Source organism: Providencia rustigianii DSM 4541, assembly GCF_000156395.1.
In the GTDB taxonomy this organism is placed as follows: Bacteria; Pseudomonadota; Gammaproteobacteria; order Enterobacterales; family Enterobacteriaceae; genus Providencia; species Providencia rustigianii.
The window spans coordinates 173,078-230,748 of sequence record NZ_GG703817.1; the positions used below are offsets into that span (position 1 = coordinate 173,078).

Below are 57,671 nucleotides of genomic sequence, written 5' to 3' on the forward strand. Positions count from 1 at the left end.
CCAACAAGCCTCACAAACATTATCACTCTACTTCTTCGCCTTCGCTTTGGGTGTCATTTTTTGGGGAAGAATGTGTGACATTATTGGCCGTAGACCGACTATTTTAGCGGGATTACTGCTATATGGCGTTGCTTCAATTAGCGCTCTTTTTATCTCCCAATTTTATTGGTTACTTATTCTACGCATGCTATCTGCATTTGGTGCTGCTGTAGGATCTATCGGTACTCAAACGGCCATGCGCGACTGTTATCAAGGTCATGAATTAGCCAAAGTTTTCTCAATTATGGGGGTTGCTCTCGCTATCAGCCCAGCTCTTGGAATGACTTTAGGGGCGATACTAGTTTGGATTGGTCATTATCGCGCCGTATTTGTCGGATTAGCCCTACTGGCCATGGTGCTTTTGTTATGGGCTTGTTACAAGCTCCCTGAGACCAAACCCGATAATGTGATCAAAGCTCCATTTTTTCACACTTTTTTACGCATGTTGGGGGATAAACTAATTCTTAGGAATGTGATCTTGATTGCATTTTTCAACATTAATTTATTCAGTTATTACCAACTTGGCCCCTTTATTTTTGAACAATTAATGCTCAATCAACAACAATTTGGTTTGACTGGTCTTTTATTAGCATTTGGCGTTGGGCTTGGGTCCATCATTAACCATTATTTATTGGCTAAAAAACAACCTGCCCAACGAATTATTAGGCTTTCAAGTTTGATCTCTTTCGTCTGCGGTTGTTTGGTTTACTTGCTAATCGATAGTGTTTGGTTTGTTGTTCCCGTTATTGGTGTGGTGGTGGGATATGGAATTGCAATCCCCAATATTCTCGCCCATGCACTTAATGCTTATCAGGATAGAAAAGGCACCGCAGGCGCAATTTTAGGGCTGTTTTACTATATGGGATTAGGACTCGGATTAATGGTCGCAGGCGAGATTCAAAACCTAGGGCTAGTGCTCATCACTTCAAGTCTAATACTGCTTCTTACCGCACTAAAATATCGAACTTGATCTATTTCTATCATCAAGCGCAACTGGAATATTTTCTATTGCGCAGCTATTTTCTAAAGATTTCACGATAATTTTCTAAATAGTTCATGCTGTGGCAAGGCGGTGAACAAAGACAGCTTGGGGAGCATACACAAGTATGTGACCCAAGTGGCTGCGTGAAACCAACACAGCCACAGCGCGAAATATGACGAAAATTAGGCCGGGTTATCTATATCTATAAAGATAGCGTCTACATCATGACTATCATTCAACCACTTCGTCAACGCCTTAATCCCATAACGCTCTGTCGCATGGTGCCCTGCACTGTAGAAGTGGATCCCCATTTCTCTCGCTATATGGATAGTTTGTTCTGAAACTTCCCCTGTGACAAACGCATCGACACCAAATTCTGCGGCTTGCATGATGAATCCTTGGCCACCACCGGTACACCACGCAATCTGGCGGATTTCATCTTTGGCATTATCGCCACAATGCAGTACTTTTCGCCCTAAGCGAGTTTCTAAACGCTCGGTTAATTCTGTGGGTGATATTGGCTGATCAAAGAAGCCAAATGGCATTAACGGCTCAATATTGCCGTTCACTTGCACACCCATAATGTGGGCGAGTTGTGCATTATTACCTAATTCTGGATGGGCATCTAAAGGAAGATGATAGCCATAAAGGTTGATATCGTTCGCTAGTAGCGTTTTCAGGCGGTTTCTCTTCATGCCTTTGATAAGAGCGGGTTCGTTTTTCCAGAAATAGCCATGATGTACAATCACTGCATCCGCATTTAATCTTACCGCTTCATCCAATAATGCTTGGCAAGCCGTCACGCCAGTAACAATTTTTTTGACATGGGGACGACCTTCCACTTGCAACCCATTAGGCGCGAAGTCTTGGAATTCACTGACGTTCAATTCGTCGTTAATCAATTCTTCTAACTTAAAATTATGCATAATTGTGTCCTTAACGCCTTCATTTCTCATTAACTTGTCTATCACTAGCATAAACGGAAAGATTATTTTTTTCTGTGGTATTTATCCACCAGCCCACAAATGACGAATAATTTATATAGTTTCATCATAATAAGAAACCTATGTTATTAATTTATTTTAAAATTTCATCCAGATTTTGACACAAAAAGTCAGCTAACATAGTGAAAAAAAGGTTCTCAACCTGAGAACCTTTCGACTATTTATCGTTAAGAAACGTTATTCACGCGACTCAGTCTTTCTTCGACTTATTGGCAAAGAAAATATCAGATTGAATATCTTCAGTCCGAATAGTGAACAGCTCATTCGTCAAATCTTCAGTCAGCTTCTCAGCACTTGCCATCACGTTTAAATTGAACTCATTGAGCATTTTATTGGCAGCCGCTTTATCCGTTTTCGCCATTTTCAAATATTTAGCTTCCATGTCTTTCTGTTCTAACGCCGTTTTAGCTTCCCACTCTTGATACGCTTTTTTGACGATCGGAGCCAGTTTAGGGTAGTCCGTCATCACCAAAGTTTGAAGTTTACGGTATTTCCAATAAATAGAGTCACTATCTGCTTTATCTGAACCGACACTATAATGTTTTGGATAAGCTTCTAACCCGCTGTAATAAGGCACAAAAGCGGTCAAATCAGCCATTCCCAACCCCACATAGGTTACTTCGCCGATTTCTTGAGGTAACTCAGGGCGCACTTGCATCACATGAGCTTCATAGGTTCTAAATACACTAATCGGTCTCCATGGTTCTTTTCCATTTAATCCATTGGTATATGGGTCATGTTCAGTGCCTTCAAAGTGGTTACGTAGCATCGATTTGGCTTCTTCGACCGACACTTTTTTCTCTGGCGTTAAGAAAGGCGCAAAATTTCTGCCATCAGCCACATCTTGTTTTAACGAAGGATTAAATTGCTGCTGAATAACCCAAACACGCGGGTCATTGTATGTGCGATCACGCTCATCATCTCGGGTATAGGCTTTAGAAAAATTAAACTCACCGTCTGTGGCTGGGTTATAAAGCCCTTTTTCTACCGCAAATTCAATCAGGTTTTTAGATCCTAAAACATCAGGATTTTTCACATCAAAAGCTTGTAAGCGCCCCTGATTTCCTGTCGCAAAATATTTATCTTTAGCTATTTTTTGTGCCATCCATTGATGACCGGTACCCGTTTCTAAATACCACAATTCATCTTTATCAACGACCGCCACACCAAAACCTTCACCCGCACCTTGAGTCTCAATAATATTCCCTAATAACTCCACTGCTTCTCGTGCTGTTTTTGCACGTGAAAGTAGAACGTCCGGAATATCATCTTCCGTAATTCCCGTTTCTTCAACATACGGATCAAATGCCAATGCTTTAGGTGAAGCAAATATAGATTCAGTACCACTGACACCGACACCTAATTCATTAAATCCCGTTGCACCATGTAATTGAGTTTTCCAATTTGGTACGGTTGTATATCGTAATGATTGTTTCGGTAATGGATAAGTAAAATTATTAGCACCATTATGTTCTTTAGTGCTATATATTCCTGATTGATTTTTTTTTGCTGGATGAATAACAAAATGTTGTGCTTTTAGTGCATTACTATCCGCACTCCGAGCAATAATTAAAGAGCCATCTGTCGTGGCATCAGAACCCGCTAGAAGTGTTGTACAGGCAAAACCAGACGATATTAATGCGACATTAATTGACAATGCTATAACACATTTCTTAAATGAAAACATGATATTCCCCATTTATACTCATCAAACTTCAAGATACAGTGTTGTTGACGTCGCTAATTCACGGGAGTCAGCCATTCATGAAGACTCCCAGCGATTCGCTAGTTTGAAGCCTAGCTGCACCTCGAATTATTTAGAGTATATTAATGATTAAATTAACGAATACAGTTTTAGTGGATATTTATAGTATTAATTTAAATATTACTGGGGCTAGATATTAGCAATGGGGTTAATACAATTACCGTGATTCACTTCTCAGTGTGATTTAATTAAATATAATTATTATTTAATTAATTTTTTATTGAATAACATATCTTTATTTTTAATAACATTGATATCTAATTTTTAATTATATTAATACGTCTTTATAAATAAAAAATCCCCACAATTAAACAATTGCAGGGATATCTTTCTAGTGAACTCAATCACTGACTAACGATGGCTTTCCATCGCAACTTCAGAGCTTGCTAACCATACTGGTTTATCGCTGGTTTTTGCCCAGACCTTATGCAGGTAGCTATAAAATCTTGCTCTCTTTGGATAAAACACCATAACCGGAAACGCAATAACGCCAGCTGTCACAGCAGCAGTGCGGCGCAAAATGACCTGATTACGGGAGTATTTTTGATATGTGGACATCGATATCCTCCTTCAGTAGCCACGAATTTTTTGCCGATTCCAGTCTTGCTCTTTATCTTTGAACTTCACTTCGTTACAAAAAGAGGCGCTAAAATCGAACAACCTATTAATTATTTCATTAACTGAACACATAATACCGCAATTTGTGTAATTTAACTACTCATCTGACCACTTAAACATAAAATAAATTGATTTATCGTGCCATTTTCGTTGCTTTATTACATTTATTAACCTTTACATGTAATTAATACACTAAATTGCTACATATCATTAACAATCTATACTTTGATTATCTTCGTTCCCATCTGGCTCAACCTTAGTCGATCATTTTTATACTTTTTTTACATCCCTCCGGCTCTTTTTATCAGCTTCTTTACAAGCAAATGCCTAACCTAGCGCAATGGAAATAATAAGGAGATAACAATGTCACTACTTTCCATTACTGGTGCAGTCCTCGTTGTTGTACTGCTGGTTTATCTGATTTATGCCCTGCTCAATGCGGAGAATTTCTGATATGGCCATCAATGCGCTTTTACTCATCGCAAGTTTTTTACTGGTACTTTTGTTATTAGCAAAACCGTTAGGCAACTTTATTGCTTATCTTATCGATGGCGATATGCCACGCGCTATAACCAAAAGTGAATCGCTATTTTGGCGTTTGAGCGGAATAAAAAAACCGGGGCGTGAAATCCCTGAAATGAACTACTGGCAATATGCCATCGCCATTTTGGTCTTCAATCTTCTTGGCTTTGGATTACTGTTTACGATCTTAATGTGCCAAGGTTCATTACCATTAAACCCACAGCACTTTCCTGGAATGAGCTGGGATTTAGCCTTCAATACCGCCATCAGTTTTGTTGCAAATACCAATTGGCAAGCTTACAGCGGTGAAAATACGCTGAGTTATTTGAGCCAAATGGTTGGGCTGACTGTACAAAATTTTCTTTCCGCAGCAACGGGGATCGCCGTGGTATTTGCACTGATCAGAGCATTTTCCCGTCATGGCAGTAAAACCATCGGTAACGCATGGGTCGATATCGCTCGCATTACCTTATATTTACTGCTGCCACTCGCTATTATTTTTGCGTTATTTTTTGTCAGCCAAGGGGTCATTCAAAACTTTTCCCCTTATGTACTGAGCAATAACCTTGATAGCGGAGCTCAACTGCTACCGATGGGCCCGGTCGCCTCTCAAGAAGCCATTAAATTATTGGGAACTAACGGAGGTGGATTTTTTGGCGCTAACTCATCTCATCCTTTTGAAAACCCAACTGCGCTGAGTAACTTTGTACAAATGTTGGCTATTTTCCTGATCCCTGCAGCACTGTGTTTTGCTTTTGGTCGCCATGTTAGTGATAGCAAACAGGGGCATGCACTACTTTGGGCGATGAGCATTATTTTCGTGATTGCTGCGGCAGTGGTGATCCACGAAGAATATGTAGGAAACCCATTCTTATCCGACCTTCAGGCTAACAGTAGCGCCAATATGGAAGGAAAAGAGAGTCGCTTTGGTATTTTAGGCTCGGCGTTATATGCCGTCGTTACTACCGCTGCATCTTGTGGTGCGGTCAACTCAATGCATGATTCCTACACGGCTCTTGGTGGCATGGTGCCAATGTGGTTAATGCAAATTGGTGAAGTGGTATTCGGGGGGGTGGGCTCAGGTCTATATGGCATGTTGCTGTTTGTTTTACTCGCCGTATTCTTAGCCGGATTAATGATTGGTCGTACACCTGAATACCTAGGTAAAAAAATTGAAGTCCGTGAAATGAAAATGGTCGCACTTGCCATTTTAGTCACCCCCACCTTAGTTCTCGTTGGGACGACAATTTCATTGATGACTGAAGCAGGTCGAGCAGGCATTTTAAATCCGGGTGCTCATGGCTTTAGTGAAGTGCTGTACGCATTTTCTTCCGCGGCCAATAACAACGGTAGCGCCTTTGCCGGTTTAAGTGCCAATACACCGTACTACAACGTTATGTTGGCGCTGGCGATGTTCTTGGGTCGCTTTGGGGTTATCTTCCCGGTTCTTGCTATCGCAGGTTCTATGGCAATCAAAAAACCTCAAGCGGCAAGCCTTGCCACATTACCAACCCACGGTCCGCTGTTTATCGGTTTATTAATCATGACGGTTCTTCTCATTGGTGCGTTGACCTTTGTTCCAGCACTTGCACTCGGTCCAATTGCAGAACATTTGCAAATTTGGTTAGCGGCATAATGAGGGTGAAAAAATGAAAAATCAAAAAACACAATTATTTGATAGCAAACTGGTTCGTCAATCGATTATTGACTCAATAAAAAAATGTACCCCACAAGCTCAATGGCGTAATCCCGTCATGTTTGTGGTGTACATCGGCAGTACCATCACCACCCTTTTATGGCTGGGTATGGCACTCGGCTACGCAGAAGGTAGCGCGTGGTTCAGCGGAATGATCGCACTATGGCTATGGTTTACTGTACTGTTTGCTAACTTTGCCGAAGCCTTAGCTGAAGGCCGTAGTAAAGCGCAAGCCCAAAGTTTAAAAGGGGTTAAACAACAAAGCCGCGCCACAAAACTCGCCGCAGCCTCCCTTGATGCCCCGCAAGAGGCCGTCAGTTCAGATCAACTGCGCAAAGGGGATATCGTGTTAATCCGTGCAGGGGAAACGATCCCCTGTGATGGTGAAGTTCTCGAAGGTGGCGCTTCCGTGGATGAAAGTGCGATCACCGGGGAATCAGCTCCGGTGATCCGTGAATCTGGCGGGGACTTCTCATCGGTCACAGGGGGAACTCGTGTTCTTTCTGACTGGCTGATTGTTGAATGTACGGTTAACCCCGGTGAAACATTCCTCGACCGGATGATCTCGATGGTTGAAGGCGCTCAGCGCCGCAAAACCCCTAACGAAATCGCCCTAACCATTTTACTGACCGCCCTCACGATCATCTTTGTTCTCGTGTGTGCAACATTGTATCCCTTTACACTATTTGCCGCGGAATACGCCGGAGCAGGTAGCGCGGTTTCCATTATTGTCCTGATCGCCCTGCTTATCTGCTTGATCCCCACCACCATTGGCGGCTTGCTATCGTCGATCGGTGTGGCGGGAATGAGCCGAATGCTCGGTGCGAATGTCATTGCCACCAGCGGACGAGCAGTTGAAGCAGCGGGAGATGTGGATGTCTTATTACTGGATAAAACAGGTACCATCACATTAGGTAACCGCCAAGCGTCTGAGTTTCTCCCGCTCACCGGTGTCACTGAGCAGCAATTGGCTGATGCAGCACAATTATCCTCACTCGCGGATGAAACCCCAGAAGGTCGCAGTATTGTCATTCTGGCTAAGCAAAAATTTAATTTGCGTGAACGCGATATTCACGCCATGAACGCCACCTTCGTTCCTTTCTCTGCGATGACACGCATGAGCGGTGTTAACGTCGGTGAAAGAATGATCCGCAAAGGTTCAGCAGATGCTATTCGCCGTTATGTGGAAGCCAACCACGGTAAGTTCCCTGTAGAAGCCGACAAGTTAGTCGAAAAAGTTGCACACTTGGGAGGAACGCCGTTAGTGGTTGTCGATAACCAAACGGTACTTGGCATTGTTGCCCTGAAAGATATCGTCAAAGGGGGCATGAAAGAGCGCTTTGCCCAAATGCGTGCTATGGGGATCAAAACCGTGATGATCACGGGGGATAATCACCTCACCGCCGCTGCCATTGCCGCAGAAGCAGGTGTGGATGACTTTTTAGCGGAAGCGACACCGGAAGCTAAACTGGCGCTGATCCGCCAATATCAATCTGAAGGTCGACTGGTCGCCATGACCGGTGATGGGACTAACGATGCACCGGCACTGGCTCAGGCTGATGTTGCCGTCGCGATGAACTCGGGAACTCAAGCGGCTAAAGAAGCCGGTAACATGGTGGATTTAGACTCTAACCCAACTAAGTTGATTGAAGTGGTTCACATTGGTAAGCAAATGCTGATGACCCGTGGTTCTCTGACCACATTCAGTATCGCCAATGATATCGCCAAATACTTTGCCATTATTCCTGCCGCATTTGCGGTAACGTGGCCTCAGTTAAATGCGCTGAATATTATGCACCTACACTCACCAGCATCGGCATTACTGTCCGCTGTCATTTTTAACGCCTTGATTATCATCTTCTTGATTCCATTGGCGCTAAAAGGGGTAAATTACCGCCCAATGAGTTCACAAGCATTATTGCAACGCAACCTGAGTTTATATGGTTTAGGTGGATTGATCGTACCGTTCGTCGGGATCAAACTTATTGATATGTTCATCAGCTTATTTGGTATTTAAGGAGCCCATTATGAACATGTTTCGCTCATCATTGATGATTCTCTTTTTACTGACCTTAATGACGGGAATTGCTTACCCACTTTTCGTGACTGGGATTGCCAATGTGCTTTTCCCAGCCCAATCCATGGGTTCACTGATCCTGCAAGATAGCCGCGTTATCGGCTCATCATTAATCGGACAGAACTATAAAAATGAAAATTACTTTTTCGGTCGCCCATCGGTAACGGCAGAAACACCGTATAATTCATTGGCCTCTGGCGCTAGCAACTTGGCTATCAGTAATCCGTTACTGGAGCAGCAACTGACTCAGCGTAGCACTGAACTAAAACAGCATAATCCGAACGGAGGTTCAACCATTCCAGAGGATTTACTGACGGCGTCATCCAGTGGATTAGACCCTCATATTTCGGTAGCTGGGGCACTGTATCAAGCCCCTCGGATAGCGAAAAACAGACAGTTACCGCTAGACAAGGTAAAATCGCTTATTGCTGAACATACCCAAACGCCGCTGTTTCGATTCTTAGGGGAACCAGTAGTAAATGTGTTAGAACTTAATATTGCCCTTGACCAGTATCCATGGGAAGCCAATAGCCAAAGTCACTGAGGTTAGTTATGAATAATCAGGAGCCTATCCGCCCGAATCCCGATGAACTATTGGTTAAGGCGAATGAAGATGGACGCGGCAAACTTAAGATTTTCTTCGGCGCCTGTGCAGGCGTCGGAAAAACCTACGCCATGTTACAAGAAGCTCAGCGCTTGCGTGCTCAAGGTCTCGATGTGCTGATTGGGGTTGTCGAAACCCATGAACGCGAGGAAACCGCTGCGCTGATCGATGGGCTCCCTCAGTTACCGTCTATGAAACTCCATCATCGAGGGCGTCGATTGCACGCCTTCGATATTGATGCGGCTCTCGCTAGGCATCCTGCCATCATTTTAATGGATGAACTGGCTTTTAGTAATCCCAGTGGCAGTCGTCATCCTAAACGTTGGCAAGATGTTGAAGAACTCCTTGATGCTGGAATTGATGTACTAACCACCATCAACGTTCAACATATTGAAAGTTTGAACGATGTAGTCGGAAGTATTACAGGAATTCGAGTTAGAGAAACCGTGCCCGACCATATATTCGATGCGGCGAATGAAGTTGTTTTAGTCGATTTACCACCGGATGATCTCCGCCAGCGATTAAAAGAAGGCAAAGTCTATATTCCAGGGCAAGCTGAACGCGCTATCGAACACTTTTTCCGTAAAGGCAATTTGATTGCCTTACGAGAATTAGCCTTACGGCGTACCGCAGATCGCGTCGATGACCAAATGCGCGAGTTTCGTGATGGAAAAGGTGAAGCCCCCGTTTGGCATACTCGTGACGGTTTGCTGCTGTGTATCGGTCACAACACGGGGAATGAAAAATTAGTTCGCGCTGCGGCGCGACTTGCCGCTAAATTTGGCAGTGTTTGGCATGCCGTGTATGTGGAAACGCCAACCTTACACCAGCTTCCAGAAAACCAACGGCGAGCCATTTTAAAAGCACTGCGTCTGGCTCAAGATTTAGGTGCCGAGACAGCCACACTTTCCGACCCCTGTGAAGAAAAAGCCATTTTACGTTACGCCCGAGAGCATAACCTCGGTAAGATTTTAATCGGGCGACGGGATAAACACCGCAAATGGTATAAATTCAATTTGCGCTCAGGTTTCGCAGACCGTTTAGGCAAGTTAGGTCCCGATCTGGACTTAATTATTGTGGCACTTGAAGAAAAAAGTGATTGGGAAAAAGAACCTGAAAGAAAACCATTCACCGAAAAATGGCGTTCTGATATGAATGGTTTTTTGATGGCCATTGTTATGTGTGCCGCCATTACCCTATTCTCCCGCGCCTTTTTATTAGCGCTCGATAAAGCTAACTTAGTCACACTCTATTTATTGGGGGTGGTACTCGTCGCCCTATTTTACGGTCGTCGCCCCTCTATTTTTGCTGCGTTAATCAACGTCCTCAGTTTCGATTTATTCTTTGTACAGCCTCATTTTTCTTTGGCTATCATGGATATGCAGTATTTAGTCACGTTCACCGTGATGCTGATTGTTGGGGTTGTTGTGGGAAATTTGACAGCCGGAATGCGCTATCAAGCCCGAGTCGCTCGCTATCGAGAGCAACGTACCCGTCATTTATATGAAATGACCAAAGAGTTAGGGCAAGCGATGACGACGGAAGATATTGGAAAAACGGGCTACCATTTTCTGAATAATGCCTTTCAAGCCAAAACGTGCTTATTACTGCCAGATGAAAATAATCAGCTGATACCGTTACTAAGTGAAGGCTGTAGCCAATTACAGATCGATAAAGCCATCGCCAAGTGGAGTTTTGACAAGCGCCAACCTGCTGGAGCAGGTACCGATACTCTACCCAGTGTGCCGTATCAATTACAACCCATTACTACTGCCGATGAAACCCTTGCAGTGCTTGCCATTGAGCCTCGCAATATTCGCCAACTGCTGGTGCCAGAACAACAGCGCATGCTGCAAACTTTCACTGGGCTAATTGCTAGCAGCCTGTCTCGTTTGCAACTCACTAAGCAAGCAGAAAGCGCCAAATTAGATATCGAGCGGGAGCAGCTCAGAAATTCGTTGCTTGCCGCCCTTTCCCATGACTTAAAAACACCGCTAACAGTGTTATTTGGTCAAAGTGAAATTTTGATGTTGGAGTTGTCAGCCCAAAATTCACCGCTAACGGATCAAGTCAGTCAAATGCGCCAACAAGTTCTCAGTACTTCGCGTTTAGTGAATAATTTGCTGGATATGGCACGCTTGCAATCAGGGGGAATTTGTCCCAACTTAGAGTGGCAATCTCTACAAGAAATCACCAGTAGCGCGGTAAGAACGCTGGATTACACGTTACATAGTCACCCTCTTGAGATTGATATTCCCGCGGATTTGCTCCTGTATTGCGATGCAAACTTAATTGAACGCGTCCTGATTAATTTATTAGAAAATGCCGTAAAATATAGTGATTCGGATACCCCAATGGGAATTCGAGCCACCACCGAATCACAAAAAGTGCATATCGAAATTTGGGATGCCAGCAACGGTATTCCTGATGGACAAGAGAAAACCATTTTTGATAAATTTTCTCGTGCTCAGAAAGAGTCCGCCATTCCCGGTGTTGGATTAGGCTTAGCCATTTGTCGCGCGATTATTCAAATCCATGAAGGGGAAATTTGGGCACAAAACAATGATAAAGGTGGAGCTAGCTTCCACTTTGTTTTACCTTTAAAGCCATTACCCGAAATTGAAACTGAAACCGATATTTAGGAGCATCTAGCTTACTGTGACTCCCCATCAAATCCTGATCATTGAAGATGAAAAAGAGATCCGCCGCTTTGTTCGACTTGCGCTGGAGGGCGAAGGCTGGAAAGTCTTTGAAGCCGAAAATTGCCAACGCGGGCTGATTGAAGCGGGCACTCGCCAACCTGATTTAGTGATTTTAGATCTCGGGTTACCTGACGGTGATGGGCTCGATTTAATCCGCGATTTACGTAAGTGGAGCAGTATTCCGCTGATTGTGTTATCCGCTCGCGAGGAAGAGTCGCAAAAAGTAGCCGCTCTCGATGCTGGTGCCGATGATTACCTGACTAAACCATTTGGTATTAGTGAATTACTAGCTCGTGTGCGTGTGGCTTTGCGTCGTTTCGGTAAAGCAGGACAAGAAAACCCTACCTTTCAATTTGGTGATGTCACTGTAGATTTTATTAATCGCGTCGTGACCAAAGGAGAAGAAGAGCTCCATCTCACGCCAATTGAGTTTCGCCTGTTAAGCGAAATGGTGGCAAACAGTGGTAAGGTTCTCACTCAGCGCCATTTGTTACTGCAAGTGTGGGGGCCAAGTTATGTAGAGCATAACCATTATCTGCGTATTTATATGGGGCATTTACGTCAGAAATTAGAAACAGATCCCGCCCGTCCGGTGCATTTGCTTACTGAAACAGGCGTTGGTTACCGGTTTATGCCTTAAGTTTTCCGCATTGTGATTATTCTTAAAGTTACATTCTCGGACTTTTACTGATAGTTTATTGGGCTCGGCTACCTATAATTTCTCCATCTTAATTTATCGGAGAATCCCCTGTGTCTTCACTATATTCCCTGCTACCTCGCCGTTTTGCTTCTCTGTTAGTGATTTTTCTCACTGTATTTGTCACAACTAACGCATTGGCGTTAAGCCCTGAAGAAAAAACCCGTACTGAAGCTTTATTAGCCGAATTAGGTAAACAGCAGAATTTAACCTTTACCCGTAATGGCTCCGGCCATAGCGCCGCTGATGCAGAATCACATTTACGCTTAAAATTAGGTAAAACCGAAAAACGCTTAAAAACCACTGAACAGTTCATTGATAACGTGGCATCAAAATCGTCCATTACTGGGGAAGAGTATCAAGTGACCGATGCTCAGGGGAAAGTGGCTACCGCCAATCAGTATCTACATGATTTACTGAAAAATAACGTTGATAAACAAGCCAAGTAGCTTACATCTTTATTCCATAAAAAACTGCAATTTTATGGAACCATTTCAGAATCTATTTAACCAATAGGTCTACAAAACATTACTTTAATGGTAACTTTTTGTAGACCTTATGGTTGTGGAATTTACTCCATAGGTATACACTAAGTTACCTATTGCTTAACTTAGTGTATACCTATGGCAAAAATAGATAAATTATTAAGCGCCTTGGCTAGCGCGGTAAAAGCTGGTGGTGGCATTCATAGTGCGGCAGAGCTTGCATTTATGTTAGGTGAACCTTGCAATCCAACGTTTAGAAAATTTCTGACAGATAGTGTGAAAAAAGGTCAACTTAGAAGAGTCGTAAAAGGGTTATATGAAAGTGTACTTACACCACCAGAACCTGAAACTGCGATTTATAAAATTATTAAAAAACTACGTAGCAATGTATTAAATTATATTAGCCTAGAAAGTCAGCTAAGTTATACGGGAAACATTTCACAAGTGATTATGGGTCGAGTCACCGTTATTACTAAAGGCCGCAGTGGTCGCTTTGATACACCCTATGGCGTGATTGAATTTATCCATACAAAAAAGCCAATTGAGCAGATTGCTCCAAATTTGTACTATGACTCTGACATAAAAATGTATCGAGCAAATACAGCACAAGCCATTATTGACCTTAAACACTGTCAGCGAAATATACATATGCTGGATTTGTAATACGAGGAGAGCGATATGTTAAAACAACAGATTAGACAAATAATCCAAGTAAATCCAGACTATGCAGCGATCACGCCAGTAATAGAAAAAGAAATTTTACATCATGACATTATGGATGTATTAATCAGACAAGGTGCTATGCAACGGCTCACCTTTATTGGCGGAACATCTCTTCGGATGTGCTACAACAGTTCACGTTTATCAGAAGACTTGGACTTTAATGGTGGACATGATTTCAAACCCACTGAATTTGACGGTTTAGAATTTGAGATACAAAAGTATATTCAGAATAAATATGAAACCGACGTTTGGGTAAATAAGCCATCAGAGGAAAAACAGGGGGATACAGTGTCATGGAAAATCAGCATTGTGAAAGAGGCTAATCGCCCTGATTTACCAAGGCAAAAAATGCATATTGATGTATGTGCTATCCCTTCATTTGATATTGAAAAACGCCCTTTACTGAATCACTACGATATTGTTGTACCGACAGAGGGGATCTTAGTTCCAGTTCAATCACTGCAAGAAACGCTTGCAGATAAGCTGATTGCTTTAGCCTATCGAGCAAGACGAATAAAACCTCGTGATATATGGGATATTGTTTGGATAAAACAACGTGGTATTAGCCTATCAAAAACGCTCGTCGAAAAGAAATTGATTGCGAGAAATAAGGAAATAGACGATTTTCATCACGCCATTGCGATACAGCTTAATAAATTGATGCAAGAAGATGACCTACGCAATGATTTTAATGCTGAAATGAGTCGTTTTATTCCTAAACAAATTAAAGAGAGAACAGTTGATAACCCTGAATATTGGGCTTATGTTCAGATTGAAGTAAACGATATTGTCACTGAATTACTAAATAATATTAAGCCAAAGAATCCATTCGATATGGGGTTGTGAAACATCCAACTTTATAAGACATTTCACAACCCAATTTTTACAATTAAAACAACGTTCTAAACCAATCTTCTAAATAATTCGCATTGCAGTCAGCATAGCTACAGCGCGAAGCATAACGAAGATTAGTCCTCTAAATACTTCGTGTTGTAGCAAGGCGGCAAGTGAGCTAATCCCTAGGAGCATACATAAGTATGTGACTAGGGTTAGCGAGTGCAGCTAACGCAGCTACAGCGCGAAGTATGACGAGGAGACGAGAACTTAGTTAGACTCAATCTTAGCCCACGTATCACGCAACCCTACAGTACGGTTAAACACCAGTTTATCCGCGCTGCTCAGTTTGTTATCTGCGCAGAAATACCCTTCACGCTCAAACTGATAGGCTTTTTCAGCCGGCGCATCACGCAGACTTGGCTCAACGAAACCTTGGCGGATCACTAAGGATTCTGGGTTCAACGTTGATAAGAAATCATCTTCTGCCGCTGGGTTTGGAACCGTAAATAGGCGGTCATATAGGCGAATTTCTGCTGGCAGAGCATGTGCTACACTCACCCAGTGAATAACGCCTCTCACTTTGCGACCATCCGCAGGATCTTTATTCAACGTATCCGCATCATAAGTACAGAAAATTGTCGTGATATTGCCTTCTGCATCTTTTTCTACGCGTTCAGCTTTAATAATGTAAGCATTACGCAGGCGAACTTCTTTACCTAAAACCAAGCGCTTATATTGGCGGTTAGCTTCTTCACGGAAGTCAGCACGATCAATGTACAGCTCATTGCTGAACGGCACTTCACGGGTACCCATCTCAGGTTTATTAGGATGGTTTGGTGCCGTTAAGATTTGCTCACCAGCAGGCATGTTTTCAATCACTAAACGGACAGGGTCGATAACCGCCATCGCGCGTGGTGCTGATTCATTCAGATCATCACGGATGCATGATTCCAATGCCGCCATTTCAACGTTATTGTCTTGCTTGGTCACACCAATACGGCGACAAAATTCACGAATTGACGCAGCAGTATAACCACGACGACGTAAACCAGAAATGGTTAACATACGTGGATCATCCCAACCAGCGACATGTTTTTCCATGACCAATTGGTTCAGCTTACGCTTCGACATCACCGTATATTCAAGATTCAGACGCGAAAATTCGTACTGACGTGGGTGACAATCAATGGTGATATTGTCCAATACCCAATCATACAAGCGACGGTTGTCTTGGAACTCTAAAGTACACAGAGAATGGGTGATCCCCTCTAATGCATCAGAAATGCAATGAGTGAAGTCATACATCGGGTAGATGCACCATTTGTTACCAGACTGGTGATGCTCTGCAAATTTAATGCGATACAACACTGGATCACGCATAACCATAAATGGTGATGCCATATCAATTTTTGCACGCAGACACGCTTTACCTTCATCAAAGCCACCATCACGCATTTTTTCAAATAGCGCTAAGTTATCTTCGATTAAGCGCTCGCGGTAAGGGCTATTTTTACCTGGCTCTTTCAATGTCCCACGATATTCACGAATTTCATCTGGGCTTAATTCATCAACGTAAGCCAGACCTTTTTTGATCAGCTCAACCGCATATTGATAAAGAATATCGAAATAATCCGATGAATAACGAATATCGCCGCTCCACTGGAAACCTAACCATTGGACGTCGTTCTGAATAGAGTTCACATACTCAACATCTTCTTTGACCGGGTTAGTATCATCAAAGCGTAAGTTACACTGTCCTTGATAATCCTTTGCGATACCAAAGTTTAAGCAAATGGATTTCGCATGGCCAATATGTAAATAGCCATTCGGTTCAGGTGGAAAACGTGTGTGTACTGACGTATGTTTTCCCGTCGCCAGATCTTCATCGATGATCTGACGGATAAAGTTTGTTGGGCGAGCATCTGCCTCATTCATTGTCATCATTCCTCAGTGCCAAAAGCGCGCTAAAATCGCGTAGTAACCAAATATATTCTACTATAATACGTCAGGAAACAACCGTTTGATTAAGGTTAGTCAACAAAAGGTATGGCAAAGGGATTTTTTTAACAAAAAAACGTCTATTTAGACCCATAACATGACCCCGAGAACGACCATTAGCAAGATTGGATAACTTTGTGCATGGCGTTTATCACTGAGATACGGCATTAAAAAAGAAGCAAAACGGATCCCGAGCCATGAAGTGGCGATCAAAATCAATGCTCCCTTAATATAAATCATGCCCCAAAACCCCGAGCCTAATTCAATGTGTTTTTCCACCGCAAAGTAGAAATACATCACCGACCCCGTGATTGCCATGGGCAATGTCAGCGGGTTCGCAAATGCAGCAGCTTGTAACATACTTGCGCCTCGACGACGCATTAATGGCACCGTCATCACACTGCCACCTACCCCAAGAAACGCCGCCACTGTGCCAATTAGCATTCCAATGGTGCCCTCTGCCAAATAACTTCCTTGGTTTAGATTTATTCCCTTTGGCTGAGTTTTCATAAAACCGGGACGAATAAAGCAATCTAAAATAGTGACCACTAAATAACCGATAAAAATCCAACGGATCCATTCGCTATCAACTGATAAGGCAATCATCGCACCCAAAACTCCCCCAATTGAAATAGGCAAAATGAAAGGTTTAATCATTTTCCAATCCAAATTGCCTTTTAAATAGTGGGCTCGGCTTGAAACACTGGATGAAAAAATCATCACGCAGGTCGATGTGGCAACCGCAATTTGCATTGCAATATCACGGACATCAAGCTGAGATCCCCAAACCAACGTAATAAGTGCATATAAAAGCGGTACAGTGATAAAACCACCACCAAACCCAAACAGTGCCGTAGTGATGCCTGAAATAAAACCAAATAAACACAGAAGAAGCTCCACCGCTGTACCCCCATTATGAATTGAATATTTATCATATCCATCAGAGTACGCTTTGGCTTATGCAGATTTGCCAAGTAACTTTGAGATTTTGCCAAATTGATTGCTCGATATTTGCAGTATAAAAAAACAAAAAATCTCAAATTAGGCGCAAATTTCATATTTGCTCTACACTGTAATTATTCACTTTAGCAGTAGTGACACGGAAGCTTAATCACCACAAAAAAATAGTGAAGGTAAGAGATGAAATGCATCAACTGTCATGAAAATGAAGCGAATCAAGAATCAGGATGGTGTAGCCAGTGCGAGAGTTTACAGGCAAATAAAATCAATGGATTTTTATATTTACCCGCCTTAGGGCTAGTTATTACATTGGTATTATCTGTCATGGGGGGTTACGAGCTCGCCAAGGTTTTGTTCAACTACTATCAAAATAATGGATTCATTCCGCGCTTTTACATTGGAACCATTATTTTAAATTCGACTTATTTACTGCTAATTTTGATTACGTGCTATTTTTTCTTCAGCCACAGAAAAGGCGTTCGTAAATTTGTCATTCCTTACTATCTGTTTGGCATTATTATCAGTTTAGATTCTACCGTCATATTTGCCCAAGCTTATCATGTGAGACTCACTGATGCAGATTACCAACAAATGATCTCCAGCATCATCAGTGCCGTGATTTGGATCCCCTACTTTATTTTTTCAAAACGCATATCTATCGTCTTTTCAAGATAAAAAAATGCCAGCTATTTCAGTAGCTGGCATTTAACTATTTCAGTTAGCTATAACGCGATTATTTCAATACGTTATAAATCACTGTCTCACCGGCAGTCACTTGACCTTGGGCTAAAATCTCAACACCAGCAAAATCATCAATATTGCTAATAATGACTGGGCTAATCATTGATTTTGCATTGGCTTCAAGGAATGGCAAGTCGAGTTTTAGAATCGGCGTACCCGCTTCAACTTCAGCGCCTTCTTCAATTAAACGCGCACAACCTTCACCATTTAAAGCCACTGTATCGATACCCATGTGAACAATCAGTTCGATACCATTGGTCGTTTCAAGACAGAATGCATGATTGGTTGGGAAGATTTTAACAATCGTACCTGCCGCTGGTGCTAATACTTCGCTGCTGGTTGGTTTGATGGCAATACCATCGCCAACAATGCGGCTAGAAAAAGCTTCATCAGGCACATTATCCAATGAGTAAACTTGACCACTGACCGGTGCCACCAAAGATAATATAACATTACCTTTCGCTTTTTCTGGTGCAGCTTGTTTACTCTCGGTTGGAACAGGCGCAGAGACAGATGCAGCGACAGGGCCTTTAGCCAAGACTTCCGTCATTGCCTTAGCCACCAACTCAGCACGCGTACCGACAATCACCTGCACGTTTTGTTTGTTCAGACGGATAACACCCGATGCGCCAAGACGTTTGGCTAGAGATTCATTCACAACGGATGAATCTTTAACACCCAAACGTAAACGTGTAATACAAGCATCGATATTGACGAGGTTATCGCTACCACCGACCGCAGCAATGTATTGACGCGCTTCTTTTTGAATCTCGCTATCATCGCTATGTGCATCGCTGATATTTTCGTTATAACCGTCAGCGGTTTCATCTCCAGCACTGACTTCACGGCCCGGAGTTAACAGGTTGAATTTACGGATCATGAAACTAAAGATGACATAGTAAATGCCAAAGAAGACTAAACCTTGAACAATCAGCATGTACCAGTTTACGGCAAGTGGGTTACGGGTTTGTAGGAACATATCCACCAAACCAGCACTAAAGCCAAAGCCAGAAATCCACTCCATGGTTGCTGCGATATACACCGAAATACCGGTTAATATTGCATGGATTACATACAGTACAGGCGCAACGAACATAAAGGAGAATTCAAGTGGCTCAGTGATACCGGTAAAGAATGCAGCAAACGCACCTGCAATCATGATACCTGCAACTTTCGCTTTATTTTCTGGACGTGCGCAGTGGTAAATCGCTAATGCAGCGCCCGGCAGACCAAACATCATAATTGGGAAGAAACCAGCCTGATAGCGCCCTGTGATACCCACAGTTGCAAGGCCTGCATCAATTGACTTAGCACCACCAAGGAAGTTAGGAATATCATTAATTCCTGCCACATCAAACCAGAATACCGAGTTCAAGGCATGGTGTAAGCCAACTGGAATTAATAGACGGTTAAAGAATGCGTAGATACCCGCACCCACTGATCCCATATCTTTAATGCTTTCACCGAAAGAAACTAATCCGTTGTACACCACAGGCCAAACATACATCAGAATGAAAGCCAAGATGATCATCAGGAATGAGGTTAAAATCGGGACTAAACGGCGACCGCTGAAGAATGACAGCGCTTTAGGTAATTCAACACCACTGTAGCGGTTATATAACTCAGCAGAGAGAACCCCGACTAAGATACCGACAAATTGGTTGTTAATTTTATTGAATGCCGCAGGAACGGATTCCAGAGGAACATTCATAATCATAGAGTAAGATGCAGGAGAACATAGCGTTGTCACCACTAAGAATCCGACAAACCCGGTTAACGCGGCTGCGCCATCTTTATCTTTGGACATTCCGTACGCAACACCAATTGCAAACAACACTGACATGTTGTCGATAATCGCTGCACCGGATTTGATCAGTAACGCGGCGATTGCGCTATTGGCCCCCCAACCATCTGGGTCTATCCAATAACCAATCCCCATCAGGATTGCGGCGGCTGGTAAGACAGCAACAGGCACCATCAGAGCCCTACCGATCCGCTGTAAGTAGCTAAGAATATTCACAAACTCCCCCTTTGTATCGCTTTATTTTTTGTCCCATTTACAGGATCTTATTTTCACGCATCAGAATCATAACTGACAGTGTTAGATTATAGCAGTCGATAGTCTAGATGAATTTTTTCGCGATACAAAATAATTAGCTAAAATCTGTGATAAATATCAATGAAAGGATCCTGTTATTGACTAAATTAGTAGCTATTATTTAAAACTTATTTTATGATTAAAAATAAGTTTTTTATTTTATTTGCTGTATATACTCCAAGTACCTCAAGTCATAAGAAAAGAGTTAATGATGTTCAGCTTATTGGGGCTTGGGGACTAACCAGTATAAATTTAAAGAGACACTAGAGGTAAAAGTACATGAGGCTTATCCCATTAAATAATGCTCATGATGTTGGCGTATGGTCAGCGCAGTACATCGCCGATAAAATCAATGCATTTAATCCGACAGCTGAGCGCCCTTTCGTTCTAGGCTTACCCACTGGCGGTACCCCACTTGCCACATATAAAGAATTAATCGCTTTATATAAAGCAGGGAAAGTGAGCTTTAAGCATGTGGTCACGTTTAATATGGATGAATACATCGGTATCCCAAAAGAGCATCCACAAAGCTACCATACATTTATGCATCAGAATTTCTTTAATCACATTGATATTCAAGCTGAAAACATCAATTTATTGAACGGTAATGCACCGGATGTTGATGCAGAATGTCAACGTTATGAAGATAAAATCAAATCCTACGGTCAGATTGATTTATTTATGGGCGGCGTAGGTAATGATGGTCATATTGCCTTTAATGAACCTGGCTCTTCTCTGAGTTCCAGAACCAGAATTAAAACGCTGACCCCTGAGACTCGCCAAGCTAACTCTCGCTTTTTTGACAATGACATCAACCAAGTTCCCAAGTTTGCATTAACAGTGGGTGTTGCAACGCTGCTGGATTCTAAAGAACTGATGGTTCTCGCCACTGGTGCCAATAAAGCCAATGCCGTTTATGCCGCTGTTGAAGGTTCCGTCAATCACTTATGGACTATCAGCTGTGTGCAGCTTCATCCAAAAGCCATCATTGTGTGTGATGAACCCGCAACATTAGAATTGAAAGTTAAAACTCTCAAATATTTCAAACAATTAGAATGTGAAAACATTGAGAAATTTAATTGATTTATACTCAACGTTATTTTAGTCAAATTTATTATCAAAAATAGACTGAGTATCGAACACCCGATCAGCAATATCCTGCTGATCGGTGACCCATTTACTCGCGGTCAGGAGTTTTAAGCTATGTATGCACTAACTAATTGCATTATTTATACAGGTCACGAAAGACTGGAAAACCACGCTGTCATTATTGAAGGTGAAATCATCAAGGCAGTCTGTCCAGAATCCGAGCTATCCAACACGATTGAACGCAAAAATTTACAAGGCGCAATCCTTTCTGCGGGCTTTATCGACTTACAAGTTAATGGCTGTGGTGGTGTGCAATTCAATGACAATAAAGAAAATGTGACATTGAAAAACCTAGAAATAATGCAAAAAGCCAATGAGCGTTCAGGCTGCACCAGCTTCTTACCAACCTTGATTACCTGTTCCGATGAGCTGATGAAGCATGGCGTTGATGTCATGACTGAATTCCTAAAAAGCAATAAAAACCAAGCGCTTGGTTTACATATTGAAGGTCCATATATTAATCTAATTAAAAAAGGGACCCATAATCCAGAATTTATTCGTAAGCCATCCGTAGAAATGATCGATTATTTATCTGATCATGCCGATGCCATCACCATGATTACCCTCGCCCCTGAAATGGTTGAAGAACATTTTATTCACCAACTCACCGATGCTGGCATTGTGGTTTCTGCGGGTCATTCTAACGCGACCTATGATGAAGCTCGACAAGGTTTCAGAGCCGGTATTCGCGCATCGACTCACCTATTCAATGCGATGCCGTATATTTCCGGCCGTGGTCCAGGTTTAGTTGGCGCTATTTATGATACTCCAGAAGTGTATGCTGGCATTATTGCTGATGGTTTACATGTCCAATGGGCAAATATCCGCAACAGTAAAAAACTGAAAGGCGATAAGCTGGTTTTAGTCACTGATGCAACTGCACCAGCAGGAATAGATCCTGAAACTGATGAAATGGATCATTTTATCTTCGCAGGTAAAACCATATACTACCGTAATGGGCTATGTGTCGATGAAAATGGCACCCTTAGCGGTTCATCACTCACCATGATTAATGCCGTGAAAAATAGTGTTGAACAGGTTGGTATTCCACTTGATGAAACCTTAAGAATGGCAACACTTTACCCCGCCAAAGCCATTGGGGTTGATGCCAGCTTAGGTTCTATTGAAACAGGAAAAATCGCTAACTTAACAGCGTTTAACCAAGACTTCCAAGTCCTTGCAACTTACGTTAACGGAGAGGAAGTCTACAAGCATGAGTAAATAGCTAATGAATCAAAGCCACTCGCTAAAGCAAATTGGTAATATTGATCTCGTAAAACAACTAAATAGCGCTGTCGTCTACAGCCTGATTGATCAACAAGGTCCGATATCGAGAATTCAGATAGCGGAACAGAGCCAGCTTGCCCCAGCGAGTGTCACTAAGATCACCCGCCAGCTACTCGAACGTGGTTTAATTAAAGAAGTTGACCAACAGGCCTCTACTGGAGGCCGTCGTGCTATTTCCATCGTTTCCGAATATAAATATTTCCATACCATCGGTGTGCGCCTTGGTCGCTACGATGCGACCATCGCTTTATACGACCTCAGCGGAAAAATGTTAGCTGATGGGCACTACCCGATTACCGAACCCTCACAACAAATTGTTGAGCAAAAATTAATTGCTGCCTTAGAAGATTTTATTGGGTTACACCAACGGCGTATTAAAGAACTGATTGCGATTTCCGTTATTTTGCCGGGTTTAGTGAATCCTCATTCCGGTGTTGTCCATTATATGCCTCACATCAAAGTGGATAACTGGCATTTAATTGATAACCTACAGCAACATTTCAACCTCACCTGCTATGTTGGGCATGATATTCGCAGCCTAGCGCTCGCTGAGAGTTATTTTGGGGCAACCCGAGATTGTGAAGACTCTCTCCTTGTACGCATTCACAGAGGCGCTGGAGCAGGATTAGTGCTCAATAAAGAGATACTGCTTAACCATCGAGGTAATCTTGGAGAGATTGGGCATATTCAAGTCGACCCTCTCGGGGAGCTCTGCCACTGTGGAAACTTCGGTTGCTTAGAAACTATTGCATCCAATCAAGCTATTGAAACTCGAGTCAAACAACGTCTTGAGCAAGGTTACTCCAGCCAACTCACCCTTGATGCCTGCTCTATTACTCAAATTTGCCAAGCCGCCAATAAAGGCGATGCTCTGGCAACAGAAGTGATTCAGCATGTAGGGAGGCAGATAGGAAAAGCGATTGCGATCACGATAAACCTATTCAATCCAGAAAAAGTGGTTATCGCGGGGGACATCATCGAGGCGGAAAATATTCTGTTACCCGCGATTCAAAGCTGTATTGACTCGCAAGCACTCAAAGGTTTTCGTGAAAACTTACCCGTTGTTACCTCGCAATTGGTGCATAATTCAGCAATTGGTGCTTTTGCACTGACTAAACGCGCCATGTTAAACGGTGAGTTACTACAGAAGTTATTAGAAAACTAATTTATTGGCTTTCTTGAAATGGTTTCTTTCGTTTTTTTGTTATTGATACGTGACTGTTTTATCGTCATCTAATCAAAGTAAATGTCATTTTTCTAAATTCAGGGTTGTTTTTTGCTGACTTTATCGACAAAATGATTATTCATCAAACAAACGAACGCATTTTCTAAAAAATAGTGCAAAAAGCTGTTGACTGTACTGCCTGTAATTAGCATAATGCGCCCCGCAACGCCGATGAAGGTAATGCAAAAAAAGATGGCTATGTAGCTCAGCTGGTTAGAGCACAACACTCATAATGTTGGGGTCACAGGTTCGAATCCCGTCATAGCCACCATATTTTTGCGGGAGTGGCGAAATTGGTAGACGCACCAGATTTAGGTTCTGGCGCCGCAAGGTGTGCAAGTTCAAGTCTTGTCTCCCGCACCATTTCCTTCTCGGTTAAAATTGAATTTAAGATATTGGGGTATCGCCAAGCGGTAAGGCACCAGGTTTTGATCCTGGCATCCCCAGGTTCGAATCCTGGTACCCCAGCCATCTTAAAGACAATAGTTACTCAGAATTAATAATAGATATTCTCGGATGGGGTATCGCCAAGCGGTAAGGCACCAGGTTTTGATCCTGGCATCCCCAGGTTCGAATCCTGGTACCCCAGCCATCTATTATCCTTCCAAGCAGTAAAATCACACAGTAAAGAAATTAAAACGGCTATGTAGCTCAGCTGGTTAGAGCACAACACTCATAATGTTGGGGTCACAGGTTCGAATCCCGTCATAGCCACCATTTCTTTTTTTGTTGGGGTATCGCCAAGCGGTAAGGCACCAGGTTTTGATCCTGGCATCCCCAGGTTCGAATCCTGGTACCCCAGCCATCTCTTCTTCAATATTTATCCCTACCTAAGTAAATTCTCAGATTACGATTATTTATTAAATCCTAGTTTTTTGATTTAACCCATCTTTAAATTTTAATTTAACTCTTGCTGAAATATTTAATACACATCATTTACTTTTGTGTAACTTTTATATCGGATCTGTGATACTCATCATTTTCTTGTAACCTGAGAAAGTGATAACCTTGCGACGAATTGTAGTTAGATTAGATTAGTAATACGTGAGCCCCCATCCCGTCTTAAATTATCAGTCCGACTTTCCAATCAACAACCAAACTCAGTTGTAAAAACCAATAATTATAATTGCTCTAACACAACATTTTTACAGAGAAAATTTATGCGAAACATAATAAAAGAACCACTATATAAAATTTTATATGTGCAGGTTATCGTCGCCATCACTTTAGGTATCGCCCTTGGACATTTTTTCCCAGATATCGGAGAGTCGTTAAAACCGCTGGGTGATGCATTTATCAAAATCGTTAAAATGATTATCGCACCTGTCATTTTCCTGACCGTTGTTACAGGAATTGCGGGAATGACTAACATGAGAACGGTAGGAAGCGTGGCGGGTAAAGCCATGCTGTACTTTATTACCTTCTCAACCGTTGCGCTTATTATTGGCTTAATCGTCGGTAACGTCATTCAGCCAGGCGCTGGATTAAATATTGACCCTGCAACTTTAGATAATTCAAAAGTTGCTGGCTACGTAGAGAAAGCTCACGAGTCGTCCATCGTTGGCTTCTTTATGAATATCATTCCAGATACCGTGATTAGCCCTCTGGTAAACGGAAACATTCTGCAAGTATTATTTATCTCTATTATTTTTGGTTTGGCATTGGCATCAACTGGTAAGCACGGTGAACCGATTGTTAGACTGCTGCAAAACTTCTCTGAGCCAGTCTTCAAAATGGTTGCTATGTTGATGAAACTGGCACCTATCGGCGCATTCGGTGCAATGGCATTTACCATTGGTAAATATGGTATTTCGTCGATTGGTAACTTAATGATGCTGATTATGACGTTCTACATCACATCATTATTATTTGTACTGGTTGTTCTAGGTGCCGTAGCTAAATACAACGGCTTCTCCATCATTGCTTTAATCAAATATATCAAAGATGAATTATGGTTGGTTTTAGGAACCTCTTCTTCTGAAGCGGCACTACCCAGCTTAATGAGAAAAATGGAACACGCCGGCTGTGAAAAATCGGTGGTAGGTTTAGTTATTCCAACGGGTTATTCATTTAACCTCGATGGTACTAACATCTATATGACCATGGCAGCACTGTTTATTGCTCAAGCGACCAATATTGACCTGACTATTTGGGAGCAAGTTTCTCTTCTGTTAGTCGCAATGATCAGTTCTAAAGGTGCCGCGGGTGTAACTGGTGCAGGTTTCATTACCTTAGCCGCAACGTTAATGGTTGTTCCAAGTGTGCCTGTTGCAGGTATGGCTCTAATTCTGGGTATCGACCGCTTTATGTCTGAGTGCCGTGCTCTGACTAACTTAGTCGGTAACGCTTGTGCCTGTATCGTTGTCGCTCGCTGGGAAAAAGAGTTAGATACAGAAAAGCTGGCTCACGCATTCTCAACTAAAAGTGAGTCTTTAGATTCAATCATCACTGAAGAAGATGTTGCTGTTCAACCAACAGCTTCTATAGATGTCGCGAACAAACAATAATTTGCCTACCATCTAATAAAACAAGCCGCTATTGCGGCTTGTTTTATTTAAATCGAATTAATACTTTACTCTACAGCCCCAGCGCATATTTCAGTGCCAATTTTTTTGCTTCTCCGGCGCGTTGGGCTGTCATCAAGCCCAAGTTTCGCAGCATTTTCAAACCCGGTAAATTTTCACTGAATGCCATATAAAACACATCCATACCAGCTTGCATTGCAAGGTTATCAGGTAAGCGACGGCGTTGATAACGCTTGAGTACATCCAGAGATTCCCAAGCTTCAATGCATTCTCGAGCTTGGTAGATCACGTTCAGTAAAACATCCACATCACGATAGCCAAGGTTAACACCCTGCCCCGCTAATGGGTTGATCGTGTGCGCAGCGTCACCAATCAGTACCAACCCGTCCATCACATAACGGCTAGCATGGTGACGCGTTAATGGAAATGCCCCAGAGGCAACGGCATTTACCTCGCCGAGACGCTCTGGAAATGCTTCAGTAATTGCCCCCGTGAGCTGCTCCATCGACATACTTTGAAGACGACGAATTTTGGCAGGGCTGTCATACCATACTAACGAAGCCCAATTATCATACAGCGGTAAAAATGCCCGAGGTCCAGAGGGGTAAAATTTTTGCCATGTACGATCTTGTTGCGGCTCATTTGTTTGGATGGTAATCAGCATGCACGACTGGCGATACTGCCAACCACGACTACCAATACCCGCCATTTTACGCACTTGGGAATTTGCGCCATCAGCGCCAACCACTAATTTCGTGTTAAGAATGCGCCCATCATCCAGCTCAACCATCCACAATTTTTGGCCTTGTGGCTGAGATAAATTAATTAACGAGGCTGGGCAAACTAAGTCGAGATTGCTGTATTGTTCACACTCTCGCCATAATGCAAGTTGCAAAACACGGTTTTCTACCATAAAACCCAACTCAGGCAAGCCTAAGCTTTTGGCATCAAAGATGACATTGCTACCCGGATCTTCCCACGTTTCTAATTCGCGATAAGGTGCACTGCGCATGGCTTCCACATGTTTCCATGCACCTAATTGCTTCAGTAATTCAACTGAAGCACTACTGATTGCAGAAATTCGCACATCGGGAGCTGTTTTGGAGTCAAACTCTACAGGCTGGGCTTTTTCGAGCAAAGCCACTTTCATCCCTTCTTGGGCGAATCCTAATGCCGCAGCTGCACCTGTCATACCTGCGCCGACAACGACAACATCATAAAATTCTGTTAGTTTATTCATCATAGTGGCTGCTATTAACTATTTGATTTGTTTAGTATACCGAAATTTTCTCACCCCCGCAGGCAATATCTGCGCTTGAGCTCTGGTCACTGATGCCTCAAATGAATACAATACTCATCAATCTTTAAAACAATAGGCAAATAGCCTGCCCTTAAGCATTTGGTGATGATATTATTTTAGCATGTTATTACTGAGTGATTTTTGCATTTAATCCATCAGAGAACGCTGTTCTTAATCAAAATGTGGTTAAATCACCAACAATATAGGGTAGGACTTTGGATTTACAACGCGTTTCGAAGTCCATAATTAAGCTCTTCGAAAACACCGGATATACGACATGTCGACAAATAAAAAGTTATATATGAAAACTTGGGGCTGCCAGATGAACGAATACGATTCATCTAAAATGGTCTCTTTATTAGAAAGCACCCACGGCTATCAACTGACTGACATTGCTGAAGAAGCAGATCTGTTGTTATTAAACACGTGTTCTATCCGCGAAAAAGCCCAAGAGAAGGTATTCCATCAGCTGGGTCGTTGGAAATTTTTCAAAGATAAAAAACCTGACATCATCATTGGTGTTGGCGGTTGCGTCGCATCTCAGGAAGGTGATTTTATTCGCCAGCGTGCTCCTTGTGTGGATATTGTTTTTGGACCACAAACATTGCATCGCTTACCTGAAATGATTAACCAAATTCAAGGTAATCGTAGCCCAATTATTGATATCAGCTTCCCTGAAATTGAGAAATTTGACAATCTTCCTGAACCTCGTGCAGAAGGCCCAACGGCATTCGTTTCTATTATGGAAGGCTGCAATAAATATTGCACATTCTGTGTCGTTCCTTATACCCGAGGAGAAGAAGTTAGCCGCCCTTGTGACGATATTTTATTTGAAATCGCCCAACTGGCTGCCCAAGGTGTGCGTGAAGTGAACTTACTTGGCCAAAATGTTAACGCCTATCGTGGTGCAACCTTTGATGGTGAAATCTGTTCATTTGCAGAATTGTTGCGCTTAGTCGCCTCTATCGATGGTATCGATCGCGTACGCTTCACCACCAGCCACCCGATTGAATTTACTGATGACATTATCGAGGTCTATCGCGACACTCCGGAATTAGTGAGCTTCTTACACCTACCGGTTCAAAGTGGTTCAGACCGTATTCTGACCATGATGAAACGTGCTCATACGGCATTAGAGTACAAAGCCATTATCCGTAAATTACGTGAAGCACGTCCGGGGATCTTAATTAGCTCTGACTTTATTGTCGGTTTCCCGGGGGAAACAACAGAAGACTTCGAAAAAACCATGAAGCTCATTGCCGACGTGAATTTTGATATGAGCTACAGCTTTGTCTATTCAGCACGCCCTGGTACGCCAGCGGCAGATTTACCGGATGACGTGACTGAAGATGAGAAAAAACAGCGCCTGTATCTGCTGCAACAACGCATTAATCAGCAAGCAATGAGCTTCAGCCGTGCCATGCTGGGTACAGTGCAACGTATTTTAGTGGAAGGTACTTCACGTAAAAATGTGATGGAGCTTTCAGGCCGAACCGAAAATAACCGAGTGGTGAACTTTGAAGGCACCCCAGATATGATCGGTAAGTTTGTCGATGTCGAAATCGTCGATGTTTATACTAACTCTTTACGCGGCAAAGTGATTCGTACGGAAGATCAAATGGATCTGCGTGTTCACGAATCCCCAGAATCTGTAATTGCCCGTACTCGTAAAGAAGATGAACTTGGTGTTGGTAATTTCCAACCCTAAAGATAGGATACTCAGTGACCGATAACAAACCTGTGCAAATTGCCACACAAGAAATTTTTTTAGAGCCCGCAGATAATCAACGTTTGATGAGCCTTTGCGGGCCATTTGACGACAATATTAAGCAGTTAGAGCGTCGTCTCGGCGTTGAAATTAATCGCCGTGATAACCGTTTTAAACTCTCGGGTAAAGCGCTTAATATCCAAGCTGCCAGTAAAATTTTGCGTCAGTTGTATGTGGATACCGCGCCAATTCGTGGCGTAATCCCTGATATTGACCCAGAAAATATTCACCTTGCCATTGTCGATAGCCGAGTGCTTGAACAATCCGCAGAAAGCGTACCTGATTATGGTAAAGCAGTGAATATCAAAACCAAGCGTGGCGTGATCAAGCCTCGTACCCCAAATCAGGCGCAATATATCGCCAATATCTTAGATCATGATATTACATTTGGGATTGGGCCTGCGGGTACAGGGAAAACTTACTTAGCGGTTGCAGCGGCGGTAGATGCTTTAGAACGTCAAGAAGTGCGTCGAATTCTCCTTACCCGCCCTGCGGTTGAGGCGGGCGAAAAACTGGGATTCTTACCGGGTGATTTAAGTCAAAAAGTCGACCCCTATTTACGCCCGTTATATGACGCTCTATTTGAAATGTTAGGTTTCGAAAAAGTTGAAAAACTGATCGAACGTAACGTCATTGAAGTGGCGCCACTGGCTTATATGCGTGGTCGTACGCTTAATGATGCTTTTATTATTTTGGATGAGAGCCAAAACACCACCATCGAACAGATGAAAATGTTTTTGACGCGCATCGGCTTTAATTCAAAAGCGGTTGTCACTGGGGATATTACCCAAGTGGATTTACCAAGAGGCAGTAAATCAGGCTTAAGACATGCCATTGAAGTGCTTTCCAATGTGGATGATTTAAGCTTTAATTTCTTTCACAGTGAAGACGTGGTTCGCCATCCTGTCGTTGCAAAAGTCGTCATGGCTTATGAAGCATGGGAAGAGCAAGACAGCAAACGTCGCCAACAGTTAAAAGAAGAAAAAGAGCAACAACGCGAGCTTGAAAAGCAGGAAAACCACTAAATGAGTGACGTCATTCTCGATTTACAGATTGCTAGTGAAAATATCGAAGGTTTACCTTCTGAAGCAATGTTCCAGCACTGGGTCAATGCCGTATTACCTAAATTTCAAGCTGAAAGTGAAGTCACTATTCGTATTGTTGACGAAGCCGAAAGCCATGATTTAAATTTGACTTACCGCGGTAAAGACAAGCCAACAAATGTGCTCTCTTTCCCTTTTGAAGCGCCACCAGAGATTGAATTACCACTCTTAGGTGACCTGATTATTTGCCGCCAAGTGGTTGAAAAAGAAGCCACTGAACAGCAAAAAAGTGAAGAAGAACATTGGGCGCATATGGTGGTACATGGTTGCCTACATTTACTGGGTTATGATCATATTGAAGATGATGAAGCCGAAGAAATGGAAGGGTTAGAAACCGAGATCCTCGCTGAGATGGGCTATGCAGATCCCTATCTTGCGGAAAAAGAGTGAGATCTCTATAATTTTTTAACAGAAAGTGTAGTTTTCCAACGCTAACTCATAAATTGTATAGCTAAATAAAATGTTTTAAGCTAACAATTAACTACCCTAGTAATATGGGTTAGCGATATTTTTTAATTAACTGAGGAATAATAAATTAAACGCCATGAGCGACGATAACTCTTCGAGTAGTGATAACCCTGGACCTAAGAAAGGTTTTTTTTCCCTCTTAAATCAACTTTTCCATGGTGAGCCAAAAAACCGTGATGATTTGGTCGAATTAATTCGTGACTCTGAACAGAACGATTTGATTGACCCCGATACCCGTGAAATGCTGGAAGGCGTTATGGATATCGCAGATCAGCGGGTGCGCGACATCATGATCCCTCGCTCTCAAATTGTTACCTTAAAACGTAACCAAACTCTTGATGAGTGCCTTGATGTCATTATTGACTCAGCCCACTCTCGCTTCCCTGTTATCAGCGAAGATAAAGACCATATTGAAGGGTTATTAATGGCAAAAGACTTGCTGCCATTTATGCGTACTGACGCAGAACCATTTAGTATTGATAAAGTGTTACGCCAAGCCGTTGTTGTTCCTGAAAGTAAACGAGTAGACCGCTTACTCAAAGAATTCCGTTCCCAGCGCTACCATATGGCCATCGTCATCGATGAGTTTGGTGGAGTGTCTGGTCTTGTGACCATTGAAGATATCTTAGAGTTGATTGTGGGTGAAATTGAAGATGAATATGATGACCAAGATGATGTCGATATTCGTCAATTGAGTCTTCACTCTTATTCTGTCCGCGCATTAACCCAAATTGAAGACTTCAATGACGCATTTGGTACCCATTTTAGTGATGAAGAAGTGGATACTGTGGGTGGCTTAGTGATGCAAGCCTTTGGGCACTTGCCTTCTCGAGGCGAAACCATCACTATCGATAATTACCAGTTTAAAGTTTCAATGGCCGATAGCCGTCGAATTATACTGCTACAAGTTAAAATTCCAGACGATGCACCGGTTCCTACTTTGGATAAAGAACAGAGTTAATGAACTTTACATCAATGACTCAAAGCCAGTGGTCTCGATTACTGCTGGCTTTACTATTCGGGGCCAGTGGTACGCTGGCTTTTTCGCCTTTTGATCTTTGGCCTGCCGCATTACTCTCAATCTTATTTCTTCAACTACTCACCCTTAATCGCACGGCTAAGCAATCTTTTGCCATCGCCTTTGCTTGGGGATTCGGTTTATTTGGTAGTGGGGTTAATTGGGTCTATGTGAGTATTGCTGATTTCGGTGGAATGCCAGATGCGGTTAACGTCTTTATTGTTATCTTGCTCGCGGCCTATCTCTCGCTGTATCCGGGACTATTTGGTGCATTACTCGCTAAGCTCACACCCAATGCGACACTCTGGCGCCTAGCCTTTGTTGCACCTGCATTATGGCAATTCACTGAGTTTCTACGTGGATGGGTACTCACTGGCTTCCCATGGCTACAATTCGGCTATAGCCAAATTGATGGTCCGATGAAATCATTAGCCCCCATATTCGGTGTGGAAATGATCACTTTGCTGCTATTTTGTATCAGCGGCTTACTTGTTTTCGCCTTAGTCCGTCGCAGCTTAATGGCTGTCGCCTGCGCCGCCATTTTATTATTTGCCCCACTGCTGGCAAAAAATCTCCAATGGTTTACCCCATTAGATGATAAAAAAATGGAGGTGGCTTTAGTACAGGGCAATATTCCCCAAGCAATGAAGTGGGAAGCCGGATTCTTACAGCACACCAAAGACTTGTATGTAAAACTGTCCAGCCCCTATATTGGCAAAGCCGATATGATTATCTGGCCAGAGTCTGCCGTCCCGTCGGTGGAATTAGAAAACCAAGCATGGTTAAAAGCGCTGGATACATTACTTGCTGAGACCAAGACACGGTTAATCACCGGGATTGTTGATGCAAAACCAGGAGATGGTCACCTTGAGTTTTATAACTCGATTATTGTGCTGGGTGATGAGAAAAAACCGTATTTATACCCATCCAAGAATCGTTATAACAAACATCATTTAGTTCCATTTGGTGAATTTGTCCCTCTAGAAGACTTACTCAGACCACTGGCGCCATTCTTTAATCTGCCAATGTCTGGTTTTAGTCGTGGTGATTACCAACAAGCCCAACTCGCTTTAGGTAATATCCATCTGACAGCAACAATTTGCTATGAAATTATTTTGGGCACGCAAGTTCGAGATAACTTCAAGCCAGATAGTGACTACTTGCTGACAATCTCCAATGATGCATGGTTTGGAGAGTCTATTGGTCCTTGGCAGCATTTCCAAATGGCAAGAATGCGTTCTCTTGAATTAGGTCGTCCATTATTGCGTTCAACCAATAACGGCGTCACTGCGGTAATTAATGCAGATGGCACAATCCAAGATATGCTTCCTCAGTTTCAAACTGCGGTTCTTGCAACACAAGTCACTCCAACTACGGGCTTAACACCTTATGCTCGCTGGAGTAATTGGCCAATGTGGGGAACTGTTGTGGTATTTGGTGTGATGGGCTTTATCTTCAGTCGACGTCAAAAACATCAGTAATATCGTATAATGCGAATTGGTAATCCCCAATAGATTCAATATTCTATTGGGGATTTTTTATATTAACCAACTAGTTGCCCCTGTACATTCGCAATCCCAATAGAAACGATGCATCCTGCATTAAAGTCTAAATAGTCATCCTCTATACCATCTGAAAAAATAATCCCATTTTCAGGCATCAATGATTCAAGTAACAATGGATTACTCAAATCAATGGAGCCAAACACCAATTCAGTTCCCGTAGTTTTACTCAAAAAAGGTTCTCGAACACTGAACTGTAGGCGCTTTTCTCCCCAACCAAATCCTTGAGACAGTGGATGGGAGTGAGTGCCTGCTATAGCTTGAGCTCCCGCCAAAATAGACTGGAACCACCCCGTTGATCCCAACCCTGTAGAAACAATAATCCCAGATGAAGATTGGTATTCTTGCTGTCCTTGCCATTTCACCAAATAACGGGCAGAAGTATGACTTTTGGGACCGATAAATAAATCATTTACAGCTAATATTGTCTGCCCATCATTGGTTTTCGCTTCAGCAAAAGTCACCGATTTAGAGACTATCTTGCCATTTAATGTTCTCGTCACTACTTCCGATAATTGCCCGATTTCAAACGGCAGTAATTTGCCATCCCATCGAGAGGGATCTGGATTAATAGCAATGACTGGCTGACCATTTAAATATTTCAGTGTGTTAGCTACTAAGCCATCCTGCCCAATCACCACAATAATATCCCGCGATGAAAATTGATAACTGGGCAATAATTGTCTTTCGAGTAATTGGAAGCGCCCCATTTTCTTTAATATCCCTTCAGCCTGAATTAATTGCTTCTGGTAAAGATCATGCTCAAGTAAGTAATCGCTCACTTCAACATGATTGTGTTCAAGATAAAACTTCGCTTGCGGCCAAGTATTAAATCGCTCAATTAACGCCTGCATCCGTGTTTTTCGTGTTACTAATACAAATCGTGCATCGTCGAATTGACTCATGATTTAGCCCCCTTTTTCATCAGTTGACCAAAAAGATCTGGTGAGAAGTTAATTTCGCCAATTTTTCCTGCATTTTGAGCCAAGGATTCAAAGGCCATTGCCATCAATTGCTCGGGATTCATCTTCGCAAGCGCCATCGCTTTTAAATTTTCTACCGGCAATTGGCTATAAGCTTTCATTTTAGATTCAATCGCATAAGCATCGGCATCTGATTGAGTTCGTTGATTTTCTGCACTAAGAGCGACTAATTCATTACGCTTGGCTTCTAAACTCACTTGTGAAACCAGCTCCTCTTGCTCAATTTCAGCACGTTCACGCAGTAGGGTTCGCTCATTATCAAGACGAGCCTCTTCAATTTGTTGTTCTTTCGCTTGCACGGATAAATCAGTTTCTAATTCTGCCTCTTTTATTGTTCTCTCTTGCTCTACAGAGAATTTTCGCCGTGCATAAATCGCATCATCGGCTTCTTTTAAAATAGCCTCTCTGGCCTGCGCTTCTAAGGCTTTTTGAGTTTCTGGTGACGGCATAATCCCAGAAATAGAAACCTCTAAAATTTCAATTCCCAACGACTCAATCGACGACTGCATTGCCAATTGTTGAGTCACTAACATCACCAATGTTTGCCCCATTAGCAGCGATTCTTTTAGTGGCGTTGTTTGTACTTTAGCCTGAATCAACGTTTGAGCGGTACGGACGACCCTATCAGTAAGCTTTAACGGATCCTCAGATAAGTAACTTTTACCATCATGAGCTAAGTTGAAATTCAATACATTTGCCGTCTTTTCAGGAAACTTCACCTGAAAAGAAATTTGCCCTTGAATACGTAAACTTTGAAAATCTGCTGTTTGCAAATTAAAAATAAATGGCGCTTCTTGAGCATTTAATGGCAGCGCCGAAATTGATGTCTTATCCGCGTTATACCAAAAACTAATTCCTTTTCCCTGCTTACGAACAGCACCATTTACAGACTGAATAACAAACGTTGATGAATCTGATTTGAAATATTTAAAATTAAACATAGTGACCTCTCTTGTTATTGTCCTTATGACCTTAAGCAATTATTGTCTTAATGACACAAACAAGTCAACACTTAAATGTCATAATGACAATAATGATCTTTTCGCGTATAGTTTGTTCATTGAGAATGAAAGAAAATAGGTCAATAACCCCATGACTGAAAAAGAATTTTTATCTACTTATAATCGCCATGATTTTTTATCGCCACTGTTTAGCATTGATACGGTGTTATTCACTTATCATGAAAATACGCTAAAAGTATTGCTCGTTGAGCGAGCAAATCATCCAGAAAAAGGAAAATGGGGGTTACCCGGTGGGTTTATAAATGAAGTGAGTGATAAAACGCTTGAAGAAACGGTGTATAGAAAATTAAAAGAAAAAACAGGGGTGATCCCGCCTTATATTGAGCAACTTTGCACAGTAGGTAATGCTCAACGAGATCCACGAGGATGGTCAGTCACTGTTTGTTATACCGCACTTATCGCTCATCAGGCATGTGCAGCACATATCGAAAGCGTTAGCTCGGTCAAGTGGGTCACCATCGATGAAATCGATAGTATCCCATTAGCATTTGATCACTATCAGCTTTATTTACAAGCCCGTGAACGTCTACAACAAAAATCATTGTATTCGATTGTCCCTGGATTTGCCCTACCTGAAGTTTTTACCTTAGCAGAGCTCCAGCATGTTCACGAAGTTTTGATTGGTAAACCAATACAAAATAAATCATTTCGCCGTCGTTTAGAGCAAGCGGATTTATTGATTGATACAGGTGAAAAACGCCAAGAACGAGGTCGCCCAGCTAATTTATACCGACTAAAATCCCAGTCAGCAGATTATCGATTTGTTCGTAATTTGGAAAATTAATATGTGGAAGAAAAATGCCCTCATAACTTTTCAATATAAAGGATAAAGGGCATTTTTTATTTCTAAAATGATGCTAGCCATAGACGGCTTTTCAGCCCGAGATAACTTGTCCAACCGGCGGTAAAACTCACCATTTCACCTTTATCTATTATCATAAAGGTGGGAGTTGCACTGACGCCAACAAGCCCCGCTAACTGGCCATTGATATCGTTGATAACAGGAAAGGTTAGATCTTTATTTGCCATGCCAGTAAGCAATCGCTGAGGATCTCCTGAACGAATTGCCACTGTCACGACAGGAACACCAGATTTAGCTAAATCTGAAACATTGGGGGATGTGGTATTGCATACACCACACCATGTCGCCCAAAAATAGATTAATACTGGCTGTTTTTCACTCAGCTCGGCAATAGAAACCACTTCTCCTGTTGCCAGAGTCTGTGGCTCCAATAATACAGGAGCTAAGCTTTGTGGTTTACGCCAAAAATCCATTATTGTAAAAGCAACCAATAAAATTAGTGCTAAAACAATAAGTTCTTTGGTCCACTTTTTTAGTCTCCCCATCGAATGATTATTTTACCTTACTGAGTTGTTCTTTAACGATCCGCTCAAATTCCTGTGCATCAACAGCCCCAGGGATCATCTCATCGCCCACCAATGTTGCAGGCGTTCCGTTCACTTGTAGCATATTCGCCAGCTCTAAGTTTTTGCGGATAGCCGCACGGCTCTCATCACTCGCTTTTAATTTGCCATTTCCCGTTGCTTGCAAGGCTTCTTTGATATTTGAATCAGACAGCATGCCTTGTTTTGCCATTAATTTTTGGTGCAACGCAAGGAACGCTTTTGGATTTTCCTTCCATAAAGTCATCGCTAATTGAGATGACTCCATGGACGTTTCTCCTTTAAAAGGAAGATATTTGATAACAACCGCAACATCTGGATTTTTCTTCACAATATCTTCTAACAGTGGGTCGAAACGTTTGCAGTACGGACAGTTAAAATCAGTAAAGTTAACTAAAACAAGCTTGGCATCTTTCGAGCCAATACGTGGACTTGTTGGATCATTAAATAAAGCATTATGCTGATCTTTTAATACCTGTTTCATCTGAGCTTGCTGCTTCTCACCTTGCTTGGCTTGTAGAGCAACAATCGCTTCTTCGAGAATTTCAGGGTTTTCAACCAATGTATCGCGAACTAACTTACGCACTTGCGCTTCTTGGTCTGCAGTTAATGGAGCCGCGTTCGCAGTTGCTCCAAGCATTAGCGAAGAGAATAAAACAGCTAGAATGGTCTTTTTCATTTTTTGGCTCCTTTGGCCTCATTCATAATTGATATTAAAACTTCACGATCAAGTATTGTTGACAGTATTTTCCCCTCTGTCAGATTAGGGCCATAAATTTGGTTAAACGGCACTGCGACTTGCCCACGCTTTTGTAAAAAAGCTGATATTTCAGGAGACGGTTTAGTCCAATCCCCTCTAAACGCAACCACATCCGGTTCGCTAAGTAATTGCTGGACATCATCTCTGAGCAGTACATTATATTTGTTAGCTTTACACGTTACACACCAGTCGGCGGTCACATCAATAAATACGCGTTTATTTTCAGCTAACGCCTGAGCGATCCCCTCTTCAGAGAGTGGCTGCCATTGAACACGATCACGAGCTAATGTCTGATTTCCCTGTTGCTGGTCTATCGCTACCCAAGTAAAAGCAGCCCCCAGCAATGAAAATAAGATAAAAGGGAAAATCGCTGCGCGAATTCCTTTATTTTTCAGGATAAACAGCACCAGCAATAATAAAAATACCCCAGCAATAATGATGGTGTAAGTTGCACCAAAGTGGGGAATTAATAGACTAATCAACCATAAACAGGATACCAACATCATCAGCCCAAGAATGGCTCTCAGTTTCAGCATCCATGTTCCCGGTTTCGGAAGTAATTTAGCAATCACAGGGAAAGCGGCTATGAGTAGCCATGGCAAACTCATTCCAATACCTAACGCGGTGAAAATGAGCCAGAGTTGTTCCATCGGTGCCGCCAATGCAAAGGCGACCGCTGTTCCCAAAAATGGTGCGGAGCATGGAGTTGCTAACAATGTTGCAAAAACCCCTTGCCAAAAATGACCACTGTTCCCATGCCCACCAGCGGTTGCTAGACGGGTATTGGTTTTACTTCCTAAACTAATTTCGAACAAACCGAATAAATTGGCAGTAAATAAGGCGGTGACAATAACCATAAATCCAATAAACCAAGGACTTTGGAACTGAATACCCCAGCCTACCGCTTGTTGACCAACTCGCAATAATGTAATTAACAATGCGAGCAACCAAAAAGAGACCAAAATACCGGATGACGAAAGTAGGAACTGACGGCGAATGGTATTTTGTTCCCCTTGAGGAACCAATAGGACAGAGCCTAATTTCATCGCCAGAACCGGCAAGACGCACGGCATCAAATTGAGAATCAATCCACCAAGGAGAGCAAAGAGTAGGATTTGCCATAAATCAATAGGTTGATTAGATTCACTAATAAACTGTGACCCTGTAAATGGCACTACATCTGCACTAACTTGTTGAGATAACTCTCCATCAGTGACCACAAAGGAGACAGTTTTCCCAACTAAATTAGGAGACTCCCCTCCCCAATCATCGCTAACATCAATAGTTGCAGTTAACTTATCACCCGACGATTTAATGGTGGGTACACCTAATGTGGCCCCATCGACAATATCGGTGAAAATATTGGGCGCTATCCACTCATTACCCGCAACTTTTTGCAGCTCAACAATCAACTGTTTTCCAGAGAAGCTGGTTTTCGATTGCTCAATCAAGCCATTGGTTGCTGGCACACTACCTTTTGCTTGGTTAAATGCCCAATTAAAATCAGCAGGTGCAGGCTCAGTTAAATCCAGTTCAAAAGGATAATCCGTTAAAATGCAGATATTACTGCACGTCGATAAGGTCAAGGTTCCCGATAACTTATCCAGTTTTTCACTGCTGGTTACCGTAATAGGGAAAATAACATCCCCCATATAGCCTTGAGTTGATACCCCTGCAACATCAAAACGCCCCGGAGTAGGCCACAACCAATCCGTAGTTTTTACCGGAGAGGTCCAAGTAATTTCAGGCGCAACGCCCCCTTCCCCTGGTGAACGCCAGTAAGTCTTCCATCCTTCCTCGAGTTTTACGTCGAGTAAAATATCGATTTTGCCCTCTTCTTGTGCAGAACTGAGCAAACGAACTTGAACATGATTAGGGGTATTGTTTGGCATCCATCCCGTGTTTGCGGGTTGCAGCCAGCCAGTATCCGCAGCCTGTAAGCTGCTTGAAAATAGAGCGAATAGAACAAATAACCAGTTAATAAAGAAACGCATGAATCCTCCAGAATAAATGACAGCAACGAACAATACGCCGCGGCTTTCTAATCCCGAAGATTGCAGAATTGTAGGTGACGCCTAACACTTGGTGGGGCATGTATCTCTTCACGGTTTGCTCTATATATAAATAGTCTAGTGCAAAAGATAGCGAATGCAGCTAAAGAAAGAAATACAAAAAAGAAAGGTTCAATCACTGAGGGAACTATGGTGATCAACGATTTTGAACTTAACTCACACGTTGAAAGTTTCACTTCTTTAGAGTCCATCTGATTTGAATCAATCAGGACATCCGGTGCATTGAAGCTAGCTGTGTTCAGTGAGTGAGGCACTAAAAATGTTGCGAACAGACGCTCTCCGACGGCTCTTTGATTCATACAAAGTAAAACCATCAGACAGGCGAGTAGCACTAATCCATTACCCAATTTTAAAGGTCTGCTCATGTGCGTATCTGCTTATCGTCCTGAAATCGCAATAATTAGCTAATAATAAGTTAAATAGAGGTTACATACTACACAGCAAAATATTCTATTCAAGAGGCTACATTTAACTTTACAAATACGTAAATTCGGAAAAATCACTGCAATTTTCCCTTTATCTATAAAAAGCGGCATAAAACTTGCAACTCTATTTTTGAAGAATGAAATACGGAACTGTTTTGCACTCTTTCAGTGCGCGATTATCAAATTTAGGCAATTTTTCACCATATTAGTGCTACGGCTCACAACTGCCTAAATAATATGCGAGATAGCTCCCGAATTTAAAACATTTCGTTTTCAAAACTCATAATTTTTAATTACTTTTTAACAATAATAAAACATACAGCTGATGATCTGGTGTTTATCCAAACCTCACGATACATCTGCAAACACAACACCACAAAACCAAAATAATTCGAGTAATGTGTCACGTGAAAGGCATGCGCAATCACCCGAAATATGGCGGATTTACACCGATGTTCTAAAGGAGCTGTAATTATGCGTATGAGCAAGCTTGTTTTAACAATGATGCTTTTGGGTGCGACCTGTGCAGTTCAAGCAGAAGAATTAAACGGTACTCTGAAAAAAATCAAAGATAATGGCGTGATCGTTGTTGGTCATCGTGAATCCTCTGTGCCTTTTTCTTATTATGATAATAGTCAGAAAGTTGTCGGTTACTCGCAGGATTATTCCAACCAAATCGTTGATGCAGTGAAAAAGAAACTCAATATGCCTGACCTACAGGTAAAATTAATTCCTATTACATCACAAAACCGTATTCCACTACTGCAAAACGGAACATTCGATTTTGAATGTGGCTCTACAACTAATAATTTAGAAAGACAAAAACAAGCGGCTTTCTCTAATACTATTTTCGTTGTAGGGACTCGCTTACTGGCTAAGAAAGATGCTGGCATTAAAGACTTTGCTGATTTAGCTGGGAAAAATGTTGTGGTGACTTCGGGGACTACCTCTGAAATTATCCTGAATCAGTTAAATGATCAGAAAAATATGAAAATGCGCATTATCAGTGCAAAAGACCACGGTGATTCTTTCCGTACTCTGGAATCCGGTCGTGCAGTTGCCTTTATGATGGATGACGCATTACTCGCAGGTGAGCGCGCTAAAGCTAAACAACCAGCTATCTGGGAAATCGTGGGTAAACCACAAACCCAAGAAGCATATGGCTGCATGTTGCGTAAAGATGACCCTCAGTTCAAAGCATTGATTGATGAAACTATCTCTACGGCACAAAAATCGGGTACAGCAGAGAAATCCTTCAATCGTTGGTTCAACCAACCTATCCCACCAAAGAACCTAAACTTGAACTTTACGTTATCTGATGAAATGAAAGCGCTATACAAATCACCAAATGATAAAGCATTAAACTAATAAAAAAGACAAACAGGGTATTACTGAAGTCAGAATCGCAAGGCGGTCGTTCCCGCCTTGCTTTCTCTGATCCTCAGTATTCGGGACAATCAAATTGCCCACAGGAAGTCATATTATGTCGATTAATTGGAATTGGGGGATATTCCTTGAGAATGCCCCATTTGGGAATACCACCTATTTAGGTTGGTTAATATCTGGCTTAGAAGTTACCGTCACGCTTTCTATCTGCGCATGGATCATCGCTTTTCTCGTTGGCTCATTTTTCGGTATTTTACGCACCGTTCCTAATCGCTTTTTAGCGTTTATAGGTACGGCTTACGTTGAACTATTTCGTAATGTTCCACTGATTGTGCAGTTCTTCACGTGGTACTTAGTGATCCCTGAACTACTTCCTCAATCAATTGGTGACTGGTTCAAGATGGAGCTAGATCCTAACTACCAGTTTTTTATCTCTTCTATGTTATGCCTTGGTTTGTTTACTGCCGCGCGGATGACCGAACAGGTTCGTGCAGCTATTCAATCCTTACCTAGAGGCCAGAAAAGTGCCGCATTAGCTATGGGACTAACGCTACCGCAAACGTATCGCTACGTTCTGCTACCGAATGCTTACCGCGTGATCCTACCGCCAATGACATCGGAAATGCTGAATTTAGTCAAAAACTCTGCCATTGCATCCACCATTGGGCTCGTCGACATGGCGGCACAAGCTGGCAAATTGTTGGATTATTCTGCTCATGCATGGGAATCATTCACGGCGATTACTTTAGCTTATGTCGGTATTAACTTAATCATCATGTTACTGATGAGCTTGCTTGAACGTAAAGTTCGCTTACCTGGCACATTAGGAGGGCGATAAGATGGCTTATCAATTTGATTGGAGTTCTATCGCACCAAGTATCCCATTCTTGGTAGACGGATTTATTATCACCGCCAAAATTACTGCGGCAGCAATTGTTGTGGGAATTGTCTGGGGAACGGCTCTCGCAATGATGCGTTTGTCGAATATTAAACTGCTGCGTTGGTTTGCTGCATTCTATGTAAATATGTTTCGCTCCGTTCCGCTGGTGATGGTGTTATTTTGGTTCTACTTAGTTGTGCCTAACTTATTACAAAATATTCTAGGTTTATCACCCAAAAATGATATTCGTTTGATATCCGCAGTGGTAGCCTTTTGCCTTTTTGAAGCGGCTTACTATTCGGAAATAATCCGTGCAGGGATCCAAAGTATCTCTAGAGGTCAGGCAAATGCCTCTCTTGCATTAGGGATGACACAGATGCAAACCATGCGCCTGATTGTCTTACCGCAAGCCTTTAAAGCCATGGTTCCGTTATTACTCACCCAAGGCATTGTGCTATTCCAAGATACCTCTTTAGTGTATGTTCTGGGGTTAACTGACTTCTTCAGAACAGCCACCAACATTGGTGAACGTGACGGTACGCAAGTTGAAATGATACTCTTTGCCGGACTCATCTACTTTATTTTCAGTTTCGGCGCTTCAATGTTAGTGAATTATCTTAAGAAAAGGACTGTCTCATGATTACCCTGAAAAATGTCTCTAAATGGTATGGCCAATTTCAGGTGCTCACCGATTGCACAACTGAAGTCAAAAAAGGCGAAGTTGTGGTTGTGTGCGGGCCTTCTGGTTCTGGTAAATCCACATTAATAAAAACAGTCAATGGGTTGGAGCCGATTCAACAGGGTGAAATTTTTGTTAACGATATCCAAGTCAATAATAAAAAAACTGACCTTGCCAAACTGCGCTCAAAAGTCGGCATGGTATTCCAGCATTTTGAACTCTTTCCTCATCTTTCGATTCTAGAAAATTTAACGTTAGCCCAAGTTAAAGTCTTAAACCGTGGCAAAAAAGCTGCCGAGGAAAAAGCCGTAAAATTACTGGAACGTGTCGGGTTATCTAATCATGCAAATAAGTTCCCAGCGCAATTATCGGGTGGGCAGCAACAGCGTGTGGCGATTGCTCGCGCACTGTGTATGGATCCCATCGCGATGTTATTCGATGAACCCACTTCAGCCCTTGACCCAGAAATGATCAACGAAGTTCTGGATGTCATGGTCGAACTGGCAAACGAAGGAATGACTATGATGGTAGTGACCCATGAAATGGGATTTGCTAAAAAAGTAGCCAACCGCGTTATTTTTATGGATGAAGGAAAAATTATTGAAGACACTAAGAAAGAAGACTTCTTTGCCAATCCTAAATCTGATCGCGCTAAAGATTTCTTAGCAAAAATCCTGCATTAATTATCAACTATGTTGCAGAAAGCCCAATTGGGCTTTTTGCAACATTTTCTTATTGATACTCATCCCCGCGCCTTTTTCATGATGGATAACCTTATCTGCACTTGAAATCTCTCAAAAAATTCTCTAACGTGTTCTAAGTTCAAATAAAATATTGAATAATGCAATTTCCCTCTTAAATAGTTCAAGTTTTAGGTAGTAAATTGAATTATGATAGGCGAACGCTAACTATTTTGTGCGGCTCCTTGGCGATATATTTATAATGCCATCAATTTTGTAGCACAAAATATGACAAACAAGACGAACAGCAAGACCAAGTCCCTGTAAATTCATCTAATCAACGATTCATCGTTTTTTACAGACACAACGGCTTTGAGCATTGTTGTTACTGGGTGTGATCCGCTATGCTATGCGGTTCCGCTTTATAGAAAAAGACATTAACCTGCTACTCATTGAATGTAGCCACTATTCACCATAGGATTATCGGTGCCATGCAAGAACAATATCGTCCAGAAGATATAGAATCTAAAGTACAGCGTCACTGGGATGAAAAACAAACTTTCAAAGTGACTGAAGACAACAGCAAAGAGAAATACTACTGCCTGTCCATGCTACCTTACCCTTCTGGACGACTACACATGGGCCACGTACGTAACTACACCATTGGTGACGTAATCTCCCGTTATCAACGTATGTTGGGTAAAAACGTTCTTCAACCAATTGGTTGGGATGCATTTGGTTTGCCTGCTGAAGGCGCTGCGGTAAAAAACAATACTGCACCTGCACCTTGGACGTATGCCAATATTGATTACATGAAAGGTCAGCTGAAAATGCTGGGCTTTGGTTACGACTGGAACCGTGAAGTCACTACCTGTACCCCTGAATATTACCGTTGGGAGCAGTGGTTCTTCACTAAATTGTATGAAAAAGGTTTAGTTTATAAAAAAACCTCAGCGGTTAACTGGTGCCCACATGACTTGACGGTTCTCGCGAACGAACAAGTCATTGATGGCTGCTGCTGGCGCTGTGATACCCCAGTAGAACGCAAAGAAATCCCTCAATGGTTTATTAAAATCACTGATTATGCAGAAGAGCTGCTGAATGACTTGGATAAACTGGAAGATTGGCCAGAGCAAGTTAAAACCATGCAACGTAACTGGATTGGGCGCTCTGAGGGTGTGGAAATTACATTTGATGTTGCTGAGCGTGACGATAAATTAACCGTCTACACTACCCGTCCTGACACCTTTATGGGCGCAACTTACGTTGCGGTTGCTGCGGGTCATCCTTTAGCGCAACAAGCAGCAAAAAATAATCCTGAATTAGCCGATTTTATCGATGAGTGCCGTAATACCAAAACAGCGGAAGCTGATATGGCAACCATGGAGAAAAAAGGTGTTGCAACAGGTCTGTATGTTATCCATCCATTGACACAAGAGAAGCTACCAATTTGGGTCGCTAACTTTGTCTTGATGGAATACGGTACAGGTGCTGTTATGGCTGTTCCGGCTCATGACCAACGTGACTGGGAATTTGCACATAAATATAACCTGCCAATTAAAGCTGTTATTGGCGATGCTGAAGGCAATACTCCAGATTTATCGCAAGAAGCAATGACTGAGAAAAACGCGCTGATCAATTCGGGCGAATTCACAGGCTTAAGCAATGATGACGGTTTCAATGCGATCGCTGACAAGCTGGTTTCTATCGGCGCAGGTCAACGTAAAGTCAACTATCGTTTACGTGACTGGGGTGTTTCCCGTCAACGTTACTGGGGTGCACCAATTCCAATGGCGACCTTAGAAGACGGTACTGTAGTTCCAATTCCAGAAGACCAATTACCGGTTATTTTACCGGAAGATGTCACCATGAACGGCATCACCAGCCCAATAAAAGCAGATCCAGAGTGGGCAAAAACCACTATCAATGGTCAGCCAGCGCTGCGTGAAACTGATACTTTCGATACTTTCATGGAATCATCATGGTACTACGCGCGCTATACTTGCCCGCAATATGATGATGGCATGTTAGATCCGGAAGCCGCAAATTACTGGCTGCCAGTTGATCAATACATTGGTGGTATTGAACATGCCATCATGCACTTAATGTACTTCCGTTTCTTCCACAAATTAATGCGTGATGCTGGGTTAGTTACCTCAGATGAGCCAGCTAAACGTTTATTGTGCCAAGGTATGGTGCTAGCGGATGCATTCTATTATACCGGCAGTGATGGTCATCGTGTGTGGGTATCTCCAGCGGATGCGATTGTTGAACGTGATGATAAGAATCGTATTATTAAAGCCGTAGACAGCGAAGGTCATGAACTGGTTTATACTGGTATGAGCAAGATGTCTAAATCTAAGAACAACGGAATTGATCCTCAGTTGATGGTGGAAAAATACGGTGCCGATACCGTCCGTCTGTTTATGATGTTCGCTGCGCCACCAGAATTAACTCTGGAATGGCAAGAGTCTAGTGTTGAAGGCGCTAACCGTTTCGTACGTCGTGTATGGCGTTTAGTTCACGAGCATTCACAAAAAGGTGCAACTCAACCATTAGACATCAGCGCATTAACTACTGAACAAAAAGATTTACGTCGTGACCTGCATAAAACTATCGCTAAAGTGACTGACGATATTGGTCGCCGCTACGCATTTAATACTGCAATTGCGGCAATCATGGAGTTCATGAACAAATTAGTTCGCGCTCCACAAGAAACAGAGCAGGATCGTGCTTTAGTTCAAGAGTCATTGGATGCGATTGTGCGTATGTTATCGCCAATTATTCCGCATGCATGTTTCGAAATGTGGCAAGCACTAGGTCATAAAGACGATATCGATTTTGCTGACTGGCCAGTTGCTGATGAGCAAGCTATGATCGACGATACCAAACTGGTCGTTGTTCAAGTTAACGGTAAAGTTCGTGGACGTATTACCGTTCCTGCTGATGCTAACCAAGAATTCGTATTGGAAATGGCATCTCAAGAACCTAGTGTCTCCAAATACCTTGAAGACGTGAGTATCCGCAAGGTTATTTACGTTCCAGGTAAATTACTGAACTTAGTTGTTGGCTGATAAGGAGCCCAAGTGCGCTATCTGATAACTTTATTCCTCAGCCTGTCGGTGCTTGTCACCGCAGGTTGCGGTTTTCGTCTTCAAGGAACAACCCAGCTTCCGGAAGAATTGAAAACACTGCAACTCAGTTCTGGTTCACCTTATAGCTACCAAACACGAGCGGTCAGGGAACAACTCAGACTAAATAACGTGACCATCTTAGATTCTGGTCGCGCAGATGTGCCTATCTTAAAAATAGTCGGTTCATCTGAAAGTACTGACACCGTTTCTATTTATCAAGATGGTAAAGCTGCAGAGAAACAATTGACGTTGGTCATGAAGGCGCAAGTCTTAATGCCTGATGGCACAATTTATCCGCTGGAAACCAAAGTTGTTCGTACTTTCTTCGATAACCCGTTAGAAGCATTGGCAAAAGATGCGGAAAACGAAATCGTAAAACAAGAAATGCAAGAACAAGCGGCACGCAGTATTGTGCGCAAGTTACTGCTAGTACACAGTGCTGAGCTTGAAAAAGCTAAAGCGCAAGCTGCTGAGAAGCCTGTAGCGCAGCAATGATACGCATTTATCCTGAACAGCTGGCCTCTTCGTTACAAGAGTCTCTAAGAGGCCGCTATCTCATTTGGGGCTCCGAGCCCCTCCTTATTCAGGAAAGCCAAGATGCTATTCGCCAAGCTGCACTCCAGCAAGGTTTTGAAGAGCATTTTACGTTTTCATTAGAGCAAAATACCGATTGGGATGAAATTTTTAGCCTTTGTCAGGCATTAAGTTTATTTGCCAGTCGCCAGATGCTTACTCTATTTTTACCTGAAAATGGCCCTAATGCTGCGATGGCAGAAAAACTTCTGCAACTCGCAGGGTTACTTCATCCAGACCTACTTTTAGTCTTACGTGGACATAAACTAACTAAAGCTCAAGAGAACAGCGCTTGGTTTAAAGCTATCAGCCAAGATGGTGTTTATATTAGTTGTTTAACCCCTGAATATCAGCGGCTTCCTCAGTGGGTGTCAAAACGTGCAAGCCAAATGCGCTTAACGTTGGAAACCGAAGCTAACCAATTACTGTGCTACTGCTATGAAGGGAATTTATTAGGTTTAGCGCAAGCTCTTGAGCGGCTTTCACTACTGTATCCTGATGGAAAGCTCACCTATCCGCGTGTAGAAAGTGCCGTGAATGATTCTGCACACTTCACACCATATCACTGGGTAGATGCTGTTTTAGCCGGCAAATCACGTCGTTCATGGCACATTTTAGAGCAACTAGAACGAGAAGATATCGAACCTGTTATTTTACTGCGGGCTATTCAGCGCGAGTTAATGCTGATGATTACATTAAAACGTCAATCATCAACGACACCACTGAAAACCTTATTTGACCAACATAAAGTATGGCAAAACCGTCGCGGTCTATTAGGGGAGGCAATACAGCGCTTAAGTCTATATCAATTACAATCAGCATTGATGCTACTGACCCAAGCCGAAATTCATACCAAACAAGATTTTGCCAATTCCTCTTGGTCAGACCTACAATCTTTGTCCATGCTATTATGCGGTAAAACAGACGCAGAACATTTTATTCAACATAGGTAAGTGTATGACCTGTAAACCTCAAGGCCTTCAGGCATTATTTGGCGGTACTTTCGACCCGATTCATTACGGGCACTTGCGCCCAGTCGAAGCCCTTGCCAAACAAGTCGGCTTACAAAGAGTCATTCTATTACCTAATCATGTTCCGCCCCATCGCCCACAACCTCAAGCCTCACCAATGCAGCGTTTGGAGATGGTACAACTCGCGGTTCAAAATAACCCTTTATTTACCATTGATACTCGAGAACTGCAAAAGAGCACCCCCTCATATACTCTTGAAACTTTAAGTGAATTACGTGAAGAGTTGGGAAGTACTCAACCACTGGCCTTTATTATTGGGCAGGATTCACTGCTATCCATCAATACATGGTATGGATGGGAGCAACTTTTAGACAAATGTCATTTATTGGTTTGTGCTAGACCAGGATATTCTACTCACTTTGCTGATCCGCAAATGCAACAGTGGCTCAATCAACATCAAACGGATAATCCTCGCCAGTTAAGTCTGCAAGCAAAGGGGCTTATCTTTATTGCTGACACCCCTCTAGTTAATATTTCAGCCACTGAAATTCGTCAAAAATTAAGCTCAGGGGATTCATGTAATGATTTAATTCCTAATGCCGTTTTAGAATATATTCAGGCTCATCATCTTTATCAAGAATAAGGTAATACCCTGACCTGCTCACAATGAGGATATGGCTCAAAATAATATTGTTCACTTAAATAGCTATCAGGATATTGAATAAGTAACTGCCGCATCATCAATAATGGCTGGTTTATCGGTATTTTCCCGTCACGATAATCATTAATTAACGCCAATAAATGCTTTTTCTCATCTTTTGTAGCCCTACGTTTAAAATATCCTTGCATGTGGCTAAGCGCATTAACTTGAATATTTTTAGGTGGCATTAATGCAAAGGTCTCCATTAAGCTCGCTTTATATTGTGCAAAAAACAATTTCAAATCATCGCCTTTTTTAATCCCTGCAACTAGCTTACCGGTCAATTGATAGCCAGTCGGTGAATACGCCATGATGAGATACTTATGCTGACTATGAAATAGAATAATTCCATGGTGCGTTAACTGCTGGGCCAATATTTCAAGCCGTTGTAAAAGATACAATTGTGTAAAAAAATGGTCAAGTTGCTGCACATTTTGCCATTGAGTGTCAGTTATAACCGGTAAACTCGCAGGAAAAAATGCCAGTATTTTTTGAGCATGGTGGTGCGGAAAAATAATTCCTACAATTTCATCGCTGGTTTGATTAAATTCTTCTGGTGAAAAACACGTCACAATGGAATGGGTTAATTGCTGTATTTCACTAGATGGATAAGTGATTCCATCTAGTATTAAAACTTTTGGTTTAATTAATTGCACATTATCTCTCTTATCCTAAAATACTTCTGGAGTAGTGAAGATGAGTAACTTTGTAAAGTTAATACAAATTTGTTGCTCAATGGGCGATATATCCCTATAAATTGCCCTCCTACGCCAATAAAAAATAATTTAGCCGATTTTTCCGAAAATCTAGGGTAAAATGGCATCGCTTTGCTGGGGGCAATCCCGAGGAAAGAAAAACTACAAATAGTGTTTAACAAGATATTCTATCAATTTGAATAAAAGGTGAACCTTTTGCAAGGAACTGAACTCCAAAAATTTATTATCGATCAACTTGAAGATGCTAAAGCTGAAGACATCATTTCGATCGACGTTAATGGGAAATCGAGTGTTACCGACCAAATGATTATCTGCACAGGAACATCAAGCCGTCATCTGATGTCTGTTGCTGATCGCTTGATCGATGCTTGCCGTAAACAAGGCTTAATACCGCTAGGTGTTGAAGGACAAGGTATTTCTGACTGGATTGTTGTCGATCTTGGCGATGCCATTGTTCACATCATGCAAGACGAAAGCCGTCGCATGTATGAACTTGAAAAGCTTTGGAGCTGAGTTTGAAATTACAACTCATCGCTGTAGGTACAAAAATGCCGGACTGGGTCCAGACCGGCTTTATGGATTATCTCCATCGTTTTCCAAAAGATATGCCGTTTGAATTAACCGAGATTCCAGCTGGAAAACGCGGGAAAAATGCGGATATTAAACGCATTCTTGAAAAAGAAGGCGAATTAATGCTCGCGGCTGTAGGTAAAGGAAATCGCATCGTCACCTTAGATATTCCAGGTGATCGTTGGGATACCCCACAACTTGCCATTCAGTTAGATAAATGGAAACAAGATGGTCGCAATGTCAGTTTATTGATTGGTGGTCCTGAAGGCCTAGCACCTGCTTGCAAAGAGGCTGCGGAACAAAGCTGGTCATTATCGGCATTAACACTGCCCCATCCGCTCGTTCGCGTCCTTGTCGCGGAAAGTCTTTATCGAGCATGGAGCATTACGACTAACCACCCATATCATCGGGAATAGTCAGGTATTAATTTGTACATAATGGCAATGGGATGAAACAACAACGCACCCCTTTTCGCGACCATACCGCTGAATCAGTTTTGTTTATTCGCCGAGCATTAATTGCTTTCGGCGTCATTGTCATACTTACTTCAATCCTCATTACCAATTTGTATCATCTACAAATTGTACGTCATGACGATTATCAAACACGCTCCAATGACAACCGCATAAAATTAGTCCCTATCGCGCCAAGCCGCGGCATCATTTATGACCGCAAAGGGACGCCATTAGCCTTAAATAGTGCATTTTATCAGCTTGAGATTGTCCCTGAAAAAGTTGAAAACTTACAGGATACCCTAGATAAACTGCGCAATATTGTCGATCTTAGCGATGAAGATATTGTCAATTTCGAAAAAGAACGTAAACGTTCTCGCCGTTTTACGTCGATTGCGTTAAAAACACAGCTTAATGAAGTTCAAGTTGCACGTTTTGCTGTAAATCAATACCGGTTCCCTGGCTTAGAAGTTAAAAGTTATCAACGCCGTTCATATCCTTATGGTTCAGCATTAACTCACGTCATCGGCTATGTGGCAAAAATCAACGATAAAGACGTAGAACGCCTCGATAAAGAAGGTTTACTACCCAATTATGCTGCCAGCCATGATATCGGGAAATTAGGTATTGAACGCTATTATGAAGACGTTCTACATGGAAAAACAGGATACGAAGAGGTTGAGGTTAACAGCCGTGGGCGCGTGATCCGCCAGCTACATGAGCAACCACCTCAAGCAGGTCGTGATATCTATTTAACTATCGACCTTGAATTACAATCTTATATCGAGAAAATCCTCACCACTAGCCGAGCGGCTGTTGTGGTCACTGACCCTCGTAATGGAGAGATTCTCGCACTGGTATCTACGCCGAGTTACGATTCAAACTTATTCGTTAACGGGATATCCAATAAAGATTACCAAGCACTATTAAATAACCCGAATAGGCCGTTAATCAACCGTGCAACTCAAGGGCTATATCCACCTGCATCAACGGTTAAACCCTTTATTTCTGTCGCTGCATTAAGTGAAAAAGTCATCACGCCAAACACGACTATCTTTGACCCAGGTTGGTGGCAGCTGCCCGGTTCTGAAAAACGTTATCGTGACTGGAAGCGTTGGGGTCATGGTAAATTAAATGTGGTGAAATCAATTATTGAATCTGCGGATACCTTCTTTTATCAAGTAGCCTATGACATGGGAATTGATCGTTTATCGGCGTGGATGACAAAATTTGGTTTTGGTGAATACACGGGAATTGACCTCTCCGAAGAGCGCCAAGGGATCATGCCAACCCGTGAGTGGAAACAAAAACGTTATAAAAAGCCTTGGTATCAAGGTGACACCATTCCTGTAGGTATAGGACAAGGCTACTGGACAGCAACACCGATTCAGATGTCTAAAGCGTTAATGACCTTGATTAATGATGGGCAAATTAAAACGCCACACTTGCTCTATGGGACGAAATTAGGCAATGCGATGGTGCCTTATGAAGAGAAAGAAACCAAACAGATTGGCGATATCCATTCCGGGTACTGGGAGCTGGCTAAAACGGGTATGTATGGAGTTGCGAATGCACCAAACGGAACAGGAAAACGCAGCTTTGTTGGTACACCTTATAAGGTCGCAGCCAAATCAGGTACTGCCCAAGTATTTAGTTATGAAACCTATAACGCAAGTAAATTGGCAGAACATCTACGCGACCATAAACTGATGATTGCCTACGCACCGTATGACAAACCAACTATTGCCGTTGCAATCATTCTTGAGAATGGCGGCGCAGGTCCTGCTGTTGGTGATATTGTGCGTCAAATCTTTGACCATGTGCTATTAGGTGATAACAATACCCAAGTCGAAAGCGCAGGCGTAAGTGCAGAGGAAGACCGTTAATCCCATGACTGACGATAAGAAAAAATTACCGCTATCCACACGTCTGCATATCGATGTGCCGATGTTATTGATCATTATTGCTCTATTAGCCTATAGCGCGTTTATTATGTGGAGTGCTAGCGGTCAAGATCCTGAAATGATGGAACGAAAATTGGGGCAAATCGCCTCCGGTTTCGTTGTCATGATAGTAATGGCGCAAATTCCCCCTCGCCTGTATGAAAGCTTGGCACCCCACCTGTTTATTTTTTGCGTTATTTTATTGATTTTTGTCGATGTATTTGGGCAAATTAGTAAAGGTGCCCAACGTTGGCTTGACCTTGGCTTTGTCCGTTTTCAGCCCTCTGAAATAGCCAAAATTGCTGTACCATTAATGGTGGCTCGATTTATGAATCGAGACCAATGCCCACCGACACTTAAGAATACCTTTATTGCTCTAATTATTATTTTCTTACCCACTTTATTAGTCGCAGCCCAACCTGACCTTGGAACGTCCATTCTCGTTGCCTGCTCTGGGCTATTTGTCCTATTTCTTGCCGGAATGAGCTGGCGATTGATTGCAATTGCTGCGGTAGCACTCGCGGCCTTCATCCCGTTACTTTGGTTCTTTTTAATGCACGATTACCAACGTTCACGTGTGATGATGCTACTCGACCCAGAAACAGATCCTCTAGGGGCGGGTTATCATATTATTCAATCTAAGATAGCCATTGGTTCCGGTGGGTTAATGGGGAAAGGCTGGCTGCAAGGTACTCAATCTCAGCTAGAATTCTTACCAGAACGCCATACAGACTTTATCTTTGCGGTATTGGCTGAAGAACTCGGACTTATCGGGGTTCTCATTTTGCTAGGTCTATATATCCTATTGATTGTTCGAGGGTTGTATATCGCTGCTAGCGCCCAAAATACGTTTGGCCGTGTTATGGTGGGAGGATTGATCCTCATCCTGTTCGTGTATGTATTTGTGAATATCGGTATGGTGAGTGGGATCTTACCGGTTGTAGGTGTGCCACTCCCATTGGTCAGTTATGGAGGTTCCGCCTTGATTGTTTTAATGGCGGGATTCGGTATTATCATGTCCATCCATACCCACAGAAAATTTCTTTCTAAGAGTTTATAAAATGAGGCTTAGTATGCGTTTACAATGGATTATGCTTGCCATGACCGCCACATTGCTCAGTGGTTGTGTTAACGAAGACGTTAAACAACCTGCCACTGTGCCAAGCAATGTTCCAACACAAGACGTGTTAGGGGCTGAGCCACACTATGAGCCTTACCACCCAACAGCCAATAACGATTACCAGCGCAACGGCCAAACCTATCAAATTGTCCGTGATCCAGCTCAGTTCTCTCAAGTCGGTTATGCTGCTATTTATGGTCAAGAAGCATCAGGGCACCTAACGGCGATTGGTGAGCGCGTCAATCCTGTAGAATTGACGGCATCTCATCCAACCCTACCAATTCCAAGCTACGTCCGAGTCACTAACATGATGAACGGGCGTATGATGGTTGTGCGTGTTAATGACCGCGGTCCTTATATACCTGGGAAAAGTATTGCACTATCCCGGGCAGCTGCGGATCGTTTAAATTTAATGCAAACAACAAAAATTAAAATTGATGCTATTCAAGTGGCGCCAGATGGTAGTTTATCTGGTCCCGGCAGTGTCGGTTCTAACTTTGTTAAACAAAGCTATGCCCTACCGGATCGACCACAATTAGGTTCTAGTCCTCTTGGGACTCCTGTAATGCAGGAATCTCCGGCTCCGGCAAATACATTACCGGTGAAACAGCCTGTAGAGCCTATGCAACCAACCATGCCAGAAATGAAAGTCAATACCCCAGAACCCGAAGTGGCACCACAAGCCGCGGCTGAACAACCCGTTCCCGAACGTGGTTTTTTAGTCCAAGCTGGCGCTATCAGTAGTAAAGCGAATGCCCAAAGCATGCTTGACGGTCTGAAAACTCAGTTCAATGTTCCGGGGCGCCTACAGCCTTATAATGGCATTTACCGTGTTCAGTTAGGTCCATTCTCGACAAGACAGCAAGCGGTTGATATCCAAAGTCGTCTACAGTCAGAAAAAAATCAACAATCCATGGTGGTTGCACCGTAACGGGTTGTCTACACTTAAGAACTTATGTTGTGAGGGAAAATTAAATTCACTTTCCCTCTGCAACTTAATATCTATCAGGTATAAAATAACGTAAATTTGTTGGCACAGTACAAGAGCTCTTCTCTCTGCTTTTGAACTTTTGTTACACTGCGCTTTTTGAGTAACCGAACATCGGATGTAATGATACAACCATGAAAAATGTCTTCCCATCACGCATTGTGCGTCAGACAGCCTTGGCTTCAGCACTGCTTATTTCTACTGTTAACTTTGCAAATGCTGATGAAGCATTTCCAAATACATCCATACCCGCAGCGCCAACCATCGACGCCGAAGCCTATATCTTAATTGATTATAATTCAGGTAAAGTTCTCGCCGAAAGCAATGCCGACCAACGCCGAGACCCAGCAAGTTTGACCAAAATGATGACCAGCTACGTTATCGGTCAAGCAATAAAATCAGGGAAAATTGGGGCAAATGACATGGTCACCGTGGGTGAAGATGCATGGGCAACCGGTAACCCGATTTTCAAAGGCTCGTCATTAATGTTTTTAAAACCGGGCGATAGAGTCAGTGTTTCTCAGTTAACCCGTGGGATTAACCTACAATCAGGTAACGATGCCTGTGTTGCAATGGCAGACCATGTTGCAGGCGATCAATCTAGCTTTGTTAACTTGATGAACAACTATGTCTCTAAATTAGGCTTACAAAATACGCACTTTCAAACTGTACATGGCTTAGATGCCGAAGGTCAGTATAGCTCAGCTCGTGATATGGCATTGATTGGTCAAGCGCTTATCCGTGATGTTCCGGAAGAGTACGAAATTTATAAAGAAAAAGAATTTACCTTTAATAATATCCGTCAAACAAACCGCAACGGTTTATTATGGGATAAAAGCCTCGCTGTTGATGGTATCAAAACAGGTCATACTGATGCAGCGGGTTATAACTTAGTCGCATCGGCTAAAGATGGCGATATGCGCTTAATTTCTGTCGTTATGGGTGGTAAAAGCAGCAAAGGGCGCGATGCCGAAAGTAAAAAATTGCTGACTTACGGTTTCCGTTTTTATGAGACAGTAAAACCACTGCAAGCTGGAGTTGAGTTTGCGACAACCCCCGTCTGGTTTGGGGATGATAGCGAAGTAAAATTAGGTGTAGTAGATGACCTGTATTTGACTATTCCTCGCGGTCGCTTAAAAGACTTAAAAGCAAGCTATGAACTAACAAGTACTGAAATTGAAGCCCCATTGAAAAAAGGCCAGCAAGTCGGTGTAATTAGCTTCCAATTAGATGGCAAAACTATTGAACAGCGCCCATTAACAGTACTCAAAGATGTTGAAGAAGGTGGATTTTTCAGTCGTTTAATTGATTACATCAAATTGTTATTCCATCGCTGGTTTAGCTAATACTTGAAATTGAAATTAGTTATCCCCATATAGTTTGTATCAGAAAGCCTGTGATGAAATATAAACTATTATGGAATCATAAATTGGCTGGTGAAATCTCTATTTCTCCCAGCCAATTTTTATGCAGGCGCTAATTCATTATTTTAGGAGTGCCCATGAAAACAAAATTAGGTGAACTGCTTGAGTTCCCATGTCCATTGACCTACAAAGTGATGGGCTTAGCACAACCAGAATTGGTTGATCAAGTGATTGAAGTGGTTCAGCGCCATGCTCCGGGTGATTACTCTCCAGATGTGAAACCGAGCAGTAAAGGCAATTATCACTCCGTCTCCATCACCATTAATGCTACTCATATTGAGCAAGTTGAAACGCTCTACACTGAGTTAGGTGCATTAGAATTAGTTAAAGTTGTCCTTTAATTAATCCCGAAAAACCGAGTATAACGCTCGGTTTTTTGTACCTACAAAAAACACCTGCCAATAATACGACAAACTGGTGATCTCATTTCTGTGGCGTTATACTGCCGACTCATCTTTATAGCGTGTGGATATCGAAATTTTGTCAGATAAAAGCATAATACTGCGCCAGCTAGGGCTTGCTCCCTATCAAACCGTTTCAGATGCAATGCACCAATTTACTGAATCTCGTACACCAGAGACGTGTGATGAAATTTGGCTAGTGCAACATCCCCGCGTGTTTACACAAGGTCAAGCGGGTAAAGCAGAACACGTTTTAGCTCCCGGTGATATTCCCGTGATCCAAAGCGATCGTGGTGGTCAGGTAACATATCATGGACCCGGTCAACAGGTTATGTATGTTCTCATCGATTTAAAACGCAATCACATTGGTGTACGTGAGCTTGTCAGTGCATTGGAAACCACCGTGGTCAACACGCTAGCACATTTCAATATTTC

Annotated in this window: 51 protein-coding genes and 6 tRNA genes (2 of these 57 running past the window's edge); 43 read left to right on the forward strand and 14 right to left on the reverse strand. The window is 42.5% G+C overall.

All coding sequences use genetic code 11. The features are described 5' to 3' along the window. A protein-coding gene (locus PROVRUST_RS00860; RefSeq protein ID WP_039854000.1) for a multidrug effflux MFS transporter crosses the window boundary here: on the forward strand, positions 1-1,009 show its 3' portion. The gene continues 116 nt to the left of window position 1, outside the view; only the last 1,009 of its 1,125 coding nucleotides appear in the window; the start codon falls outside the window, past its left edge; its stop codon occupies positions 1,007-1,009. Between the two features lie 194 nt (positions 1,010-1,203). On the opposite strand, the gene PROVRUST_RS00865 is transcribed toward PROVRUST_RS00860, so the two are convergent. From PROVRUST_RS00865 to PROVRUST_RS00875, 3 genes are all read right to left on the reverse strand, one after another. After that, complete coding sequence (locus PROVRUST_RS00865; protein ID WP_039854001.1) at positions 1,204-1,947, reverse strand: type 2 GTP cyclohydrolase I; 744 nt, start codon at positions 1,945-1,947, stop codon at positions 1,204-1,206. 268 nt (positions 1,948-2,215) lie between these two features. Next, the gene (locus tag PROVRUST_RS00870; RefSeq protein ID WP_039854002.1) at positions 2,216-3,712 is read right to left on the reverse strand and encodes a C69 family dipeptidase; all 1,497 of its coding nucleotides are present in this window, start codon (positions 3,710-3,712) and stop codon (positions 2,216-2,218) included. Positions 3,713-4,141: 429 nt separating this feature from the next. Next, on the reverse strand, positions 4,142-4,348 hold the full coding sequence (locus PROVRUST_RS00875) for a YbfA family protein (protein WP_006812783.1): 207 nt from the start codon (positions 4,346-4,348) through the stop codon (positions 4,142-4,144). 423 nt (positions 4,349-4,771) lie between these two features. Between PROVRUST_RS00875 and kdpF the strand changes: the two genes are divergently transcribed. The 9 genes from kdpF (at position 4,772) to PROVRUST_RS00920 (ending at position 14,760) form a co-directional block, all read left to right on the forward strand. Continuing rightward, entirely contained in the window at positions 4,772-4,861 is a 90-nt protein-coding gene (kdpF, locus tag PROVRUST_RS20450) for a K(+)-transporting ATPase subunit F (RefSeq protein ID WP_039854003.1), read from the forward strand. A gap of 1 nt (position 4,862) precedes the next feature. Continuing rightward, the gene (gene kdpA, locus PROVRUST_RS00885) at positions 4,863-6,566 is read left to right on the forward strand and encodes a potassium-transporting ATPase subunit KdpA (protein ID WP_039854004.1); all 1,704 of its coding nucleotides are present in this window, start codon (positions 4,863-4,865) and stop codon (positions 6,564-6,566) included. A gap of 13 nt (positions 6,567-6,579) precedes the next feature. Next, positions 6,580-8,643, forward strand: a complete 2,064-nt coding sequence (kdpB, locus tag PROVRUST_RS00890; RefSeq protein ID WP_006812786.1) for a potassium-transporting ATPase subunit KdpB — start codon at positions 6,580-6,582, stop codon at positions 8,641-8,643. A 10-nt stretch (positions 8,644-8,653) separates the two neighbouring features. Further along, complete coding sequence (kdpC, locus tag PROVRUST_RS00895; protein WP_039854006.1) at positions 8,654-9,247, forward strand: potassium-transporting ATPase subunit KdpC; 594 nt, start codon at positions 8,654-8,656, stop codon at positions 9,245-9,247. Positions 9,248-9,255: 8 nt separating this feature from the next. Then, entirely contained in the window at positions 9,256-11,949 is a 2,694-nt protein-coding gene (gene kdpD, locus PROVRUST_RS00900; protein ID WP_006812788.1) for a two-component system sensor histidine kinase KdpD, read from the forward strand. A 16-nt stretch (positions 11,950-11,965) separates the two neighbouring features. After that, complete coding sequence (gene kdpE / locus PROVRUST_RS00905) at positions 11,966-12,649, forward strand: two-component system response regulator KdpE (RefSeq protein WP_006812789.1); 684 nt, start codon at positions 11,966-11,968, stop codon at positions 12,647-12,649. 110 nt (positions 12,650-12,759) lie between these two features. Continuing rightward, positions 12,760-13,155 (forward strand): DUF5329 family protein, encoded by a 396-nt coding sequence (locus tag PROVRUST_RS00910; RefSeq protein WP_050767585.1) that lies wholly within the window; start codon positions 12,760-12,762, stop codon positions 13,153-13,155. 174 nt (positions 13,156-13,329) lie between these two features. Beyond that, positions 13,330-13,854 (forward strand): type IV toxin-antitoxin system AbiEi family antitoxin, encoded by a 525-nt coding sequence (gene abiEi / locus PROVRUST_RS00915; protein WP_006812791.1) that lies wholly within the window; start codon positions 13,330-13,332, stop codon positions 13,852-13,854. 15 nt (positions 13,855-13,869) lie between these two features. Continuing rightward, the gene (locus PROVRUST_RS00920; protein ID WP_006812792.1) at positions 13,870-14,760 is read left to right on the forward strand and encodes a nucleotidyl transferase AbiEii/AbiGii toxin family protein; all 891 of its coding nucleotides are present in this window, start codon (positions 13,870-13,872) and stop codon (positions 14,758-14,760) included. Between the two features lie 258 nt (positions 14,761-15,018). Here the strand turns inward: PROVRUST_RS00920 and glnS are convergent, their stop codons facing one another. Together glnS and PROVRUST_RS00930 are read right to left on the reverse strand one after the other, a co-directional pair. Further along, entirely contained in the window at positions 15,019-16,686 is a 1,668-nt protein-coding gene (glnS, locus tag PROVRUST_RS00925; protein ID WP_039854007.1) for a glutamine--tRNA ligase, read from the reverse strand. Between the two features lie 147 nt (positions 16,687-16,833). Beyond that, the gene (locus tag PROVRUST_RS00930; RefSeq protein ID WP_006812794.1) at positions 16,834-17,649 is read right to left on the reverse strand and encodes a sulfite exporter TauE/SafE family protein; all 816 of its coding nucleotides are present in this window, start codon (positions 17,647-17,649) and stop codon (positions 16,834-16,836) included. Between the two features lie 240 nt (positions 17,650-17,889). On the opposite strand from PROVRUST_RS00930, the gene PROVRUST_RS00935 reads away from it, so the two are divergent. Beyond that, entirely contained in the window at positions 17,890-18,384 is a 495-nt protein-coding gene (locus PROVRUST_RS00935) for a DUF2569 domain-containing protein (protein WP_006812795.1), read from the forward strand. A 58-nt stretch (positions 18,385-18,442) separates the two neighbouring features. Here the strand turns inward: PROVRUST_RS00935 and nagE are convergent, their stop codons facing one another. Continuing rightward, positions 18,443-20,470, reverse strand: coding sequence for an N-acetylglucosamine-specific PTS transporter subunit IIBC (gene nagE / locus PROVRUST_RS00940; RefSeq protein WP_039854008.1), 2,028 nt, complete (start codon positions 20,468-20,470; stop codon positions 18,443-18,445). 357 nt (positions 20,471-20,827) lie between these two features. Here nagE and nagB point away from each other — a divergent pair, with 357 nt between their 5' ends. The 10 genes from nagB to PROVRUST_RS00990 all read left to right on the forward strand — a co-directional run bounded on the left by nagB (position 20,828) and on the right by PROVRUST_RS00990 (position 26,716). Beyond that, a complete protein-coding gene (gene nagB, locus PROVRUST_RS00945; protein ID WP_006812797.1) occupies positions 20,828-21,631 on the forward strand; it encodes a glucosamine-6-phosphate deaminase in 804 nt (267 codons plus the stop codon). 120 nt (positions 21,632-21,751) lie between these two features. Further along, positions 21,752-22,918: an N-acetylglucosamine-6-phosphate deacetylase gene (nagA, locus tag PROVRUST_RS00950; protein ID WP_006812798.1), complete on the forward strand. Its 1,167-nt coding sequence runs from the start codon at positions 21,752-21,754 to the stop codon at positions 22,916-22,918. A 7-nt stretch (positions 22,919-22,925) separates the two neighbouring features. Continuing rightward, entirely contained in the window at positions 22,926-24,149 is a 1,224-nt protein-coding gene (nagC, locus tag PROVRUST_RS00955; RefSeq protein WP_006812799.1) for a DNA-binding transcriptional regulator NagC, read from the forward strand. Between the two features lie 254 nt (positions 24,150-24,403). Beyond that, positions 24,404-24,480: transfer RNA gene (locus tag PROVRUST_RS00960), tRNA-Met, on the forward strand. Positions 24,481-24,487: 7 nt separating this feature from the next. Next, positions 24,488-24,572: transfer RNA gene (locus tag PROVRUST_RS00965), tRNA-Leu, on the forward strand. Positions 24,573-24,605: 33 nt separating this feature from the next. Next, positions 24,606-24,680 (forward strand) — tRNA-Gln (locus tag PROVRUST_RS00970). 46 nt (positions 24,681-24,726) lie between these two features. After that, a tRNA-Gln gene (locus PROVRUST_RS00975) sits at positions 24,727-24,801 on the forward strand. 48 nt (positions 24,802-24,849) lie between these two features. Next, positions 24,850-24,926: transfer RNA gene (locus PROVRUST_RS00980), tRNA-Met, on the forward strand. A 13-nt stretch (positions 24,927-24,939) separates the two neighbouring features. Continuing rightward, positions 24,940-25,014, forward strand: a tRNA-Gln gene (locus PROVRUST_RS00985). 355 nt (positions 25,015-25,369) lie between these two features. Continuing rightward, positions 25,370-26,716 (forward strand): dicarboxylate/amino acid:cation symporter, encoded by a 1,347-nt coding sequence (locus PROVRUST_RS00990; RefSeq protein WP_006812800.1) that lies wholly within the window; start codon positions 25,370-25,372, stop codon positions 26,714-26,716. A gap of 70 nt (positions 26,717-26,786) precedes the next feature. Here PROVRUST_RS00990 and ubiF read toward each other — a convergent pair whose 3' ends face one another. Continuing rightward, positions 26,787-27,974 carry a 3-demethoxyubiquinol 3-hydroxylase gene (gene ubiF, locus PROVRUST_RS00995; protein WP_039854353.1) on the reverse strand — a complete coding sequence of 396 codons (1,188 nt, stop codon included), beginning with the start codon at positions 27,972-27,974 and terminating at the stop codon, positions 26,787-26,789. A 337-nt stretch (positions 27,975-28,311) separates the two neighbouring features. Here ubiF and miaB point away from each other — a divergent pair, with 337 nt between their 5' ends. From miaB to lnt, 5 genes are all read left to right on the forward strand, one after another. Then, on the forward strand, positions 28,312-29,742 hold the full coding sequence (miaB, locus tag PROVRUST_RS01000) for a tRNA (N6-isopentenyl adenosine(37)-C2)-methylthiotransferase MiaB (protein WP_006812802.1): 1,431 nt from the start codon (positions 28,312-28,314) through the stop codon (positions 29,740-29,742). A gap of 86 nt (positions 29,743-29,828) precedes the next feature. Then, the gene (locus PROVRUST_RS01005; protein WP_154600588.1) at positions 29,829-30,827 is read left to right on the forward strand and encodes a PhoH family protein; all 999 of its coding nucleotides are present in this window, start codon (positions 29,829-29,831) and stop codon (positions 30,825-30,827) included. Beyond that, positions 30,828-31,295 carry an rRNA maturation RNase YbeY gene (ybeY, locus tag PROVRUST_RS01010; protein WP_006812804.1) on the forward strand — a complete coding sequence of 156 codons (468 nt, stop codon included), beginning with the start codon at positions 30,828-30,830 and terminating at the stop codon, positions 31,293-31,295. It begins immediately after the preceding gene. A 154-nt stretch (positions 31,296-31,449) separates the two neighbouring features. Then, positions 31,450-32,334, forward strand: a complete 885-nt coding sequence (gene corC / locus PROVRUST_RS01015; RefSeq protein WP_006812805.1) for a CNNM family magnesium/cobalt transport protein CorC — start codon at positions 31,450-31,452, stop codon at positions 32,332-32,334. Continuing rightward, on the forward strand, positions 32,334-33,872 hold the full coding sequence (lnt, locus tag PROVRUST_RS01020; RefSeq protein WP_006812806.1) for an apolipoprotein N-acyltransferase: 1,539 nt from the start codon (positions 32,334-32,336) through the stop codon (positions 33,870-33,872). The genes corC and lnt overlap by 1 nt, the downstream gene beginning before the upstream one ends. A gap of 62 nt (positions 33,873-33,934) precedes the next feature. On the opposite strand, the gene PROVRUST_RS01025 is transcribed toward lnt, so the two are convergent. After that, positions 33,935-34,858 carry a diacylglycerol kinase catalytic domain-containing protein gene (locus PROVRUST_RS01025; protein WP_006812807.1) on the reverse strand — a complete coding sequence of 308 codons (924 nt, stop codon included), beginning with the start codon at positions 34,856-34,858 and terminating at the stop codon, positions 33,935-33,937. Continuing rightward, positions 34,855-35,877, reverse strand: coding sequence for an SPFH domain-containing protein (locus tag PROVRUST_RS01030; RefSeq protein WP_006812808.1), 1,023 nt, complete (start codon positions 35,875-35,877; stop codon positions 34,855-34,857). The genes PROVRUST_RS01025 and PROVRUST_RS01030 overlap by 4 nt, the downstream gene beginning before the upstream one ends. Positions 35,878-36,028: 151 nt before the next feature. On the opposite strand from PROVRUST_RS01030, the gene PROVRUST_RS01035 reads away from it, so the two are divergent. Then, positions 36,029-36,742: an NUDIX hydrolase gene (locus PROVRUST_RS01035; RefSeq protein WP_006812809.1), complete on the forward strand. Its 714-nt coding sequence runs from the start codon at positions 36,029-36,031 to the stop codon at positions 36,740-36,742. Positions 36,743-36,804: 62 nt separating this feature from the next. Here PROVRUST_RS01035 and PROVRUST_RS01040 read toward each other — a convergent pair whose 3' ends face one another. From PROVRUST_RS01040 to PROVRUST_RS20660, 4 genes are read right to left on the reverse strand one after another with little or no spacing between them, the layout of a single operon-like run. Then, positions 36,805-37,305: a protein disulfide oxidoreductase gene (locus PROVRUST_RS01040; RefSeq protein WP_006812810.1), complete on the reverse strand. Its 501-nt coding sequence runs from the start codon at positions 37,303-37,305 to the stop codon at positions 36,805-36,807. A 7-nt stretch (positions 37,306-37,312) separates the two neighbouring features. Beyond that, positions 37,313-38,041, reverse strand: a complete 729-nt coding sequence (locus PROVRUST_RS01045) for a DsbA family protein (protein WP_006812811.1) — start codon at positions 38,039-38,041, stop codon at positions 37,313-37,315. Beyond that, positions 38,038-40,116: a protein-disulfide reductase DsbD family protein gene (locus tag PROVRUST_RS01050; protein WP_006812812.1), complete on the reverse strand. Its 2,079-nt coding sequence runs from the start codon at positions 40,114-40,116 to the stop codon at positions 38,038-38,040. The genes PROVRUST_RS01045 and PROVRUST_RS01050 overlap by 4 nt, the downstream gene beginning before the upstream one ends. Before the next feature lie 47 nt (positions 40,117-40,163). Further along, positions 40,164-40,559, reverse strand: a complete 396-nt coding sequence (locus PROVRUST_RS20660) for a hypothetical protein (protein WP_006812813.1) — start codon at positions 40,557-40,559, stop codon at positions 40,164-40,166. Positions 40,560-41,093: 534 nt separating this feature from the next. Here PROVRUST_RS20660 and PROVRUST_RS01055 point away from each other — a divergent pair. The 8 genes from PROVRUST_RS01055 to nadD all read left to right on the forward strand — a co-directional run bounded on the left by PROVRUST_RS01055 (position 41,094) and on the right by nadD (position 49,565). Continuing rightward, positions 41,094-41,987, forward strand: a complete 894-nt coding sequence (locus PROVRUST_RS01055; protein ID WP_039854009.1) for a glutamate/aspartate ABC transporter substrate-binding protein — start codon at positions 41,094-41,096, stop codon at positions 41,985-41,987. 115 nt (positions 41,988-42,102) lie between these two features. Then, on the forward strand, positions 42,103-42,843 hold the full coding sequence (locus PROVRUST_RS01060; RefSeq protein WP_006812815.1) for an amino acid ABC transporter permease: 741 nt from the start codon (positions 42,103-42,105) through the stop codon (positions 42,841-42,843). Position 42,844: 1 nt separating this feature from the next. Next, positions 42,845-43,525 (forward strand): glutamate/aspartate ABC transporter permease GltK, encoded by a 681-nt coding sequence (gene gltK, locus PROVRUST_RS01065; RefSeq protein ID WP_006812816.1) that lies wholly within the window; start codon positions 42,845-42,847, stop codon positions 43,523-43,525. Then, complete coding sequence (locus PROVRUST_RS01070) at positions 43,522-44,247, forward strand: amino acid ABC transporter ATP-binding protein (RefSeq protein WP_006812817.1); 726 nt, start codon at positions 43,522-43,524, stop codon at positions 44,245-44,247. The genes gltK and PROVRUST_RS01070 overlap by 4 nt, the downstream gene beginning before the upstream one ends. Before the next feature lie 488 nt (positions 44,248-44,735). Further along, the gene (leuS, locus tag PROVRUST_RS01075; protein WP_006812818.1) at positions 44,736-47,318 is read left to right on the forward strand and encodes a leucine--tRNA ligase; all 2,583 of its coding nucleotides are present in this window, start codon (positions 44,736-44,738) and stop codon (positions 47,316-47,318) included. 12 nt (positions 47,319-47,330) lie between these two features. Further along, a complete protein-coding gene (gene lptE, locus PROVRUST_RS01080) occupies positions 47,331-47,873 on the forward strand; it encodes an LPS assembly lipoprotein LptE (RefSeq protein ID WP_039854010.1) in 543 nt (180 codons plus the stop codon). Beyond that, positions 47,870-48,904, forward strand: coding sequence for a DNA polymerase III subunit delta (gene holA, locus PROVRUST_RS01085; RefSeq protein ID WP_006812820.1), 1,035 nt, complete (start codon positions 47,870-47,872; stop codon positions 48,902-48,904). The genes lptE and holA overlap by 4 nt, the downstream gene beginning before the upstream one ends. 4 nt (positions 48,905-48,908) lie before the next feature. Continuing rightward, positions 48,909-49,565, forward strand: a complete 657-nt coding sequence (gene nadD / locus PROVRUST_RS01090) for a nicotinate-nucleotide adenylyltransferase (RefSeq protein ID WP_006812821.1) — start codon at positions 48,909-48,911, stop codon at positions 49,563-49,565. On the opposite strand, the gene PROVRUST_RS01095 is transcribed toward nadD, so the two are convergent. After that, positions 49,556-50,278, reverse strand: coding sequence for a YbgA family protein (locus PROVRUST_RS01095; protein ID WP_006812822.1), 723 nt, complete (start codon positions 50,276-50,278; stop codon positions 49,556-49,558). The two genes, nadD and PROVRUST_RS01095, sit on opposite strands and share 10 nt — an antisense overlap. A 246-nt stretch (positions 50,279-50,524) precedes the next feature. On the opposite strand from PROVRUST_RS01095, the gene rsfS reads away from it, so the two are divergent. The 8 genes from rsfS to lipB form a co-directional block, all read left to right on the forward strand. Beyond that, the gene (rsfS, locus tag PROVRUST_RS01100; protein ID WP_006812823.1) at positions 50,525-50,851 is read left to right on the forward strand and encodes a ribosome silencing factor; all 327 of its coding nucleotides are present in this window, start codon (positions 50,525-50,527) and stop codon (positions 50,849-50,851) included. 2 nt (positions 50,852-50,853) lie between these two features. After that, complete coding sequence (rlmH, locus tag PROVRUST_RS01105) at positions 50,854-51,324, forward strand: 23S rRNA (pseudouridine(1915)-N(3))-methyltransferase RlmH (protein WP_039854013.1); 471 nt, start codon at positions 50,854-50,856, stop codon at positions 51,322-51,324. 32 nt (positions 51,325-51,356) lie between these two features. Then, positions 51,357-53,246: a peptidoglycan DD-transpeptidase MrdA gene (gene mrdA / locus PROVRUST_RS01110; protein ID WP_006812825.1), complete on the forward strand. Its 1,890-nt coding sequence runs from the start codon at positions 51,357-51,359 to the stop codon at positions 53,244-53,246. Positions 53,247-53,250: 4 nt separating this feature from the next. After that, positions 53,251-54,363: a peptidoglycan glycosyltransferase MrdB gene (gene mrdB, locus PROVRUST_RS01115; RefSeq protein WP_006812826.1), complete on the forward strand. Its 1,113-nt coding sequence runs from the start codon at positions 53,251-53,253 to the stop codon at positions 54,361-54,363. Between the two features lie 13 nt (positions 54,364-54,376). Continuing rightward, a complete protein-coding gene (gene rlpA, locus PROVRUST_RS01120; RefSeq protein WP_039854014.1) occupies positions 54,377-55,354 on the forward strand; it encodes an endolytic peptidoglycan transglycosylase RlpA in 978 nt (325 codons plus the stop codon). Positions 55,355-55,545: 191 nt separating this feature from the next. Next, positions 55,546-56,757 carry a D-alanyl-D-alanine carboxypeptidase DacA gene (gene dacA / locus PROVRUST_RS01125; protein WP_006812828.1) on the forward strand — a complete coding sequence of 404 codons (1,212 nt, stop codon included), beginning with the start codon at positions 55,546-55,548 and terminating at the stop codon, positions 56,755-56,757. A 155-nt stretch (positions 56,758-56,912) separates the two neighbouring features. Beyond that, entirely contained in the window at positions 56,913-57,176 is a 264-nt protein-coding gene (gene ybeD, locus PROVRUST_RS01130; RefSeq protein WP_004257083.1) for a DUF493 family protein YbeD, read from the forward strand. Between the two features lie 124 nt (positions 57,177-57,300). After that, positions 57,301-57,671 carry the 5' portion of a lipoyl(octanoyl) transferase LipB gene (lipB, locus tag PROVRUST_RS01135; protein ID WP_006812829.1) on the forward strand. It continues 274 nt past the right edge of the window, so the window shows 371 of its 645 coding nt (coding positions 1-371); it begins with the start codon at positions 57,301-57,303; the stop codon falls past the right edge of the window.

Excerpts from the sequence above, each read along its gene's own strand:
- PROVRUST_RS00865 (WP_039854001.1), bottom strand. The coding sequence starts at position 1,947 with ATGCATAATTTTAAGTTAGAAGAATTGATTAACGACGAATTGAACGTC.
- PROVRUST_RS00870 (WP_039854002.1), bottom strand. The coding sequence starts at position 3,712 with ATGTTTTCATTTAAGAAATGTGTTATAGCATTGTCAATTAATGTCGCA.
- PROVRUST_RS00875 (WP_006812783.1), bottom strand. The coding sequence starts at position 4,348 with ATGTCCACATATCAAAAATACTCCCGTAATCAGGTCATTTTGCGCCGC.
- kdpF (WP_039854003.1), top strand. The coding sequence starts at position 4,772 with ATGTCACTACTTTCCATTACTGGTGCAGTCCTCGTTGTTGTACTGCTG.
- kdpA (WP_039854004.1), top strand. The coding sequence starts at position 4,863 with ATGGCCATCAATGCGCTTTTACTCATCGCAAGTTTTTTACTGGTACTT.
- kdpB (WP_006812786.1), top strand. The coding sequence starts at position 6,580 with ATGAAAAATCAAAAAACACAATTATTTGATAGCAAACTGGTTCGTCAA.
- kdpC (WP_039854006.1), top strand. The coding sequence starts at position 8,654 with ATGAACATGTTTCGCTCATCATTGATGATTCTCTTTTTACTGACCTTA.
- kdpD (WP_006812788.1), top strand. The coding sequence starts at position 9,256 with ATGAATAATCAGGAGCCTATCCGCCCGAATCCCGATGAACTATTGGTT.
- abiEi (WP_006812791.1), top strand. The coding sequence starts at position 13,330 with ATGGCAAAAATAGATAAATTATTAAGCGCCTTGGCTAGCGCGGTAAAA.
- PROVRUST_RS00920 (WP_006812792.1), top strand. The coding sequence starts at position 13,870 with ATGTTAAAACAACAGATTAGACAAATAATCCAAGTAAATCCAGACTAT.
- glnS (WP_039854007.1), bottom strand. The coding sequence starts at position 16,686 with ATGAATGAGGCAGATGCTCGCCCAACAAACTTTATCCGTCAGATCATC.
- PROVRUST_RS00935 (WP_006812795.1), top strand. The coding sequence starts at position 17,890 with ATGAAATGCATCAACTGTCATGAAAATGAAGCGAATCAAGAATCAGGA.
- nagB (WP_006812797.1), top strand. The coding sequence starts at position 20,828 with ATGAGGCTTATCCCATTAAATAATGCTCATGATGTTGGCGTATGGTCA.
- nagA (WP_006812798.1), top strand. The coding sequence starts at position 21,752 with ATGTATGCACTAACTAATTGCATTATTTATACAGGTCACGAAAGACTG.
- nagC (WP_006812799.1), top strand. The coding sequence starts at position 22,926 with ATGAATCAAAGCCACTCGCTAAAGCAAATTGGTAATATTGATCTCGTA.
- PROVRUST_RS00990 (WP_006812800.1), top strand. The coding sequence starts at position 25,370 with ATGCGAAACATAATAAAAGAACCACTATATAAAATTTTATATGTGCAG.
- ubiF (WP_039854353.1), bottom strand. The coding sequence starts at position 27,974 with ATGAATAAACTAACAGAATTTTATGATGTTGTCGTTGTCGGCGCAGGT.
- miaB (WP_006812802.1), top strand. The coding sequence starts at position 28,312 with ATGTCGACAAATAAAAAGTTATATATGAAAACTTGGGGCTGCCAGATG.
- PROVRUST_RS01005 (WP_154600588.1), top strand. The coding sequence starts at position 29,829 with ATGAGCCTTTGCGGGCCATTTGACGACAATATTAAGCAGTTAGAGCGT.
- ybeY (WP_006812804.1), top strand. The coding sequence starts at position 30,828 with ATGAGTGACGTCATTCTCGATTTACAGATTGCTAGTGAAAATATCGAA.
- corC (WP_006812805.1), top strand. The coding sequence starts at position 31,450 with ATGAGCGACGATAACTCTTCGAGTAGTGATAACCCTGGACCTAAGAAA.
- lnt (WP_006812806.1), top strand. The coding sequence starts at position 32,334 with ATGAACTTTACATCAATGACTCAAAGCCAGTGGTCTCGATTACTGCTG.
- PROVRUST_RS01025 (WP_006812807.1), bottom strand. The coding sequence starts at position 34,858 with ATGAGTCAATTCGACGATGCACGATTTGTATTAGTAACACGAAAAACA.
- PROVRUST_RS01030 (WP_006812808.1), bottom strand. The coding sequence starts at position 35,877 with ATGTTTAATTTTAAATATTTCAAATCAGATTCATCAACGTTTGTTATT.
- PROVRUST_RS01035 (WP_006812809.1), top strand. The coding sequence starts at position 36,029 with ATGACTGAAAAAGAATTTTTATCTACTTATAATCGCCATGATTTTTTA.
- PROVRUST_RS01040 (WP_006812810.1), bottom strand. The coding sequence starts at position 37,305 with ATGGGGAGACTAAAAAAGTGGACCAAAGAACTTATTGTTTTAGCACTA.
- PROVRUST_RS01045 (WP_006812811.1), bottom strand. The coding sequence starts at position 38,041 with ATGAAAAAGACCATTCTAGCTGTTTTATTCTCTTCGCTAATGCTTGGA.
- PROVRUST_RS01050 (WP_006812812.1), bottom strand. The coding sequence starts at position 40,116 with ATGCGTTTCTTTATTAACTGGTTATTTGTTCTATTCGCTCTATTTTCA.
- PROVRUST_RS20660 (WP_006812813.1), bottom strand. The coding sequence starts at position 40,559 with ATGAGCAGACCTTTAAAATTGGGTAATGGATTAGTGCTACTCGCCTGT.
- PROVRUST_RS01055 (WP_039854009.1), top strand. The coding sequence starts at position 41,094 with ATGCGTATGAGCAAGCTTGTTTTAACAATGATGCTTTTGGGTGCGACC.
- PROVRUST_RS01060 (WP_006812815.1), top strand. The coding sequence starts at position 42,103 with ATGTCGATTAATTGGAATTGGGGGATATTCCTTGAGAATGCCCCATTT.
- gltK (WP_006812816.1), top strand. The coding sequence starts at position 42,845 with ATGGCTTATCAATTTGATTGGAGTTCTATCGCACCAAGTATCCCATTC.
- PROVRUST_RS01070 (WP_006812817.1), top strand. The coding sequence starts at position 43,522 with ATGATTACCCTGAAAAATGTCTCTAAATGGTATGGCCAATTTCAGGTG.
- leuS (WP_006812818.1), top strand. The coding sequence starts at position 44,736 with ATGCAAGAACAATATCGTCCAGAAGATATAGAATCTAAAGTACAGCGT.
- holA (WP_006812820.1), top strand. The coding sequence starts at position 47,870 with ATGATACGCATTTATCCTGAACAGCTGGCCTCTTCGTTACAAGAGTCT.
- nadD (WP_006812821.1), top strand. The coding sequence starts at position 48,909 with ATGACCTGTAAACCTCAAGGCCTTCAGGCATTATTTGGCGGTACTTTC.
- mrdA (WP_006812825.1), top strand. The coding sequence starts at position 51,357 with ATGAAACAACAACGCACCCCTTTTCGCGACCATACCGCTGAATCAGTT.
- mrdB (WP_006812826.1), top strand. The coding sequence starts at position 53,251 with ATGACTGACGATAAGAAAAAATTACCGCTATCCACACGTCTGCATATC.
- rlpA (WP_039854014.1), top strand. The coding sequence starts at position 54,377 with ATGCGTTTACAATGGATTATGCTTGCCATGACCGCCACATTGCTCAGT.
- dacA (WP_006812828.1), top strand. The coding sequence starts at position 55,546 with ATGAAAAATGTCTTCCCATCACGCATTGTGCGTCAGACAGCCTTGGCT.
- ybeD (WP_004257083.1), top strand. The coding sequence starts at position 56,913 with ATGAAAACAAAATTAGGTGAACTGCTTGAGTTCCCATGTCCATTGACC.